Source organism: Pseudomonas benzopyrenica, from assembly GCF_036884265.1.
GTDB classification, from domain to species: domain Bacteria; phylum Pseudomonadota; class Gammaproteobacteria; order Pseudomonadales; family Pseudomonadaceae; genus Chryseomonas; species Chryseomonas benzopyrenica.
The window spans coordinates 3,401,754-3,458,626 of the sequence record NZ_CP145723.1; the positions used below are offsets into that span (position 1 = coordinate 3,401,754).

The window sequence follows — 56,873 nt, forward strand, 5'->3', positions numbered from 1 at the left end:
TGATGGCTTTACCAGACGCCTGGAGCCGCTTGACGGCAGCGATCACCGCCTCGCTCAGGCTCTTGTCGTCACGCACCAGGGTGCCATCGATATCCGACACCAGCAGGTCGATGGGGATCAGGTCAGGGGATGCCATGAGCGGCCGTCCTTTTGCAGAAGTTCGTCGGCACCGGCGGGACCGGCGCTGCCCGCGGCATAGCTTTCCACCTCACCGCCCTGCTGCCAGGCGTCGAGGAACGGCTGCACGGCGCGCCAACCGTTCTCGATGTTGTCGGCGCGCTGGAACAGCGTCTGGTCACCGATCAGGGAATCGTAGATCAGAGTTTCGTAGCCGGTGGACGGCTGCATCTCGAAGAAGTCGGTATAGGCGAAGCCCATGCGGATGTTTTCCAGCTCCACCAGGGGCCCCGGGCGCTTGGCATGGAAATCGAACCACATGCCTTCATCGGGCTGGATCTGGATGATCAGGTAGTTGGGCTTCATCCGGTCAATCTTGGTATCGCGGAATTGCGCATAGGGCGCGTGCTTGAAGCAGATGGCGATCTCGGTGTCGCGCGCGGTCAGGCGTTTGCCGGTACGTAGGTAGAAGGGCACCCCGGCCCAACGCCAGTTATCGACGAACAGCTTGAGCGCCACATAGGTCTCGGTCTGGCTTTGCGGATCGACCCGCTCTTCCTCGCGATAGCCTTTCACCGGCTTGTCATTCATGGTCCCGGCGGCGTACTGACCGCGCACCGAATTGACCAGGGCCTCTTCGGTGGTCTGGGGCCGGATGGCACCCACCACCTTGGCCTTCTCATCGCGCACCGAGGTGGCGTTGAAGGACGCCGGCGGCTCCATGGCGACCATGGCCAGCAGCTGGAACAGATGATTGGGCACCATGTCCCTCAGGGTGCCAGTCTTCTCGTAGAAATCGCCACGCGACTCCACGCCCACGGTTTCCGCTGCGGTGATCTGCACATGGTCGATGTAGTGGTTGTTCCAGAACGATTCGAACAGGGCGTTGGAGAAACGGCTGACCAGGATGTTCTGCACCGTCTCCTTGCCCAGGTAGTGGTCGATCCGATAGATCTGCTTTTCTTCCATGTTCGCCAGCAGGCGCTGGTTGAGCGCCTGGGCGCTGGCCAAGTCGGCGCCAAAGGGCTTTTCCACCACCAGTCGGCGGTAGGCGTCTTCGCGTTCTTCCAGCAGCCCGGCCTTGCCCAGGCGCTCGGCCACATCGCCAAAGAAGCGCGCGGCGGTGGCCAGGTAGAAGACGGCGTTGTCGGTGTCGGCCTGGGCAATGCGCTCGCCTACCGCCTGGTAGGTGGCGTCTTCGAGGAAATCGCCCTGCAGATAGCGGATGCGCCCACGCAGCTGGCCCCAGAGATCGGCATCCAGCGCCTCGTCCCGGGACTTGCCCTTGGCTTCGGCCTGGTCGCGGATGAAGGCTTCCAGCCGGTCGGCAAAACCTTCGTCGGTGTTGGGATTGTGATCGACGCCGATGATCTGGGTGCGGTCGTCGAGCAGACCGTCACGCAGCAGGTTGTACAGCGAGGGGATCAGCAGTCGCTTGACCAGATCGCCATTGGCGCCGAACAGAAAGAGCGTGGCTGGCGGTGCGGTGGGTGCCTTGGTGCAGGAGCGGCGCGCCTGGGCGGCGGTGCTGGGTTTGACGGCAGGAGAATCGGTCATGACGGGGCCTTATCCACGAGGGCGGCTGGTGCCGTCCCCCGGGACGCGGCCCGTGGCCGCTCCACAGGGGAACGGCCGGGGTTTTATTGCGGGATTTCGACGTGGCCGCCGAAGCCGAAACGCATGGCCGACAGCAGCTTGTCGGCGTAGGTGGCTTGCTGGCGGGAGCGGAAACGCGCATAGAGGGCGGCGGACAGGACGTTGACCGGTACCGCTTCCTCGATGGCCGCTTCGATGGTCCAGCGGCCTTCACCGCTGTCGGCCACCGAGCCGGAGAATTTCTCCAGTTCGACGTCACCGGCCAGGGCCTGGGCGGTCAGGTCCAGCAGCCAGGAGGACACCACGCTGCCACGACGCCAGACCTCGGCGATGTCGGCCAGGTCCAGGTCGAAGCGCTCGTCTTCCGGCAGCTTGCTGCTGTTCTTCATCTTGAGGATGTCGAAGCCCTCGGCATAGGCCTGCATCAGGCCGTATTCGATGCCGTTGTGCACCATCTTGACGAAGTGACCGGAACCGGCCGGACCGGTAAAGATGAAGCCGCGCTCGGCCCGCTCATCCGGGGCGTTGCGGCCACGGGTACGCTCGATGCTGCCATAGCCAGGGGCAAGGGCTTCGAAGATGGGCTCCAGGCGCTCGACGGCTTCGGACTTGCCGCCGATCATCATGCAATAGCCACGCTCCAGGCCCCAGACGCCACCGGAGGTGCCGACGTCGACATAGTCGATGCCTTTCTCGGCCAGGGTCTTGGCGCGACGGATATCGTCCTTGTAGTAGGTGTTGCCGCCATCGATGATGACGTCACCGGGAGCCAGGCGGTCGGCCAGCTCGGCGATGGTCTGCTCGGTCGGCTCGCCGGCCGGCAGCATGACCCAGATGGCCCGCGGCTGTGCCAGGGCGGCGATGACACCGTCCAGGCTGTCGGCGGTGATGGCGCCTTCCTGGCCGAGGCCGGCCACGGTTTCGGCACTGCGGTCATAGACCGCGACTTCATGCCCATGCTTCATCAAACGCCGTGCGATATTGCCGCCCATGCGGCCCAGTCCGATGATTCCCAATTGCATGCTGATGACTCCTTGAGGTCAGGCGACCGCCGCCTCGACCAGTTCGACGATTTGTTGCAGGCCGGCGTCGATGTCGCCGCCCTTGATATGCACGCGCAGATAGCGCCGTCCCCGTTCGGCCAGCACCTCGAGGTCGCCCTTGGCCTGGGCGGCCTCGACGATACCAAAGCTCAGACTCCGCCCTGGAATCTCCAGGTCGTTCTGGGCATCGGCGGTAATCTGGATGAATACACCCGAGTTGGGACCGCCCTTGTAGGCCTGTCCCGTGGAGTGCAGAAAGCGGGGGCCGAAGCCGCCGACGGTCGCTACGCGCTTGCTGTCGCGAATGCTATCACGCATGGCGCTCAAGGCCTCCTCGTGCACGGCATTGCGCTCCAGATAGGCCAGCACCGCCAGGTAGTCGCCGGGCTGCAGACGCGCCAGGTGCGCCTTGATCGCCGCGCGGGCGGTGTCCTGCCCCTGCAGGTCGGCATCGCCGAACAGCGTCAGGGCACCCTCCTCCAGCAGCGGCTCATCACCGGCCAGGCGACCGTCGCGCTCATAGCCATCGGTTAGCGCACGGGTCTTGATCTTGCTGGCTTCCACGTCGGGCTGATCGAAGGGATTGATGCCGATGACGGCACCCGCTACTTCGGTAGCCACCTCCCAACGGAAGAATTCCTGACCGATCAGCTCGGCACGGGCCAGACGGATGTCCACTACCGGATGCCCCGCGGCGGCCAGGGCCTGCAGGCGACTGTCGCGCTCGGCGTCTTCTTCCCCGGCCAGCACCAGGCTGACGAACACCCGGTCCCTACCGTAAACGCCTGGCTCTCCGAGGGGCTCCAGGTCCACCGGGATGATGCCCTTGCCCTGTTTGCCGGTGCTTTCGGCCAGCAACTGCTCCAGCCAGGCCCCCAGACTGGCGACACCCGGCGAGGCGATCAGGGTGACCTTGTCGCGTCCGGCACGCACCGCCTCGCCCAGGACCACGCCGAGACGGATACCGGGGTTGATGGCAGGCGGCGCACTGGGACCGCAGGCCAGCACCATGGGCTGGGTCACCTGAAAGAAATCGGCCACCGAGTGCCCGAGCAGCGCCAGAGGCACCATGCCGAACACCGACAGCACCGAATAGCGCCCACCGATGTGGGGATCGCCCTGGAAAATGGCCCGGTAGCCTTCGGCCGTGGCGCTGGCTTCGAGTTTGGAGCCGGGATCGGTAATGGCGACGAAGCGCTGTTGCACCTCACCCGCGCCCAGCGTGCGCTCGACAGCCTGGTGAAAATAGGCACGCAGGATTTCCGGCTCCAGGGTCGAGCCGGATTTGCTCGATACCAGGAACAGCGTCTTGCGCAGGTCCAACTGCTCTTCCAGCGCGGTGATCTGCGCCGGATCGGTGGAATCCAGCACCTTGAGGGTGAGTCCGCCCGTAGCGGTACCCAGGGTATTGGCCAGCACTTCCGGGCCCAGGCTCGAACCACCCATGCCCAGTAGCACCACGGTATCCAGGCCTTCCTTTCGCACGGCGTCGGCCAAGGCCTTCAGGGCCACGGGATCGGCTTGACGCCCCTGGGCGGCGGCTAGCCAGCCGACCCACTGGTCTTCGTCGCGACCGGTCCAGAGCGAGGCATCACCCTGCCACAGCCGGCGCGACCAGCCTTCACGTCGTGCCTCGTCGAGGCGAGCCTCGACGGCTTCATTCAAATCCTGCGGCAGCCGATAGTCCGCCGCATTCAGGCGCTCGCCGAGAAAATCGAGGCGCTTCTGGCCGACCGCGCCCAACAGGGCATCGGCGGCGTCCTCGAATTGGCGGGCGCCGTCCTTGACCAACCGCTTGGCCACGCCATCGAGATCCAGCCCGAAACGGGCAGTGGCATCCACCACCCGCTGTGCGGCTTCGATGTCAGTGCTCAACATGGGTGCTGCCGTACCATGGTCGCGGAAGGCGTCCATGGTCTTGGGCGGCATGGTGTTGACGGTATCCGGACCGATCAGCTGATCCACATAGAGGGTATCGGGATAGGCCGGATCCTTGGAGCCGGTGGAGGCCCACAGTAGTCGCTGCGGATGGGCGCCCTTGGCTTCCAGCACCTTCCAGCGTGGCGACTGGATCAGCCGCTGGTAGTCCTGGTAGGCCAGCTTGGCATTGGCGATGGCGACCTTGCCACGCAACTCGCCCAGTTCGGCCTCCTCGCCCTTGCGCTCGTCGATCAGTTTGTCCAGTACACCGTCGACCCGGCTGATGAAGAAGCTGGCAACGCTGGCGAGCCGACTGATGTCCTTGCCCTGGTGCAGCCGTGCTTCCAGGCCCGCGATATAGGCCTCCGCCACGGCCATATAGGCGTTGCGATCGAACAGCAGGGTCACGTTGACGTTGATCCCCTCCTCGACCAATTTGCGGATGGCCACCGCCCCTTCGGGCGTACCGGGCACCTTGACCATGAGGTTGGGCCGATTCACCGCCTGCCAGAGGCGGCGCGCCTCGTCCAGGGTGGCACGGGTATCCAGCGCCAGATAGGGCGAAACTTCCAGGCTCACATAACCATCGCGTCCTTCAAGCCGGTCATAGACCGGCCGCAGGATGTCGGCCGCCTGCTGGATGTCCTCGATGGCCAGATGCTCGTAGACATCCACCGGCTCGGCATCGGCACGTTCCAGGAAGGCCTCGAGGCTTGCATCGTAGTCGCTGCCGTGGCCCATGGCTTTCTCGAAGATCGAGGGGTTGGAGGTGACGCCCGTCAGGCCGTCACGCTCGATCAGCTTCTGCAGCTCACCCTTGGCGAGGAACTCGCGGCTGACGAAGTCGAGCCAGACCGCCTGGCCCTGCTCCGTCAGCTGTTTGAGTGGATTGCTCATGTGGCGCTCCCTTTACGTTGCGCCTGTTCCTTGGCCAGCTTGACCACGTTTTCCACGGTGTAGCCATATTTCGCCTGCAGCTTGCCGATGGGCGCGGAGGCACCGAAGGTGCTCATGGTGACCGAGGCGCCTTTGCGCCCAACATAGCGCTCCCAACCCAGGGGACCGGCCTGTTCGATGGCGACGCGGCCCAAGACCTCGTCGGGCAACACGGACTGCTTGTAGGCCTCGTCCTGCTCTTCGAACAGCTCCCAGCAGGGCATGGAGACGACCCGCGCCTTCACGCCTTCGCCCTTGAGCTGCTCGTAGGCCTGCATCGCCAGACCCAGTTCGCTGCCAGTGGCCATGAGGATCACCTGGGGCGTACCGCCCTCGGCATCGGCTACCACGTAGGCCCCCTGGGCCACGCCTTCGGCACTGGCGTATTTGCTGCGATCCAAGGTCGGCAGCGGCTGGCGCGACAGCACCATGCAGGAGGGCCGATTGGTCTGCTGCAGGGCGATCTTCCAGGCCTGCACCGCTTCGTTGGCATCGCCCGGACGCAAGGTCAGCAGACCGGGCGTGGCACGCAGCTGCGCCAGGTGCTCGATGGGCTGGTGGGTCGGGCCATCTTCGCCGACGCCGATGGAGTCGTGGGTGAAGACGAACACCACCGGCAGCTCCATGATGGAGGCCAGGCGGATCGGCGGCTTCATGTAGTCGCTGAACACCAGGAAGGTGGCGGTGAAGCTGCGCAGGTAGCAGAGCGCCATGCCATTGGCGATGGAGCCCATGGCGTGCTCGCGGATGCCGAAGTGCATGTTGCGCCCGGACGGCTCACGAGCGGAGAAGCTGCCCGCGCCGTCAAACTTGAGATTGGTCTTGGTCGAGGGCGCCAGGTCCGCCGCGCCGCCGACCAGCCAGGGAATGTTTTGGGCGAAGGCATTGAGCGCCTTGCCACCGGATTCGCGGGAGGCCACGCCCTTGGCGTCGGTGTCGAAGCTGGGCAGCTTGGCGTCCCACCCTTCCGGCATTTCACCGGCGCGCATGCGCTGGAGTTCATCGGCGCGGGTCGGATCGTCCTGACGCAGGCGATCGAAGGCACGGTTCCAGTCTTCGTAAAGGCCGCTGGCACGTTCCAGCAGGGCGTCGCGCAGGTGGTGACGGGCTTCGTCGGGCACCAGGAAGTCGGCGTCCTCCGGCCAGCCATAGGCCTTCTTGGCCAGCTTGATCTCGTCCGCGCCCAGGGGCTCGCCGTGGGCCGCCGCGGTGTTCTGCTTGTTGGGCGCGCCGTAGCCGATGAGGCTGTCGACCACGATCAAGGTCGGCTTGCCGGTATTGCCCTTGAAGCGATGCAGGGCGGCGGCCAGGGCTTCGGCGTCGTTGGCATCCTTGACGTGCAGGGTGTGCCAGCCATAGCCGCGGAAGCGTTCGGCCACGTCCTCGCTGAAGGCCAGTTCGGTGTGGCCTTCGATACTGATGGTGTTGTTGTCGTAGATCCAGCAAAGGTTGTCCAGGCCCAGGTGGCCGGCCATGGAGGCCGCCTCGCCGGTGACGCCTTCCATCATGTCGCCGTCGCCGCAGAGGACGTAGACGTCATAGTCGAACAGCGTCACGCCCGGCTGGTTGAAACGGGCGGCCAGCCACTTCTGCGCCAGCGCCATGCCGACGCTGTTGCCGCAGCCCTGCCCCAGCGGACCGGTGGTGGTCTCGATGCCGGTGGTCATGCGGTACTCGGGATGACCCGGGGTCTTGGAATCCAGCTGGCGGAATTGCTTGATGTCGTCGAGGCTGACCGCCTCCTTGCCGGTGGCGGTGCCGTGCTCGTCGATTTCCTTGACCCCGGCCAGGTGCAGCAGCGAATAGAGCAGCATGGAGGCATGGCCGACCGACAGCACGAAGCGGTCTCGGTTGGGCCAGTCCGGATGCTCGGGGTGATAGCGGAGGAAGCGGCTCCACAGCGTGTGGCCGACCGGGGCCAGGGCCATCGGCGTACCGGGGTGGCCGGAGTTGGCCTTCTGTACCGCGTCCATGGACAGGGTACGGATGGTATTGATGGTCAGTTGGTCGGCGTTGGGGCTGGAAGGTGCGGTGGAACCCATGGCAAGCGTCCTCGTGCTGGCAGACACGCCACCCGCGGCGAAAACGGTCTTTACGGTCCCTGAAACCGTTTTCAACAAAGGCAGCGCCTAAGAGAAAAAGCAAAGCGGCCGGACGAGGTCCGGGACGGCGGGGGCAGGCATCCTCTGCGACCCCACGCCGCAGTCGCGATCCTTTCTCTAGAACAGCACGCCGGAGGGTTGGTTCCATGGCGGTAGATAGCCGGCTATCGACTTGCGCGCTCAGTGTCCGGCGGCAAGCGACTGCTCGACGTCCAGGCCGGCGTCACGCATCTGCGCCAGCTTGTACCTCAAGGTGCGGGCACTGATGCCCAGGCGTTCAGCGGTCTCCTTGCGCCGACCGCGCTCGGCCCTGAGGGTATCGAGAATCACCTGGAATTCCCGGTCGCGCAGATCGGCGTCCAGCGGGCGCATGGCCTCGTCAGGGTGTGCCTCGGGTACGGGCGCCGCCCGAGGCGCCAGGGATACACCCGTGGCCAACCAATGCAGCCCGAAATCCTCGGCCTGGATCTGCTGGCCTGGTTGCAGTATCAGCGCCCGTTGCACGGCGTTGTCCAGTTCGCGCACATTGCCCGGCCAGGGGTGCTCGGCCAGGGCCTGGCGCGCACCAGCGCTCAGGGTCGGTACCGGCCGATTCATCCGCGCGGCCTGGACCGCCAGCAGCCGTTCGGCCAGGGGTACGATGTCGGCCGGCCGCTCGCGCAGCGGTAGCCAGGCCAGCGGAAAGACCGACAGCCGATAGAAGAGGTCTTCGCGAAAGCGCCCGGCAGCCACCTCCTCCGCCAGCTTGCGGTTGCTGGTGGCCACCACGCGGATGTCCAGGGCCAGCGGCTTGCGCGCCCCGACCCGCTCCACCTCGCGCTCCTGCAGGACGCGCAGCAACTTGGCTTGCAGGCCCAAGGGCATTTCGGAAATCTCGTCCAGCAACAGGGTGCCGCCCTGGGCCAGTTCGAACTTGCCGGGCTGGGTGGCGATCGCCCCGGTGAAGGCGCCCTTCTCGTGACCAAAGAGGATGGCTTCGAGCAGGTGATCGGGAATGGCCGCGCAATTGACCGCCACGAAGGGACCATCCGCCCGTGCCGATTGATCGTGGATGAAGCGCGCCAACACTTCCTTGCCGGTACCGGATTCGCCGGTGATCAGCACCGTGGCCTCGCTCTGGGCCACCCGGCTGGCCAACTCCAGCAGTTGTCGACTCTGGGGATCGGCCGCCACCGGCTGGCGAGCACCGGGCACGCGCCGTCCTTGGGGGCAGCAGCGCGCCAGGGTATCCAGCAGCAGCCGCGGCTCGAAGGGCTTGACCAGGTAGTCCGCCGCCCCGCCACGCATGGCCTCGACGGCGCGTTCGATGCTGCCGAAGGCGGTCATCAGCAGTACCGGCAGCGCCGGATCGCGCAGCCGGATACTGGCCAGCAACTGATGCCCATCGATGCCCGGCATGTTGACGTCGCTGATCACCAGGCCGAAGGGTTCCTCGGCCAGCGCCAGCAAGGCCGCCTCGCCGCTGTCCACGGCGCGATAAGGGTAGCCGCCGAGCTCCAGGGTATCGGCCAGGGCTTCGCGCAGGGCGCGGTCGTCTTCCACCAGCAGGATGGGCAGGGTCATGCCGAGGTCTCCTCGCCCGCCAGCAGCGGCAGGATGAAGGTCACCAGCGTGCCGCGCCCCAAACGCGAGCGCACGGTCAGACGGCCGCCATGGGCCTTGGCCATTGCGAGGGCGACGGGCAGGCCGAGACCGGTGCCGGTGGTCTTGGTGCTGAGAAAGGGTTCGCCCAGCCGTTGCTGGACCGCCTGCGGGATGCCAGGGCCGCTGTCGCTGATCGCCAGGCGCAATTCTCCGCCACGGCGATGAAGATGTATCTTGAGGCGCGCCGGGCGACCGCCGCCGGCCATGGCCTGCAGGGCGTTATGGATGAGGTTCAAGGCAGCACCTACCAGCATGTCGCGATTGCAGGCGAGCAGCCCGCCCTGGGTGTCGAGTTGCCAACGCACGGGACAGTCGCCCAGGTGAGGGATGGCGGCCTCGCGCAGGGCATTGAACAGCGCGCTGGGCGTCAGTCGATCCGCCAGGGGCAATTCGCCGCGGGCGAACACCAGCATGTCGCGGACCTGGTTCTCCAGTTCGTGCAGTCGCTCCTTAAGCCGACCGGCGAAGCGCTGCTGCTGCGCCAGCGCCAGACCGCCCTCCTCCAGGTGGCTGGCATAAAGCAGCGCCGCGGTCAGCGGCGTACGGATCTGATGGGCCAGCGAGGCCATGGTCCGCCCCAGCGCCGAAAGCCGTTCATGCCGCGCCAGCTCGCCCTGCAGATGGCGGGTTTCGGTGAGGTCGTTGAGCAGCACCAGTTGACCCGGCTCGCCGTCGAGCGAGCGGGTGGCGATAGAGACCCGACGGCCATCGCGCAGAGATACCTCGTGGCCATCGTCATGACGTGGGGCGAAGGCCCGGGCAATCACCGTGCGCCATAGTTCGCCTGCCAGGGGCTCGCCGAGCAGAGCGGTGGCGACTGGATTGGCGTCGCGCACACGACCGGCGCCGTCCACCACTACAATGCCGGCAGGCAGGACGTCGAGCAGATTCTGCAGCCGGCTGGCCAAGCGCTCCTTTTCCGCCAACTCCTGCAAGCGCTGGGCGGACACCCACTCCAGTTCACCCTGCAGCGAATTCATCCGGGCTTCGAGCAACTGGAAAGATTCGCTCAGCTGACGCGACATCTGCCCCAGGGCTTCACGGGCCTGCGCCGAAGCGGAGGCCTCCACGGCAGCATCGTTGGGGACAGCGGCAGAAAGGGCTTGCGCAGGCATAGGCTAGGCTCGCGACGAACAATTGACATTGTCCAGGCTGGAGCAAGACCCATGCCGCTTAGTAGTGACGCCTATTAGGAGAGAAACGAGCCGTAGGTCGGGTGGAGGCGGCTTCATCGTCGAAGCCCAACCGCGTGGCCGATTTGAGCACCGTTGGGCTTCGCTGCGCTCAGCCCAACCTACAAAGAGCGTGCTAGATCTCTTCGTCGAACTCGTCGTCGCGACGGCCCATGCCGTACTTGCGCATCTTCTCGACCAGGGTGGTCCGGCGGATGCGCAGCCGCTCGGCGGCACGGGCCACGACGCCACCGGCATCGTCCAACGCCTGCTGGATGAAACTCTTTTCCAGATTGGCCAGGTAGTCCTTTAGATCCAAGCCTTCGCTGGGCAGCAACGCAGAGGACGACACCTCGACGGTGCCGATCCCAGCCATGGCCTCGCGCTCCTGCAACTCCTCGCGCAGGGACTCCACCATGGGATCGGCTTCGTCCTCCACGTAGCGGAACTTGAGTGGCAATTCGGCCACGCCGATAACGCCATAGGGATGCATGATCGCCATGCGCTCCACCAGGTTGGCCAGCTCACGGACGTTGCCCGGCCACTCGTGGCGGCACAGCGACATGATGGCCGCCGAGTTGAAGCGGATGGAGCCACGCTTCTCGTGCTCCATCCGGGCGATCAGTTCGTTGATCAGCAGTGGGATGTCTTCACCCCGCTCGCGCAAAGGCGCCATGTCGATGGGGAAGACATTGAGGCGATAGTAGAGGTCTTCGCGGAAGGTGCCCGCGGCGATCATCTGCTCCAGATTCTTGTGGGTCGCCGCGATGATGCGCACGTCCACGCTCTGGGTCTTGTTGCTGCCCACCCGTTCGTAGGTCCGTTCCTGCAGCACACGCAAGAGCTTGACCTGCATGGGCAAGGGCATGTCGCCGATCTCATCGAGAAACAGGGTGCCGGTGTTGGCCAGCTCGAAGCGGCCGGCGCGGCTGGTGATGGCGCCGGTGAAGGCGCCCTTCTCATGGCCGAACAGCTCGCTTTCCAGCAACTCCGCGGGAATCGCGCCGCAGTTGACCGGCACGAAGGGCGCCTCGCGGCGCTTGGAGTGGAAGTGCAGGTTGCGCGCCACCACCTCTTTGCCGGTGCCGGACTCGCCGAGGATAAGCACCGTGGCCTCGGTATCGGCCACCTGCTGCATCATCTTGCGCACACCCTGGATGGCGCGACTGGTGCCTACCAAGCTGCGGAACAGTTCGGGCTCGCGCTGACGCCCGCGATCCCGGGCTTGGTCGTACATCTCGCGATAGACCTGAGCGCGGTGCAGGGAATCCAGCAGCTTGTTGTAGGCTAGCGGATATTCGAGGGAGACCAGCACACGACGGCGAACGTCGTCCGGCCACTCCGGTTGCGCTGATTCACCGAGTAGCAGCAATGGGACCATCTCGTCCCAGGCGACGATCTGCTTGAGCAGCTCGACACTGTTGCCGCGACTGTCGACGCGCCCAACCAGCACGCAGCTAACTTGCCGACTGCTGTCGAGCGCTTCGAGGGAGGACTGCCAATCGGAACTGGTGCAGGCGAGATGCGCCTCGCCGAGAAAATCGAGAATGACCGATACCGCCTTGCGCCGCTCGGCTTCATCGTCGATCAGAAGGATCTTGGTTTCACGCCACATGTCCCTGCCCCAATTCGGCTTGTCGGTTCGCTACGCGCAGGTGTCGCCTGCATCCAAGTGCCAACTGGTCGGCATCTTGCGCAAGTTAAGACAAATTGTGATGCGGGGTCAATTTTATGGCGGCGAAATATCTAAACTTTGAATTACTGTCCAACAGATGACAGTCAACCGAACAGTTGATAGACCTTGGCAGCCTGGTTCGACTTGTTGAGCTTGGTCAGCTCCTGGGCGGTGGCGTCCCGCTCTGCCTTGCAGCTCTGCAGCAGGGAGGCATAGAGCGCCAGCAGGCGCTCGAGGCTGGCACGTAGGGCTACGGCTTCGTCGCCCGTGGCATACATGGCTTCGTCGACGAACAGGCGGCAATCCAGATCCAGCTCGGCGATCCGCGTCCAGTCTCCGGCCTTGAGCGCAGCGGCCATCTGCTCATAGACGAGCTCGACGCGTTCCACCGGGGTCTTTTGCATGGCGACGTTCATCGGTCGACTCCAGATCAGGGGGCAATGGCATCCCAGCCGGATTTGATCTCGCGCAGGAGAGTCGCGACTTCATCCAGTTTGGTTGCATCGTTTTCGCGATTGGCCTCGACAAGTCTACGCATCATGTACTCGTACAGGCTATCAAGATTCTTCGAGAGTTCTCCGCCTACCTGATGGTCCAACGGCTCACGCAGCCCTCCTACGATAGAGACGGCCTTGCCGATAAGCTCGCCACGCTCGGAGAGCAGCCCACGCTCTATGGCACCCTTGGCCTGAGCGATTCGCTCCAAACCACCTTGCATTAGCATCTGGATCAACCGGTGAGGGCTGGCTTCGAATACCTCGCTCTGCACCCCAACCCGTTGATACTGTTGCATCGCACGCATCATGTTCACAGCAGTAGCCTCGATTTCTGTACCTACTCTTGTATCGGCAGCCTGCGTGAATGCTTGACCCTGAATTTCCGCGCCTAGCTATAAAAGAGCCACGAAATCAATCCTTGCTCACGAACCCAGGCATGTTATCGAAGAGGGACTTCAGGCTAGTGCTGGTCGCACTCATCTGGCTGAACAGCGTGTCCATGGTATTGAACTGCTTGTAGAGTCGATCACTGAGCGCGGACATGCGTGTCGCCAGATCCTTACGACTGCTGTCTACCTTTTTCAAAGTATCCTGCAAGGCGTTCGTACGGGTCTCTAGAATACCGGTGGTATCGGTATAAGGTTTGAGCCTGTCCCCCACTCGTGCAGCAAGTCCTGTGTCTCCGGTGAAATAGGCCGCCACTCCTGCGAAATCACCGCTGACCGCTTTGTCGAGCTTGTCCGAGTCGACCTTGAGAGTGCCATCCGATTGAGTGGTCACGCCGAGGTCCGCCAGCGCCTTGAAAGAGCCTGAAGCACCTGGGGCGATTAGCTCACTGCGCAAGGTGTTCACCAACGAGCGGACGCTGCTGTCACCGGTAAGGGCGCCTGTAACCGGAGCCGTGTTGTCGTTGACCGTCGTGACCTTGGTTGCCGAGTTCACATAGGTGATCAAGGAGTTGTAGGCATCCGCGAACTTCTGAACGTTGCTTTTTACTCCCGCGCGATCTTCGGCAACGGTCAAAGAGCTCGAACCCACCGATTTCAACTCGATGCTCAATCCGTCGATGGCGGACGAAACCGTATTGGTATCACTCTTAACCTGAAGTCCATCAATGGTCAGAATGGCGCCCTGCGCCTTATTAATGAAACCGCCGGTACCCTTGACCTTGTCTGCATCGCTAAGACTGGAAAGATCACTGGCCGAGGCGGCATCGAAGGCAAAGGCAGCCAGCGAGGTGTTGCTGCCAGTAGGCTTGCCATCTGTATCCTTGGCCTCCGTTACGGCTACGGAGATATTCGCAGTGCTACCCGTTTTGGTACTAGCCAAGACCAGCCGCGAGCCCTGTGCATCGGAAACGATGGTGGCGCTCAGGCCCTGATCCTTGCCGGCGGCATTGATGGCATCTCTGACACCTGCCAGGGTGTTGTTGCTGGAGGTAACCGTGACATCGGACAGTTTGGTATCGCCGATGGATATGGACAGGGTGCCTTCGTTGAAAGCCTTCGCCTGGTCGCTGGACACCGCGCCCAAGGCCACCTTGCTGCTTTTGGCGAGTTGGGTGACGTTGAGCTCATAGCTACCAGCCGTAGCGCTTTGACTGGCAGTGGCCGACAGGACCTTCCCATCACTGGCGGTTGCCGTACGGGCCAGGAACTGAGAGGAGCTATTAAGTGTGGTCAACGCCGTTTGAAAGGTGCTGATGGCACCTTTCAACTGGCCAAGCGACGTCAGCTGGGTCGTGGCCTTTTTCTCCACGGTATCCAGCTGATTCTTTTTCGGAGTCTGCTCTGCCGTCACCATCGTCTTGACGACATTATCGATATCCATGCCCGAACCGCCGAGCCCTGTGATACCTGCCATACCTTCACCTCGCCGATTTTTTGTCGTAGCCGCTGCTCATCAACGATGGAGCAAGAAGCACGCCATCAGACCTTGGTACCAAATGTCAGGCTGCGCATGTCTTCAAGTCGCTCGGATAGTTTGAGCACCTCTTCCGACGGTATCTGTCGGATCACCTTGCCCGACTCCACATCCGTCACCTTGACCACCACTTGGCCAGAGGAGTCATCCACGCTGAAGTCCAGATTACGCTGCACACGCTGCATCTGCTCTTTCAAGCCGGATACGGCGGAAGCAAGCGTCTCTTTCTGGACAGGACCTTCCTGGCGCGACTCGCTTGCACTGACGTTGGGCGTATTCGAGATATCGATAGGTTTCGATGGACCAAAGCCTGTAGCAAGAGGCGCACTACCTGAACTGATTTTACCGGTTTCCATTTTTCACCTCGCAACGAGAAAAAGGAGGAAGGGTCGCCCCTTCCTCCTCAAGCCTTCGTTTCTGTCGCCTTACTGGAGCAGGGACAGCACTGCCTGGGGCAGCTGCTTGGCCTGGGCCAGGATGGCGGTACCGGCCTGTTGCAGCACCTGATTCTTCGACAGGTTGGCGGTTTCTGCCGCGTAGTCGGTGTCCTTGATCCGGCTCTTGGCAGCCGAGGCGTTCTCGGAGATGTTCTGCAGGTTGTTGATGGTGTTGTCGAACCGGTTCTGCACCGCACCAAGATCGGCACGCTGAGAATCGATACCGGCCAGGGCATTGTCCAGCACAGCCAGAGCACGCTGCGCACCATCGGCGGTGGAGATGTCAATCTGTGCTACGGAGCCAAGATTGGATTTTCCGGTTCCGAAGATCTGATTACTACCCTCTACAGTTCCTGTCAGGGTCTGAGCCTTTGCTGTGACCGTAGCACCGCTTGCCGCCGCCGCAGTACCATAAAGTCCATCTGTACCAAGCTGAGCTTGTTGAACTACGCCTGTTACTGAACCGGCGGCCGCCCCAGTAGCATCTACAGTTTCAGAAAGAGTACCAAAAGTTATAGAGCTTCCATCTTTAGCGCGAATGGCGCCAGATGCGGTATCGATATCAAGAAGGGCTTTAGCTTCCGAATTATTCGCCAAACCTGCCATCAGGGTGTCTTTGTCTTTAAACTTCATACTAGAAAGATCAATATCCTCACCACCAACAGTGATTTTATTGAAAGACAGGCTATTTCCCGTCGCAGGGGGAGTAGAAACGGTCAGCTTCACATCGTTAAAGTTGACAGTCTTGTTAGCTACTGGAGTAGAGGTCACAGCATAGCTAGACGAAGAGTTTAGCTGAAGATAACCAACTACCGTTTGACCACCGGCGCCCGATCCAACGGATTGGCTGGCGGAAAACTTACCAGCAGCGTCTTGAACTTGAACAGAAACACTAGCATTACCAGTTTTTTGTCCAAAACTTACATTCTCACCGCTTGCCGATTCGACCGTAAGCGCACCATCTTTATCAATGTTGGCTTTAAGGCCCAGCTTGGAAGCATTCGTATTGATTTGGTCGGCCAGATCTTTGGTAGACGTTACTCCAACCAGCTTTACCGTTTTTGCGTCTGCACCGCTACCTACGGTAAGGTCCATAGACGCGGATTCCCCGGAGGCCGCATTGACCTGAGCTTTGAAGACCGTTCTTGCGGTGGCTGAAAGACCAGGGATCGAAGCGTCAAATTTCGCAGCCAGCGACTTGGCGCTGTCATTGGCGGCAACACTTATAGAAGCCTCCTTACCTCCGCCAACTACTTTAACAGTAGTAGCATCAAAAGCAGCCGATGCACTGGAAACCACACTAGCGGTTCTAGTGCTGAGATTATCAGCGGTAGGTACTTTGCCTAGCGCCTGTACATCATTTGTCTTACTACCGGTTTGATAAGAACCAATCGAAGCAGCCGAAGCACCCTTCAGGCTAACATCAATGGTTTCATAGGCATTCGCACCGATCTGGAAGCTGGAGGTACCGAAGTTGCCGTCCAGCAGCTTGCGGCCACCGAAAGTAGTGGTATCGGCAATACGGGTCAGTTCACCTTGTAGGGCGGACACTTCCTTCTGCAGCGAGGCACGATCCGAGTCGCTGTTGGAGCCGTTGGCGGACTGGATGGAAAGGTCCCGCATCCGCGACAACAGGTTGGTGGATTGTTGCAGAGCGCCTTCAGCGGTTTGCGACAGCGAGATGCCGTCGTTGGCGTTGCGCACGGCAACGTTCAGGCCGCTGATCTGGTTGCCCAGACGGTTGGAGATCTGCAGACCGGCAGCATCGTCCTTGGCGCTGTTGATGCGCGAACCGGTAGACAACCGCTCCATGGAGGTCGTCAGTGCGTTGGAAGTGCCAGTCAGGTTACGCTGAGTGTTCAGCGAGGCGACGTTGGTATTGACGGTCAAGGCCATGATGATGTCCTCCGTAGGACGATGATGTTTGCCTGAGCGTGCGACCTCGGGGAGGGACAAGGCCCAGGCACCCATGAAGTTCGCATTCGAGATTTATATCGGCGCCTTGACAAAAGGCTTTAGGGTGAAGAGCGGATTTTTTTGCAATCTCCTGGTTGGGAGTGCCTTCGATCCGCGAGCGGCTTGGTCAGCTACTCGGGTGATCGACGCGTTTCCGCGCTGGGCCAATCGCCTGACAAGGAGCGTTTCGAAAGCCGAAAGGAAACGCCCCCGATGCAGAGATCCAGAGGCGTTTCAAGCCAAACAAGAGGTGAGTCGCTACCCTTACGTCATGATCGGACGTAAGGGTACGAAAAACGAAAGATGCTCTTTCGCCTTGTCATAGATAATTGAACAGACTCAACTGAGCCACCTTGACGAAGCTCTGCTGAGTAGCTTGCAAGACGGTGTTCTGCAGTGAATAGCGACTCAGCGCTTCGGCGTAATCGAGGTCCTGCAGATCGGACTGCACGCTTTTGTTCACCAGGCTGACATCGGCGATGAAGCTGCTGGTGGATTCGATGGTGTTGAGCCGAGCACCAATCTTGCCGCGTACGCTATCTACCTGGCTGTAAGCCGTATCCAGATTGCTCAAGGCCACGGCACCACTGTCTCGTACCCTGTAGGCACCTTCAGTGGTGTTATCGCCACTCTCCAACGCTTTGCGCAGGTCGCTCACGACGTTGAGCAGGCTGCGCTTTTCCTGGTCGTTGTTACGCCTTATGGTGAATTCGTCACCCTTGGCCGGTACGCCATCGAGCTGAACCTTAATCCCACCAAAGCGGATGAAATCGCTGGTCGCCGGATTGTTATCGAGCGTTCCGGCGCCGAGCTGGCCAGCAGGCGGATTCGCCGCGTCATAGGTAGTCCAATCTATCGCAGCCTCGCGCGGGTCATAGATCACGTAACTCTTATCGTCGAGGAAATGGATACCTACCGAGCCCTTCGAAGCAGGTACCGGGGGCGTCGCGGTTGGGTTCGCCGCGATGTCTTGCGGAAAGGCAGAGTCATAGGCTGCCTTGTCCTCCACCAGCCCCAAGGAAATGCGACCGGTACCGGTATTGGTATCTACCTTCGCTGTGGTGACCCGATTGGCATTGAAATTATTCTCGAACGCATCTTTGCCGCTGTCGCTGAGTGGCAGAAAGGTGGAGCTGGCTATCTGCACGCTGCGCTGCCCTTCGTCGCCGTTATAGCTGTAAGTGCCGTCGGCATTGCGCACATAGGGCTGGGTGTCGCCCATGGAGCCGGAGAACAGGTACTTGCCGCTGGCGTCCTTGCTGTTCATCAGGTTCATCAATTCGTCTTCGCGCTGGCCGACTTCCTTGGCCAAGGATGCCCGATCAGTTGCGTCCAAAGCGCCATTACCGGCCTGGACGGCGATCTCACGGATGCGCGACAGCACGGTTTCCACCGAAGACAGCATGGCTTCCTCGGAGTTGAGGCTGTTCTTGGCAGCGGTCATGCCGGTGTTGTACTGGCTGTTTAGTGCCTCTTCCTGGCTGATCTGCAACAGCTTGATCGACGCTACCGGATCGTCCGCCGGTGTCAGGATCTTCTTACCGGTACTGATCTCTTCCTGAGTACGGGTGATGTTGCCGTAGTTGTTCTGCAGGCCACTGATACCGTTGTTGAACGCCTGAGCGGTAGAAATGCGCATGGCCGGTTTCCTTATCTGAAGGCGCCGAGCAGGGTGTCGAACAGCGACTGGGCGATCTTGATGACCTGCGCCGAGGCACCGTAGTACTGCTGGAACTGAACGAGTTTGGCGGCTTCCTCGTCGAGGTTGACGGCCGATAGGGAGTCACGATTGTCCTGGGTTTGCTTGAGTACCGTTTCGCTGGCCGCCGAGTCCACTCGCACCTGGGCGGTCAAGGTACCGACCCGCTCTACCAGACCGCCGTAGGCGTTGTTGTAGGTGGTGCCGGTATTGCCATAGCCGCCCATGGTAGGTTTGGTCTGCAAAGCCACCAAGTTCAGGGCATTGCGGTTGTCCGATATGCCACCCTTGTTGGTCCCCAGCGTGAAGCTGTCTCCGGCTTGGGGGACGCCGCTGATGTTGAACTCGTAGGTGTAGCTGTTCTTGGTTGCTGGATCGACGTATTCCAGACTCACGACATTGGTCTGACCTGGCGTGAGAACGTTGCTGGTCGACGGCGATTTGATCGTCAAGGTCGCTCCGGCGGGTAGCTCACTCACATCAAAGCCAGTTCCGGCAGCATTGATGGTCAGCTTCCGGCCCGAATCACCAAACAGACGGCCGAAATCAGCGGTATTGACCGGCGATACCATGGTGGTCAGGGCTGGCTGAGTGATGGCGCCCGTTCCGCGGTTATTAATCGTGATACCGGCCTTGGCCGTACCCGCGAAGCCCAGCTGATCAGCTTGGGCCAAGTCTACCTTTATCTGGGAAGCCCCACGGCGCGTCGGCTGCAGGCTGAATACATCGCCAGCCTTCGCCTTGGCGAGCTCATCGGCACTGAATTGCACCTTGAAGCCTTGATCAACGCCATTGGCATCCGCAAAGGTCAAGGTGGTCGGGCTCGTTTTACCCGTTACCAGATCGGCCACACCAGGAGTTACTGTGACCTTGACCTCTGCATTGTCGCTCGCCCGCCGCGCCGTGAAGCCGATACCGTTGTAATCGAGGCGGTAGTCGCTCGGTGAGAGCTTGCTGGTATCGGTGATGCTCAGGGTCGCGTTGGCCGAGCCGGTGTTGGTGGCCCGCCCCATCACCCGCAGGCCGATGCTCTGGGTATCGTTGATGTCGCCGAACAACGCCGAGCCGGCGTTGCCGGACAGGTCCAGGCCCTGCCCCAGTTGCCGGTTGACGGTGTCCGCCAGCGTCAGCGACAACTGTCCCAGGCTGTTGTAGGCATGGTCCAGCGCCGTGTCGCGATAGGACAGCAGGCCGCCCATCTCGCCGCCGCTGAGCTGGCTGGTGACGTTCTGCTCGGTCGAGCCCGAGGTCAGTACGATCTGGAAGCGTGAAGGATCGTCGGTACCCGGCTTGGCCGTCATGCTGGACACGGTATTGCCCACCACCAGCGGCTGGCCGGTACCGACGAACAGGTTCAGCGCGCCGTCGTCCTGCTCTACCACCTGCAGCCCGACCATGCCGGACAGCTGCTTGATCGCCTGTTCACGGGAGTCGATGAGATCGTTAGGCGCGCCACCGGCAGCCTTGGAGCGGGCAATGGCATCGTTCAGGCTGCCAACGCTCTTGGCCAGGGCATTGACCTGATTGGTCAGGGCCGACAGCTGGTCGTTGATCTGGCCATTCTGCTTGTCGATCTGGTCGTACAGGGTATTGAACGACTTGGCCATGCCCTGGGCCTGGGCGAGCACGGCCTCACGCGCCGGAATCGACGAGGGATTCTGGGAGGCGGTCTGCAGGGTGGCAAAGAACTTCTGCATGGCCGGGGTGATACCCGTGGTGCTGTCGGACAGCAGGCCGTCGAGCTGGGAGATCTGGCTCTTGAAGGTCTGCAGTTCGCTGTTCTGGCTGTTGGCCGAGCGTACCTGGCTGGTGAGGAAATCACTGGCGAGGCGACGCACATCCACCGTCTGGGAGCCGGAACCGACATAACCCGAGCCGTTGTACTGGGCGATGTTGGTCTGCTGGATGGTCTCCTGCCGCGAATAGCCAGGCGTGTTGACGTTGGCGATGTTGTGGCCGGTGGTGGTCAGGGCGTTTTGCGTGGACCTCAGGCCCGAAAGACCAATGGAAAGTAGATCAGCCATGGCTCACCTCAACCGCGGGACGGACTGGTGCCCAGGGAGGCGACCGTCTGATAGGTGTTCATGTTGCGGGCGATCTGGATCACCTTGCGTGCGTATTGCGGATCGGTGGCGTAGCCGGCCTGCTGCAGCCCCTGCATGAAGCGCTCGGAGTTGCCGTTGGTGGACAGCGCCTTGTCGTAGCGATCATTGCTCTGCAGGAAGTTCACGTAGTCGTGGAAGCTGTCGGCGAAGGAATCGTAGGTGCGGAACTTCGCGGTCTCGGTCACCGCCTTGCCGTTGACGAATTCCTGGGTCACTGCCGCGGCACTGCCGCCATCCCAACCATGGGATTTGATGCCGAACAGGTTGTTGCTGTTGCTGCCGTCGGCCTGCTTGACCATGTGCTTGCCCCAGCCGGTTTCCAGCGCCGCCTGGGCGACCAGGTACTTGGGGTCCACGCCCAGGCGCTTCGCCGCGGCTTCGGCCATGGGCATCATGGTGTCGACGAATTCCTGACGGGTGCGGAAACGGGTCTTGCCGGTGGCAGCGGCGCCGTCCACGCTGGCGACGGCCTCGGTCGCGGCGGCCGGCTTGCTGCCGGGTTGCGTGGCCTGCTGGCGCCAGGCGCTCTGGGCGGCCGCGACGTCCTGGAAGCTCTGCTTGAGGGTGGCGCCCTGCTCCGCCGCGCCGGAAATATTGGCGGCGGTACGCTCGGCCAGTCGCCCGGGCAGGGCCAGCCGGCGCGAATTCAGCGCGCTGGAATCGTCACGCCCGGCCGCTACGGTAGTGGCCGGCTTGAGGCCGTGGCTCGCCACGTCGGTGAGCTTGGCATTGCGACCGGCGGCCAGCTGGCCTTCGGTAGGCGCAGCCTGGCCGACCTGGGCGAAGGGATTGGGGCGGCTCGACGGCTGGGCGGTCTTGCTCAGCTGACGCTCGAGCACGTTGGCCAGGCCGATACCACCGCCATCCCGGGACAGGGAGACGGCCAGCTGCTGGTCGTACATGTCCTGGTACTGCTTGGTGGTCTCGCTGGAAAAGGGGCTGTCCTTATCCGCCAGCGCCTGGTTGGCGCTGCGCATGGACTTGAGCATCTGGCTCAGGAACAGCGACTCGAATTCGCCGGCGACCTTCTTGACGTTTTCCGCGCTGTCGCGATCCTTACCCTTCATCTGGGCCAACCGATTCAGGTCGGTAAAGGCCCCCGAATCCTTGACGTTGCCGTAGTTGCCACCCAGACGAGATTCCATCGCCCGTTCTCCTTAAATTACGATCAGATCGGCCTGCAAGGCGCCGGCCTGTTTCAACGCTTCGAGAATGGCCACCAGGTCGCTGGGCGCCGCGCCCACCTGATTCACCGCTCTCACGATTTCGTCCAACGTGGTGCCCGGACCGAACTTGAACATCGGCTTGGCCTCCTGCTTGGCCTTGACGGTCGACTGGGGCGTCACCACCGTCTGCCCACCCGACAAGGGATTGGGCTGACTCACCTGCGGGTCCTCGCTGATGGTCACGGTCAGGCTGCCCTGGGTCACCGCCGCCGGCGAGACCTTGACGTTCTGGCCGATGACGATGGTCCCGGTGCGGGAGTTGACGATGACCTTGGCCACCGCCTGCCCCGGATCGACCTCCATGTTCTCCAGGATCGAGATGTAGTCGACGCGCTGGCTGGGATCCACCGGCGCCGTGACGCGAATCGATCCGGCATCAACAGCTGATGCAACACCCGCGCCAAGTGTCTCGTTGATCTTGTCGACGATACGTTTGGCGGTGGTGAAGTCGCTGCGATTCAGGTCCAGCGTGATGCTGTTGCCCTGATCGAAGCCACTCGGCACCGGTCGCTCGACAGTGGCCCCATTGGGAATGCGCCCGGACGACGGAACGTTGACGGTGATCTTCGAACCGTCACGGCCTTCGGCGTCAAACCCCCCGACCACCAGGTTGCCCTGGGCGATGGCGTAGATCTGACCATCGATACCCTTGAGCGGCGAGAGCAGCAGGCTGCCGCCTCTCAGGCTCTTGGAGTTGCCGATGGAGGACACCGTGATGTCGATGGTCTGACCGGGTTTGGCGAAGGCCGGCAGATCGGCATGGATGGATACCGCCGCGACGTTCTTCAGCTGCGCCGTGGTGCCCGGTGGCACCTTGATGCCGAACTGGGCCAGCATGTTGTTGAAGGTCTGCACGGTGAAGGGCGTTTGGGTGGTCTGGTCGCCGGTACCGGGCAGACCCACCACCAGGCCGTAGCCGATCAGCTGGTTGGTACGCACGCCCTGGATGCTGGCGATGTCCTTCAGACGATCCGCCTGGGCCAGGGGCATGACCAGGGCCAGGGCGGCAGCGACGATGAGGCTCTTGAACATGGCGCTCATCCTCAGAAGGGCATCAAGGGGCTGCCGAAGAGCTGGCTCAGCCAGCCCGGCTGACTGGCATCGGCGAAGGCGCCGGTACCCGAATAGGTGATACGTGCATCGGCTACGCGGGTAGAGGACACGGTGTTGTCGGTGGCGATGTCATCGGCGCGGACCATGCCCTGTATGCGCATCAGTTCGTTACCGGTGTTGAGGGTCAACCACTTCTCGCCACGCACTACCAGGATGCCATTGGGCAGCACTTCGGCGATGGTCACGGTCAGCGAGCCGGACAGGCTGTTGCCCTGGGCCGCCGTGGACTTGCCGGTGTTGGAGCGGTTACCGGAGAAACCGGCGTCCAGACTCAAGTCGCCATCGGCCAGCGGATTGGGAATCGAGGGCTTGGCGCCGAACAGCGAGGTCAGCCCCAGAGTCGCCTTGGTGTTCTTGGCGATGTCGGAACTGGCGTTCTTGCTGGCCTGGGTCCGCTCCTGCAGGGTGATGGTGATGATGTCGCCGATGCGGAAAGCCTTACGGTCGGTATAGAGATTCTGCTCGAACCCCGACTGGAAGATGGCGCCGTTGTTCTGTGCGGCTGGCACCGGGGTACGCGGCAGCACCGGGGCGTAGTAGGGATCGTCCGGCTTGGCGGCCGGGGCTACGCATCCTGCGAGTACGAGCGCTCCCAGGAGCGGGGCGACGGCGAATAGAGGTTTCATGGAGCGCGTCCTCACAGGGGATTAGAGCTGCTGGGTAACGAAGCCGAGCATCTGATCGGCGGTGGAAATGACCTTGGAGTTCATCTCGTAGGCGCGCTGGGTGGTGATCATGTTCACCAGCTCCTCGACCGTGCTCACGTTGGAGTTTTCCAGGGTGCTCTGCAGCACGGTGCCAAGGCCGTTCAAGCCCGGGGTACCGACCTGAGGCGCGCCGCTGGACGCGGTCTCGCTGAACAGGTTCTGGCCCACGGCCTGGAGGCCGCCCGGGTTGACGAACTGGGCGATCTGCAGGTTGCCGATGACCTGGGGCGCGGCCTGACCGGCGGTGGTGACCGACACGGTGCCGTCTTCGCCGACGGTAAAGGTCTTGGTGTCGGCAGGCAGCACGATGGCAGGCTGCAGTGCGAAGCCATTGGCGGTGACCAGCTGGCCATCGGCATTGAGGTGAAAGGTGCCGTCACGGGTGTAGTTGATGGTCCCGTCGGGCATGGTCACCTGGAAGAAGCCATCGCCGTTGACAGCCATGTCCAGCGGCTGGTCGGTGGTCTGCAGCGAACCCTCGGTGAAGTTCTTCTGGGTGCCGACGATGCGCACACCGGTACCCAGCTGCAGGCCGGAGGGGAGCTGGTTGTCCTGGGTGGACTGGGCACCGGGCTGGCGGCGGATCTGGTACAGCAGGTCCTGGAATTCGGCGCGATCGCGCTTGAAGCCCGTGGTGGACACGTTGGCCAGGTTGTTGGAGATGGTGGTGAGGTTCATGTCCTGGGCGGACAGACCGGTCTTGGCGACCCACAGTGACGACATCATGCTGGTATTCCTCGAAGTGCCGGTTTTACGTCGGCGCTAGCCGTTATCAGGAGAATTGCAAAACCTTTGCCATCGCCGCGTCGTTGTCTTCCGCGCTGCGCATCATCTTTACCTGCAGCTCGAACTGGCGGGACAGCGACAGGATCGAGGTCATTTCCTCCGCCGCATTGACGTTGCTCGACTCGACGAAGCCGGAAACCAGGGAGACGTCGGCATCCATGGGCGGCGCTGCCTGGCCCTGCTTCATGTGCAGCAGGCCGTCGAGCCCCTTTTCCATCTGCTTGGTGTCGGGATTGACCAGCTTGATGCGGTCGACCTGGGCCAGGGCATTGGCCGCCTGGCCGGATCCGCGCACGGTGATGCTGCCGTCCTGACCGATTTCCACTTTGGAAGCAGGCGGCACGGCAATGGGACCGCCATTGCCGAGCACCGGCAAACCGCTGCCGGTCCGCAGCATGCCAAGGGGGTCGATCTGCAGGCTGGAGGTGCGCACATAGGCCTCTTTGCCGGAGGGATCCTGGACCGCGACGAAGCCGGGGCCCTGAATGGCCACGTCCAGGTCGCGCCCGGTTTCCTGCAGCGCACCGGGGGTGAAGTCCGTCGCCGGCCGTTCGCTCATGGAATAGACGCGCGACGGCATGGTCTCGCCGAACACCTGCATCGAGCGCGCCTGCTCGAGATCCTTGCGGAATCCCGAGGTCGAGACGTTGGCCAGGTTGTTGGCATGGGCGCGCTGGGCCATCTCGTTCTGGCTGGCGCCGGTCATGGCGACGTACAGCAGCTTGTCCATCTGATCCTCCGACGGCGGCAGATTGCCGCCAAGCTTGCGTTCGGAGGTTCTTTAGCAAGCGCCGTTCCAAAAACTGAAAACCTTTTAAAATCAGTAGCCTGAAAATAGAAAAGCCTCCCGAGGGAGGCTTTTCCTGACGCCGAAGCGGCAAGCCGTCAGAGAAACGACATCAACGCAGGTTGATGATGGTCTGGGTAATGGCGTTCTCGGTCTCGATGGTCTTGGCGTTGGCCTGGTAGTTGCGCTGCGCCACGATCATGTCGACCAGCTCGGTGGAGATGTCCACGTTGGATGCCTCCAGAGCACCGGACTGCAGGGCACCCAGGGTGCCGGAGCGCGGTGTGCCGACTACTGGCTGACCCGATTCCGACGACTCGGTCCAGGAGGTCTTGCCCATGGGGGTCAGGCCCTGGACGTTGGCGAAGTTGGCCAGCACGACCTGACCCTGCACCTTGGACTGACCATTGGTGTAACGTGCGAAGATCTGGCCGGTATCGTCGATTTCCAGACCGGACAGCTGGCCCGTGGTGTAGCCGTCCTGGTTGACGCTGGTCACGGCGAAGGCACTGCTGTATTGGGTCGAGCCGCGCATGTCCAAGGTTATGCCGGCCGGGTTGGCGACAGCGCCATTGGAGGCCCAGGTCGCCGGGGTACCGCCGTTGGAGATGGCCGGGACCCAGTTGTCCAGCTTGAGCACGCCCTCGAAGGTGTTGGTGGTGGCGTTATTGACCTGCTTGAGATCGGTCGAGGCCACCTTGCCGCCATCGAGCGCGCCGCTGCTGGTGAACGGCAAGGTCACGGTGTAGGGCGTAGCAACCTTGGTGGTCGCGTCTTCCTTGGTGGGATCGCCCGGATTGCGGCCGTCGATCAGCACGTTCATGGTCCAGGAGTTGTTCGCGCCCTTGACGAAATACTGCGACAGGACGTGGGCGTTGCCCTGGCTGTCGTAGATGTTCACCGAGGTCGAGGAGTTGTAGCTGGTCGGATCGGACGGATTGAACGGGGTGGTGGTCGGCGTCGTCTGGGTCGAGTTCAGGTTGACCGTCTGCTTGATCGAGCTGGACGCCTTGGGCGCTTGGCTGGCGGTCTCGATACGCAGGTCGCTGCGCACGCCCGGCTGCAGCAGGCCTTGGTCATTGGTGGTATAGCCCTGCAGCTTGTAGCCGTTGTTGTCGACGATGAAGCCTTGCTTGTCGGTGCCGAAGTAACCGGCACGGGTGTACTGGATAGCGCCATTGTTGCTGGTGACGAAGAAGCCGTTGCCGTTGATGCCCATGTCCAGCGCGTTCTGCGTGGAATCGATGGTGCCCTGGTTGAACAGCTGGCCGACGTTGCCGAGCAGCACGCCGCTGCCCTGGGCATTCTTGCCAGTGCCCAGTACCGAGGCGGCATAGAGGTCCTGGAACTCCGCCCGCGACTGCTTGAAGCCGACGGTGCTGGCGTTGGCGATGTTGTTGCCGGTGATGTTGAGGTCACTGGACGCGGCCTTGATGCCGCTCAAACCGATATTGAAAGACATGCTGGATTCCTCGTGTGCCGCGCCTTACTGGCCGACCGCCTGGACTTTGGAGATGCCGATGCTGCCGACGCCGGCAAGGTTGAGTGTCATTTCGCCGCCGTTCTGCCCGAGCGTCACACTATCGACGTTGGCTGGCAGACTGGTCTTCATGGCCGTGGTGGTGTCGTTCACGTTCGCCTGGGCCTCGAAGCGGTAGGTGCCGGCAGCCAGCTTCTTGCCGCTGGCATCGGTGCCGTCCCAGGTGAAGTTCACCAGGCCACTGGACTGCTGCCCCAGGTTCAGACGATTCACCTGACTGCCCGCATCGTTGTAGACGTTGACCCAGACGTTCGGACTGGAAGCGGTCAGGTTGAGCGCCCCCTTGAAGTCCGCACTGGTGTCCACCTTGACCTTGTCGGTATCGACGATCACCTTGCGACCAACCAGAGTGGAAGCCTGCAGTGCCTGGGAAGACTGACTACCAGAGAGAATCGAGCCGACGCTGGTATTCAGGTTGGTGATGCCCTCGACGGTACTGAACTGCGCCAGCTGGGCGATGAATTCGCCGTTGCCCTGCGGCTCCAGCGGATTCTGGTTGTTCATCTGAGCAACCATCAGCTTGAGGAACTCGTCCTTGCCGAGCTTGCCACCCTTCTTGCCATCGCTGGCGGTGGTTTCGGCGGACGTGCCGGTCTTGTTGACGGAGTACTTGTCGAGTACCGATTGAGCGGTGGAGTTGGTCGTGCTGATGGCCATGGCGCCGGTTCCTTACTGACCGAGGGTCAGTACCTTCTGCATCATCTGTTTGGCGGTATTCATCATTTCCGCGTTGGTCTGGAAGGCGCGACTGGCCGAAATCATGTCGGCCATCTCCTCCACCACGTTCACGTTGGGGTAATAGACGTAGCCTTCCTTGTCCGCCATGGGATGATTGGGCTCGTAGCGCTTCTGCACCTCGCTCGGATCCTCGACGATACCCTTGACCTCCACCCCGACCCCGGCCTGGCCCTGGTCGTCGAACAGCGAAGCACCGCCCTGGGCCGCGTTGAACTGGGCAGCGAACACCGGATGCCGCGCCTTGTAGGTCTGATCGACGCTGGAGGAGACGGAGTCGGCGTTGGCCATGTTGCTGGCCACGGTATTGAGGCGCACGTTCTGGGCGCTCATGCCGCTACCGGCGATGTTGAACAGCGAACTCAGGGACATGGCTATTCTCCGCGCAGGGCCGACATCAGCCCCTTGAACTTGCTATTGAGCAGGGTGAAGCTGGCCTGGAAATTCATCGCGTTCTCGGCGTAGTTGGCCTGCTCGACCTGCGCATCCACGGTGTTCTGGTCCACCGAGGGCTGCGTGGGAATGCGATACTTCAAGGCCGAGTCGCCCATGCCCATGTCGAAGCCTTCGGCAGCGATATGGCGGCTGTTGGTGGTTTCCAGCTGATAGTGGCCGGAAGCCCCTGGCGCGCTCTTGGCCGCCTGCTCTGCCATGACGGCGCTGAAATCCAGATCCCGCGCCTTGTAGCCCGGGGTATCGGCATTGGCGATGTTGTTGCCCAATACTTCGGCGCGCTGCGAACGGAAGTTGAGCGCCTGCTCGTGCAACCCGAGTGCTTTGTCGAAACTGATGCTCATGTCGAGAGACCTTTGACGTGGCTTGCAAGCGATTTAGCAAGGCCCGTGCCAGTATCCAACATCCATCTAAATCAAGGGCTTAGCGCGACGCGGCAGTCAGAACGACGGCAAGCGGCAAGGTTTTTCCGCCACCTTTGCCGGCCCCCGAGGCAGGTGCGGCAAAACTTTGGCGCAAAAGAAAGGGCAGACCTGGGTCTGCCCTTTGGGTGTCCATCGACCGGCCTATTTGGCCTTGTAGATGATGCCCGGATTGCACTGCACCATCTGATAGAGATCCGGCAAGCCGTTGAGGGCTTCGGACGCACCCAGGAACAGATAGCCGCCCGGCTTGAGAGTGGCATGGATGCGGGTGAGGATGTCCTTCTTCACGTCAGCGGAGAAGTAGATGAGCACGTTGCGGCAGAACACCATGTCGAACTTGCCGAGGCTGGCATAGCTGTCCAATAGATTCAGGGCGCGGAATTCGATCCGACTGCGAATCGCCGGCTTGACCGCCCAGCGATTTGGCTGGAGCACGTCGAAGTAGCGCTGCAGGCGTTCCTGGGACAGACCGCGACCGATGGCCAGAGAATCGTATTCACCGGATTTCGCCGCCGTGAGAATGGCACCGGACAGATCGGTCGCCACGATCTGCATGCCGCCACGCCCCTGCCCTGCCGCGCTGCGCTCGAATTCGTCCATGGTCATGGACAGCGAATAAGGCTCCTGCCCCGACGAGCAGGCCGCCGACCAGACCCGCAGGCGCTGGCCGAAGGTGTTCTTGGTCAATTCCGGCAGGAGGCGGTTCTTGAGCACCTCGAAGGGATAGGTGTCGCGAAACCAGAGGGTTTCGTTGGTCGTCATCGCATCGATGACCTTTTCCCGCAAACCGCCGCGGGGCTGCATCTGGATGCGCTGCACCAACTCCGACAACGTCTTGATCCCCTCGGTCTCCATCAGCTTGTTGAGCCGACTGGAGACGAGGTACTGCTTGTTGTCACCGAGCAGGATCCCGCTGGATTTCTCGAGGAAATCACGAAAAAGCACAAAATCCGCGTTGACTGCTGACACTGCCGCTCCGCCTTCTGGATACCGGGATAGAGACGCCTTCACCTAGTGACTGTCGACCGCGTTGATGCGCTCGGCTACCCGGGAGGCAAGATCATCGGGACGGAACTTGGCCAGGAAGTCGTCCGCACCGACCTTCTTGACCATCGCCTGGTTGAAGACGCCGGACAAGGAGGTATGCAGCAGTATATGCACTTTCTGCATCCGCGGATCATGACGGATTTCCGCCGTCAGGGTGTAGCCGTCCATTTCCGGCATCTCGATGTCGGAAATGATCATCAGCAATTCCTCTTCCGGGCGCTTGCCTTCAGCCACCATGGCCTGCAGGTAGTTCAGCGCCTGACGACCGTCGTTGAGGGAAATGACCTCTACCCCGACGGTTTCCAGGCAGCGGCTCACCTGCTTGCGCGCCACCGAGGAGTCATCAACGATCAGGACGCGCTTGGTGACGGCCTTGGCCTGTACCATTTCGCTGATGACGCCGGCCGACACCGTTTCGACGGACGGCGCCACTTCGGACAGGATCTTCTCCACGTCGATGATCTCGACGAGTTGGTTGTCGACGCGGGTGACGGCGGTAAGGTAGTGATCACGCCCGGTGCCCTTGGGCGGCGGGTTGATGCCTTCCCAGTTCATGTTGACGATGCGCTCCACCGAACGCACCAGAAAGCCCTGCACCTTGGTGTTGTACTCGGTAATGATCACGAAGCAATTGTTGATGTCCGGCAACCCGCGGCGACCGGTGGCCATGGCCAGGTCGATGATGGGAAAGGTGCCGCCACGAATGCTGGCCACGCCCCGTACCACCGGACTCGATTTCGGCATCACGGTGAGCTTGGGGCACTGCAGCACCTCCTTCACCTTGAAGACGTTGATGCCGTAGAGCTGCGAGCCGTCCAGGCGGAACAGCAGCAGTTCCAGACGGTTCTGGCCCACCAGTTGGGTACGTTGGTTGACTGCGTCCAATACACCAGCCATTTGGCGACTCCTCTCGTTGCCACAGACCGGTTGAAAAACTCGGCACAGGGCTTGCTTAGATGTGACTCATGAAGATCGAAGCGACGTGTTTCCGACCTATGAAAACCTCTTGCCGCTGGGCTGCGAATCTTGTGTTGATCCTGACATGCCTGGGCGGAAAGGCCTATGCAGAAGGCGACTACACCTCATCTGACGAACTTATCGGCGCTGTCGAAAGTTTTCTTGAGGAGCGCGTGCAGGAATATTTGCTGGAGACCAGTTCCAACGCACGCCACGAAAATCAGATCAACTCGTTGGATCCCCGGTTACGCCTGGCGGCCTGCGACAAACCCCTGACGCTTTCACAGCAAGGCAACCCCACGCCGGTGGGCCGGATCAACATCAAGGTCCGCTGCGAAGGCAGCAGTCCCTGGACGGTGTTCGTGCCGGTCCAGGTCAAGCTGTATCGGCCCGTGGTGGTTACCCTGCAGCCTCTGCTGCGCGGTGCGGTGCTGGATGACCAGAACGTGGCCCTGGTGGAGCGGGACGTCGGCACCCTGACCCAGGGTTATCTGACCAGCCTGGAACAGGTGCTGGGGACCCAGCTGAAACGCCAGGTGGTCAGCGGGCAGGTCATGGCGCCTTCCTTTATCGAGCAAGCCGAACTCATTCGCAAGGGTGAGCAGGTGGTCATCAATGCCCGTAGCGCCTCCTTCAGCATTCGCATGCAGGGCGAAGCCCTCAGCGCGGGCGCCAAGGACGAGGAAATCCGCGTACGCAACCTGAGTTCGAACCGGGTGATCCGCGGTCGGGTGGTCGATCAGGGGCAGGTGGAGGTAGCGCTTTAGCGAGAGCGGCAAAAGGAGTACCTTGAACGTCCGCATCCTGAACCTCTGCGTGCCATCCTGTCGAAGGATGTGACACGGCGCACAGGTCTACGGCTAAAGTTTCGGCTCAGCACGCCGATAAGCCGGATATGCGAACGAGACGACACGAGGATCTCCACTCATGGCTCTAGATATCAATCGCCTGAATTCGTCCTCTACTGCAGGCATAGGCAACACCAAGGCCGCCTCTACCAAGGACGTATCCACGGCTCAGACCAGCGACGTCAAGGCCACCCAAGGCACCGCCTCCGGCGAGTCGGTGAGCTTGAGCGCTGAAGCCAAGCAACTGAGTTCCCTGACCGCAGGGCTCAAGGATCTGCCGGTGGTCGACAGCGACAAGGTCAGCCGCCTGAAACAGGCCATCGCCGATGGCTCCTACAAGGTCGACAGCCAGAAGGTGGCCGACAAGCTGATGGCGTTCGAGTCCTGACGCCCGGTTCGGCACGGCCTTCCTGACGATCGTAACTAAGGTTCGAACGGAAACCGCGCCATGACCAATGCTACCTTGCTCGACATCACTCGCCACGACATCGACCTGAGCGAGCAACTGCTGGCCCTGATCGAGCAGGAATTCCAGGCCTTGAGCGAGCGCCAGCTCGATCGGCTGGAAGCGCTGCTGGGCCCCAAGCAGATCCTGCTCAAGCAGCTCGACCAGCATGCCCAGCAGCGCACCGTCCTGCTTCAGGCTCAGGGTTTGCGGGCGGATCTGCCGGGCTTGCAGGCCTATGCCGCCCGACAGCCCGATGGTGAGGAACTGCTGGCTCTCTCCAGCCAGCTCGCGCAGCTCATGGAGCAATGCAAAGCCCACAACGTCCGCAATGGCCAGATCATCCACGCCAATCGTTTCGTGGTGGGCAAGTTGCTGAATGTGCTGCAGGGTACCTCGGCGCCCACGCTGTACAACCGTCGCGGTAACCAGACCGGCGGTGGCTATCAGCGCCCGCTGAGCTCGGCGTGAGCAGTGGATTTTTCTCACAGCGCGTTTTTCGCTGTACAGCTGGCCGTTAGCCATTATCCTTGCTGACCGCTGTTTACAGGAGTTTCCAGGTGCAAGGCTCTTCCGCTAGCGACAATGCCCCCCAACCCCCCCAGGTCTATCGCTCCAAGGGCGAGATCCTGGCGTGTCTGCGGCCGGCGCAACAGCAGCACATCCCGCTGCGGATCACCTTCAATCGCCAAGGGCAGCAATTCCAGAGCTTCGTCGTCGAGATCGACGAAGCCAAGGGCCTGATCGCGCTGGACGAATTCATTCCCCGTGAGGCCGAACGCCTGCTCGAGCAGGGTCAGTCCTTTCGGGTGGACAGCTTTCACGAAGGCATCAAGGTCACCTGGCAGATCGACCGTCCGGTCGAGTTCAGCGAACTGGACGGCACGCGCTGCTACTGGATCGGCCTGCCCGCGGAGCTCACCTATCACCAGCGGCGCAATGCCTATCGGGTCAAGTTGCTGTTGACCCAGCCCGCCACCGCAGAACTGAGCCAGGGCAGCAGCCAGATCCAGTTGCGTGGCCAGTTGATCGACCTGTCAGCCACGGGCTGCAAGCTGCGCTTTCCCGGCAATGTCACCCATCTGCTGCAGCCGGGTCAGCAGGTGCAGAGCTTTACCGCCGAGTTGCCCATCGGGGCCATCAGTACCCCGGTGACCATCCGCCACGTGGCCTGCACGGAGCGTATGGAATTCAGCGACGTCGGTGTCTGCTTCAACAGCCTGACGGGCGCTGCGCAGCGTCAGATCGAGCGTTTCATCTATCAGTTGCAGCGAGAAAATCGTCGCTTCGAGTGACCGACCGGACGCCCACGACTACTGGGCGCCCTCCTCCACCTCTCAAGTCGCCTTGGGCTCAGCTGGGTTCTGCGGGAACTCGATCTCCTCCTGCAGAGGTGCCCCCTCCTCGGCAGGTTCTTCCTCCACCACCGGCTCGCTGTGCATCTGCTCCTGCACCACCTGGCTGTCGACGCGGGGATCCAGGGCCGCCGCCAGCGGTGAACTGGTCGATCCTTCGGGCATCTGCACATGGCTCAGCGGCGCTTCGTCGACCAGGTGCTTGCCGGTGACCGCATCCGGACGGATGCGCCAGATCAGGATCGCGCCGCAGAGCACGACGAAGGCATAGAGCATGTTGGGTCCGACCAGATTCATCAGAGCTCCCACCACCAGCGGACCGATACAGGCACCGATGCCAAAGGTCACCAGCAGCATGGCACTCAGGGATACCCGACGCTCCCCCTCGATATGGTCATTGGACAGCGCCACCGCCAGCGGATAGAGCACGAATTGCAGCAGGCTGGCGATAAGGCCGAGGGGTAGCAGTACCACCGGCGGCACATGGGGCAGCACGGCCAGCGGCAGCGCAGCCAGGGTCAGGGCGATGGCCACCACCCGGATCAGCCAGCTGCGATCATGGCGATCCGAGAGCCAGCCGATCGGCCACTGGGCGATCAGGCCGGCAAAGATGCAACAGGCCATGAACAGACCGATGCGCTCGGTGGGCAGGCCCTGGGCGCTGGCATAGAGCGGCGCCAGACCATAGAAGGAGCCGATCACCAGTCCCGCCACCAGGGTGGTGGTCAGCGACTGCGGAATCCGCTGGATGAAGAACGTGGGTTCCAGCGGCGCAGGCTTGAGCGGCGCCGGGTGGATCTTGCCGGTGACCGCTACCGGCACCAGGCACAGGGCGTAGCAGATGGCGACCAGCATCAGCTTGTCGACGCCCAGATCGGGCGAGACCACCAAGACCACCTGTCCCAGCGCCAAGCCAAGGTAGGAGGCGGTCATGTAGCCGGAAAAGACCTTGCCGCGCTCGCCAGGACCGGCCTGCTCGTTGAGCCAGCTTTCCAGCACCATGTACTGGCACATCATGCCCATGCCGATGAGCACCCTGAGCGCCAGCCACATCGGTAGCCATGGCAACAAGCCGATGCCCAGCACCGCGGCGCCGACGACGCCGGCGCAGGTCACATAGGCACGGATATGGCCGACCTTGGCGATCAGCCGATGCCCGAGCTTCCCGCCTATCACCAGTCCCGCGTAATAGGCGGCGGTCAGGGCACCGACCCAGAGTCCCTGCACCTGATCGGCGGCCAGTCGCAGCCCCAGATAGGTACTCAGCAGACCGGTCCCGATCAACATCAACAGCGTCGCGAAATAGAGCCCGCGAAACGCCGACAGCACACGCACCATTGCCTACTCCATCGTCTCTTGCGCACCCGGCAAGCGCGACGGGATCAGCTTCGTCGTTGCGCCGCCAGCTGGGCATCCGCGCCCAGGCGTGGGTTGTAGTGGCCTGCACAGGCCTTCATCAGTACCTGCAGCACCGACAGATTACCTCTGACGCTGCTGATCTTGGTGGGTACCTCGCCCTTCGGATAGCGCCGCACGGTGGGGAGTTCCACGCAGCGATAGCCCAATTTCGGTACCCGATAGGAAAGATAGGCCAACAACTCGTAGGTGGTGAACTCGTCGCGGAACGGCGCCACCCGTGGATCCAGCAACATGGCCCGGCTGTAGGCGCGGAAACCCTGGGTGGTGTCGGTCCAGTGGAAACCCGAGGCCAGGCTCAGCATGGGCGCATGGATGAAGCGAATGGCGAAGTCGCGGGACTTGGGCGTGTTCTCCGCCACACCGCCGGCCAGAAAGCGCGAGGCCTGAACGAAATCGTAGCCCTGCTCGATGGCGTCGATGAAGCGCGGGATGGCGTCCGGATCGTCCTTGTCGTTGCCATCGATGGTCACGATGCCGGTATAACCCTCGTCGAGCACGAAGGCATAGGCGCAGCGCAACTGGGCGCTGAGCTTGCCCGGCGCGGTCTTGACCAGCAGCCCGCGGACGCCCAGTTCCTGCAGCCGCTGCGGCTCCAGCGAGCCATCGGTGCTGCCACCGTCGACGATGATGACATCGGCGATGTCGGCGATCTTGACCGCCGCCATGCGCCGCAGGAGGTTGAGGATCCGCTCGCCTTCGTTGATGACCGGAATCACCACGCAGTGCGGACGGCTGCGACCGTTCCAGAAGGTCGTCGAATAGCTGGGCACCTGCCAGAGGGCGCGCTCGGTGGCGGGAATTGCAGTAGTCATAGGTCCTCCAGGTTCAACCGACACGGGCCGTGATGAGGGCGACGCCGGCGATGATCAGGACGATGCCCGCCGCCGTGGTCCAGGGAAAGGCTTCGCGAAAGATCACCACCGACAGCAGCGCGACGCTGGCGATGGCCCCGGCCGTCAGCACCGGATGCGCCACGTTCAGCGGCAGCTTGGCGAGGGCGGCGGCATATAGCAGAAAGGCCAGGCCATACATGAACAGGCCCAGCCAGAACGGCCAGTTGGCCAGGGCGCCCATGGGATCGCTCAGACTCGGGAAGCGCCGCGGCGGCAGCATGGCCAGCTTCACCAGTACGCTCGCCGAGGCGTTGGAGGCGATGCCCAGGATCAGGATCAGCCACTTCATGCCGCGGCCTCCGGCAGCTCACGATAGGCCTTGACCGCGACCTGAACGCCACGCTCCAGCGCGGCCAGGTTGGAGCCCTGCTTGGCCGGCAGCATCTCGATGCTGACCACCTGCTCCGGCAGCCGCCGGGTCAGGGCGAAGGCGATGCCGTCGTGGTTGGTACCACCCTCCCCCAGGGTCACCAGATCCGGCTCGCTGGCATGGACATGGCCGATCAGTTCGGCATGCTCTTCGAGCACCCGTGCGGCATCTTCCTCGTTGATGGTCAGGGCGCCGGTGTCGAGTTGCATGCGGATCGCCGGATGCTCCACGGCGCGCACCACAGCGGCGGTGGAATCGCTGTCGATCATGAAGTTGGCGCCATAGCGCGGCGGATTCGGCTCCAGGCAGATCTGCACGCCATGGGCCGTGGCCACATCGCCCAGACGGCGGAAGAAGTCGCGTGCCTGCACCAGGGCTTCTTCGTCGCTCAGCCCGGCGCGATCGCGATTGCGCGGCGAGCCGAATACCAGGCGCGTCGCCCCCAGGCCCTCGGCCACCCGGCAGACGCCTTCCAGCTGCGCCAGCAACGCGCGCTGGATGTCGTCGCTACCGAAGACGTTGAGTCCCGTGGTACCGAACAGCAGCGCCTGCATGCCGGTGATCTCGATACCCCGGGCCTGCCACTGCTGCCGCACTGCCTGGATCTCCTGGGCGGTGGCCGTCTTGGGATCGGCGAAATACTTGCCGGGGGCGATGTCGATGGCATCCACTCGATGCTGTTGCAGGATCTCGGCGACCATGGCGTCGTCGGCCACGTCCCAGGCGATATTGGAAATGGCGATGCGCATCACTGACCCTCCGCCTTGATGACCGGGGGTTCCGACTGGGCGTAAGCCCGTACCGCGAGCAGGGTGTCGCGCGCGCTGTACTGGTAGCCATCACGGCCGCCAAAGACCTCGGCATGCACGCTGCGGAAATCGTAGCGCGCGGGCGTACCGTCCAGGGTGTTGCCGAATTCGCGTCCAAAGCCCTGACGGGCGATGTCCGCCACGCTGATGGGCGCGGCCGTCAGGTGCACCAGCTCCAGCCCGGCCGCCTGGGCGGTCTGGATGTCATAGCCCAGGTTGACCATCGGATAGAACTGGAAGACGCCGCGGCTTTCCACCGCGTGCAGGTTGTTGTCGTTGAGCAGGTCGTAGATCACGTTCTTGCGCAGCCCCGGCCCGACCAGGCCCGGCAGGCGAACGATCAGCGCCTTGGCGAAATGCTCACGGACGAACTGTTCCAGTCGATAGCGATTGGCGCCATAGGCGTGCAGCCCCTCTTCGTCCACCGCGGTGGTTTCATCCACGCCGAGTGGCTGCTTGAAGACATCCACGGTGCTGATCAGCACGAAGGAATCGCACTGGATCCGCGAGAGATGATCGATCAGGCCATCGATCTTCTGGCGATCGGCCTCAGGATCGCGGTTGGCGATCCATTTCTGCGCGGGGGCACCGGCGCAGATGACCTGGCCATAGGGCTGGTCGCCGATCTGGTCGATATTGGTGGAGCGAAACAGCGCGCCGAAGGCCTTCTGCTTGAGCAGCGTCGACCCTACGAAGCCGCTGTACCCTATCAATGCGTCGGTCTTCATGTTGCTCACCCCTTGGTCTTGAATCTCAGGCAATAGTCCACTTGGCACTCCTCGACGGGATATCGCGCGTCCAGGTAGGCCTTGAGTCGTGGAAACTTGTCGTGCATGGAAATGTTGTTCAGGTTGAACGACCAGAAGGTCGTCGAATACACCACCGCCGGCGGATCGGCGTGCTGCAGATCGCTGAGCAGGTCCGCTTCGTAGGGCGGCGTGGCATAGACCGGATAGATGTACTTGGTGCAGGCCGGCAGGTCGGTCACCCCGTTGATGACCCCGTTGTTGGCCAGGTCGAACACGCACTGGGCGCCACTTTCCTGTAGACGGCGCGAGGCCCATTGCACCCCGGGTGTGGCCAGCGCCGCGTCATCCGGCAAGGCGGTCAGCGCTGGCACCCAGGCGAGCCCCTGGGCCCACACCCGCTCCACCGGCGACTTGTACAGATTGAAGGCAGCGAGCAGCACCAGCAGCGCCGCCAATGCCGGCACCAGCAGCCGCCGGCTGAAGGCCAGCAGGGCACCCGCCAGCAACACCGCGAAGAACGGTGAGGGATTAAGCCCGACCAGCCCGAGCAGCACGGCAGCCACAATGGCGACTGCTGCCGCCCGTGGATGGGCCGAGAGATCCCAGCCGCCATTGCGCGCGAGGCGCTGCCGGCGGGCGGCATAGAGCAGGCTCAGCAAGGGCACCCAGAAACCCATCTGGATATGCTGAAAGTCCGCGCGATTGACCCCGATCTTGAAGAAGATCGCGAGCAGCACCGCCAGAGCGCCAATCAGCGGCAGGTCTTCGCTCCAACGCCACGGCCAGGGCAGGCAGCGGATCAGGGCGAAACCTGCCAGGGCCGTGGGCACTACCAGGAGCAAGCTCAGCGCCAGAGGACGGGCGCTCAGGCCATAGCCCCACTGGGAAGAGGTTTCCAGCAGGAAGGTCAGGTTCTTGACGTAGTCGGTCAGGGCGAAGAAATCGGTACCAAAGCCAAGCCAGGCAATGGTCGCCGCGAAACTCAGGATCGATAGCAGATGCCGTCGTTGCAGCAATAAGGCGAGTACTACCGCCGAGCCGATGGCCAGCACCCCGGCGATGCCGCGGTCATAGGACCAGAACAGATTGAAGCCCGCCGCCAGCCCCAGCGACACCTCGCACACCAGGCGTCGCGGCGTGGTCTCCACCTTGCGATGCAGACAGAACAGGAACAGCGACAACAGCAGGAAGAGATCGCGATAGCCCACCACCTGGGTCGCCAGGGCACCCACGGCGACCAGTAGGATCAGGCGCGCGCGGCCCTTGGGCACGGGGCACAGCAATACCGCCGTGCCCCACAGCAGCAAGGCCGCGCTGGTGTTGCACAGGCCATAGAGGATCTGGGTCACCAGAAAGGTGTGCTGGGCGCCGAACCAGGTCTGCGCTAGCCATACTGGGATGAAATCCAGCCCGCCATGGATGGTGAAGGCATGGGCGCCCGGCTGACTGTGCAGCAGCGTCGGCAGCGTGGCGAAATATTCCCCCTGGTGGAAGGGGTCGAGAATGACGCCCTTGCCGAACAAAAAGAAGTTGATGATGGAAAAGGCCAGAACGCTGATGAAACCGGCGACGCCGGACACCCCCCTGGGTGTCGCTTCAGTGGAAGGGTTCGGCATCGAGGCGCTCCAAGGCATCGAAAATGTTGTCGATCTTGCCGCCCAGCATCGAATAGCAGCCGGGCAACTGGGGGTGTTGTTCGAAGAGGATGGGACGGCCGTCGTCCCCTTCGTTCTTCATCAGGATGGTCTTCACCTCGAACAGCGAATCCCGGTATTCCACCCGTGCCGCCGCCGACATGTAGCGGGCCACGTCCCGCACCATCCAGTCCGCCCGCGAGGCACGGTCGTAGTCGTCGAGCAGCGCATAGGGATCGGTGCCATTGGCGTCTTCCCAGTTGAGGTGCGGGGTGTAGCGCACATGGGACAGGGTGTGCAGACCGCGCGCCGGGAAGGGCATCATGGAAAAGAACGGACCATCCATGACCGTCACGCCGAGATTGCGCAGCTCCGGAGGCATCTCCACCAGGGCCATCTCGGTGATCTCGTGACGCAGACGCGTGGTGGTACCGGGGAAATCACCGCCGTACTGGTTGAGACCGCTGTAGGTGCAGTTGAAGAGATAGCGGCAATGCATCTCCTCCTGCCCGCCGGCTTCATCCACCACGTCGACCCCGAGGCCACCGGTTTCACCGCGGATCGCCGTCACGCGACTCTTGAAGCGCAACTCGACGCCGACGGTATCCAGTTCGCGACTGACTTCAGCGGCGAGAACGGCGGAGTTGAAGGCATATTCCTCGGTGAGATAAACCGCCTCGATCAGTCGATCGTCGAACAATCGACTTAATTCCTCGGACGCCGGTTGCAGCGACGCCTCGATACCCTGGCAGAAACGCTCGAACTGTTTGGCCGTCACCTTGGAGTTGTTGCGGGCGATGGCATACAACTTGGTGAAGTCCCGCACCACCACATCGGGATAGTCGCGCAGGAAGCGCGGCAAGTTGACCCGACTGCGAAAGGCCGTGACGAAACTGCGGGGATAGTGATAGCCGTTATGAACCCGAGCCTGATTATGATAAGAGGCGCGCTTCAACAGCCCCTCTTCCCTTTCGATCAGCGTGACTTTCGCAAAGCCTCTCACCCGCATGAGATACAGGGCCGTCATGGCCCCATAGAATCCGCCACCTATGACGATCGCATCTCTCATGATCGTCAGGCCATGCCGGATTGAGTAGCCGGCCTTGCGGCATTACCGCCCTGCACCACTTCGACATTGAGCTTGTCGCGCCGCGTCATGACCGCACTGGTGAACTCCTGGGCGACATGATAGAGCGGCCCTTCGTTGACTCTGTGGGTCAACTGCAGGACATATTCGCCAAGCACCAGCAGGACCAGCGAAATGAGAAAGAACATGCCGGACTGCTGTAATGAAATCGTCACCCAACCGGGTGCCACGTCATCCTTGAACACGCCGATGGCGATGACGTAGATGGAATAGAGCAGATTGGACAGGGCCCCCACGATGGACAGGAAACTGACCATGCGCATGGGCTTGCGGGTGGAGGACACCAGCAGTCGAGCACCCCGATCGAAACTGCCGGACAGCCGCTTGGGCTTGGTGCTGCGCGGCGGCATGCTGTATTCGAGGTTGATGCGCGAGAACCCTGCGGTGGCGGGTAGATGCCGGTAGGTCAACGCCGGCGCGGGATGGCGCAGGATGTAGTTGATGACCTTCTTGCTGAGCATTCGGAATTGGGGCGCGTCCTTGGCCAGATCCACCCCGTTGAATCTCTTGTAGAGACTGTTGAAGCCATTGGAGCAAAGGCTGTAAGACAGCGTCTGCCGAACTTTCTGCTGATTGTTGGCAAAGACCACGTCTACCCCACCGGCTGCCTGTTGCAACATGTCGGGCAGGAAGGCGATGTCATCGGTTTCCGGATCTATGACGACTGCGAAGTCGCCCAGAGCATTTTCCAGTCCCACCCAGGCGGCGGTATCCGAATCCACTTCCTTGGTCAGGGCATATACCTGCAGATTGGGCAGGCCATTGATACTGGTGAGTTGCTTTAATCGAGCTACGCTGTCATCAGAGGAGGCGTTGTCGACGATGATAAGTTCGTAGTCACTTACCAAGGGACCGATGACAGTTGCGGCGCGCTCAAGCACGTTTTGCAACTCGGTTGCCTGATTACGAACGACGAAGACGACTGAAAGTAGGACGGGATAAAAGGCCATGACGCAAACCTCCAGAGGCGCTCCAGATTCATGCAATGCAGACGGTTAGCCAACGGAGAGTACAGATAAATTCGACAGGTTTTCTTCTGCTGCTCTACGCTGTGATCACAACCACAAATCGCTGCTGGAAGAGCCTGGAAGTCGGACAAGGTCGCTGTTTTTGCCCTATCCTCCGAACTGCTGTAACGGTTCGGCAAGGGTGCTTGACGGCGTCGGGCCGCGAGGAGAGGTACTGGAAAGGAATCTGGTGTCCCAGAGTGGGGTCGAACCACCAACCTTCCCCTTAGGAGGGGGATGCTCTATCCAATTGAGCTACTGGGACAGGAAAGGGCACTCATGTTAACGAGCAGCGAACCGTTTGTCATGTTCCAGCTCGGCTGAACCAGGCGGGCATGCAAGGCTGGCAGAGGAAGGAAGTTCTTCGTTAGCTTTGCAATTTGCCCAGTACGTCGGTAAATTGACGTCAATAAAAACAGACGCCTAGGGACAGGTCGTTACAGAGTCCAAGGTGCCGTGAGTGCTAGCGGAACGAGACGAGGGCTTACGCCTTCACTGATTTTTGACTCCAGATGAAGTACCTCAATGACCCAGGCCATTAGATCCTACTCAAGCCGTACCGCTGACAAATTCGTCGTGCGTCTGCCCGAGGGCATGCGAGAGCGCATCGCGGATGTGGCCCGCAACCATCATCGCAGCATGAACTCCGAGATCATCGCGCGCCTCGAGCAGAGCTTGCAGCAAGAGGGCGCCCTAGGCGACGAACCCGGGCTTCGCCTGGACAGTCCGGAGATCACCGCCAGTGAGCGGGAACTGCTGCAGCGCTTTCGGCAACTCTCGGGTCGACAGCAGAATGCCCTGATCTCGCTGATCGCCCACGACATCGACGCCGCCTCCTGACGGCGTCCGGGCTGCCCCGCACCTAAGCAGCCCGTTGTGGTCCGCCCTGCCCTACATCAGGAACAGGGTGGCGAGTCCCAAGAAGATGAAGAAGCCGCCGCTGTCGGTCACGGCGGTGATCAGTACGCTCGAGCCCATGGCCGGGTCGCGACCGAAGCGCTGCAGGGTCATGGGAATCAGCACCCCCATGAAGGCCGCCAACAGCAGATTGAGAGTCATGGCGCCCATCATCACCAGGCCCAGTGACCAGCTGCTGTAGAGATAGAAGGCCACCAGCCCTATCACCCCACCCCAGATGACCCCATTGCACAGGGCGACGCCCATTTCCTTGCGCAGCAGCCGCGTGGTGCTGGTGACGCTGATCTGCCCCAGCGCCATGGCGCGGACGATCATGGTGATGGCCTGATTGCCCGAGTTGCCGCCGATACCGGCCACGATGGGCATGAGCGCGGCAAGGGCCACCAGCTTCTCGATCGAACCCTCGAAGAGCCCGATGACGCGCGAAGCGATGAAGGCGGTGATGAGGTTGGTGGCCAGCCAGGTCCAGCGATTGCCCACCGATTTCCACACCGAGGCGAAGACGTCTTCGTCTTCGCGCAGACCGGCCATATTGAGGACTTCGCTTTCGCTTTCCTCGCGGATCAGGTCGACCATCTCGTCGATGGTGAGACGACCGATCAGCTTGCCGTTCTTGTCCACTACCGGGGCCGAGACCAGGTCATAACGTTCGAAGGCCTGGGCCGCGTCATAGGCGTCGCCATCCGGATGGAAGGCCACCGCCTCCTTGGCCATGACCTCGACCACCAGCTTGTCCGGATCGTTGACCAGCAATCGCTTGATCGGCAGCACACCCTTGAGGATGCTGTCGTTATCGACCACGAACAGCTTGTCGGTGTGGTCGGGCAGCTCCTTGAGCCGGCGCAGGTAGCGCAGCACCACTTCCAGAGCGACGTCGTCGCGGATGGTGACCATCTCGAAGTCCATCAGGGCACCGACCTGATCCTCTTCGTAGGACAGCGCGGAGCGCACCCGCTCGCGCTGCTGGGCGTCCAGGGCGTCCATGAGCTCATGGACGACATCGCGCGGCAGGTCCGCGGCCAGATCGGCGAGTTCGTCGGCGTCGAGCTGGCCGGCCACCGCGAGGATTTCCTGATCGTCCATGTCGGCGATCAACGTCTCGCGGACGGCGTCTGAGACTTCCAGCAGGATCTCGCCATCACGCTCGGTCTTGACCAGTCCCCAGACGGTCAGACGATCTTCTTGCGGCAGGGCTTCGAGAATGAAGGCGACGTCGGCCGGGTGCAGCTCGTCCAGGCGGGCACGCAGCTCTTCGAGTCCTTCTTCGGGAATATCGGCGGGGGCTACGGGGGCGCGGTCCTGGTCTTCACGCGCCTCGACAGCGAGGTCGTAGCGCTCCAGCAACTCGACGACCTGGGCGAGCCGCTCCTGCAGCGTCTCGTGGGGCTTTCTGATGTCTGCTTCTTTCACTACGGTCATAGCGCACTCCGGCCCGCCGGCGGAGCGCACCGACGAACCCTATCTCAACAACGGGACGAAAAAGGCGATTGAGTGTTGACTGGGTAAGTCCATAAGGGGGGATGACCACTGCCCCGGCGGGGCTGACGGCGGGGATGATACACCGGACCGGTTGCCGGTGCGAAGGCAAAAGGGTTTCAAAACAGCTATTTGCAAGGGCTTTGGCAGGGTATCGAGACGGCGATTTTGGTTCTCGTGCAGCGACCTTTACTTCGCTAAGCTGGAGGCCTACGTCAAGGAGGACGTCCCATGAAGAAGCTGCTCGTGCTCGGCCTGTTGCTGGGCTGCGACCCGGCCCACTCGGCCACGGTCTATCGCTGCGAAGATGCCAGCGGCCACCTCACCTTTTCCGCCAGCGGCTGCGCTTCGGACAGCGACAGCAGCCTGCAACGCGCGGACAACCCCCGTCCGGGTGGCGCCAGGCCCACCCTGATGGCGAAACCCAAAGCCGCACCCCGCAAGGAGGTCTCGCGTGCGCCAACCGTGGTAGCCGCCAAGACGGATGGGTGCGGTGATCGGCTCAGCGCCAGCGAGAAGCGGCAGGCGATCATCCGCGGACAGGTCAGGGTCGGCATGAGCCGAGCGGACGTGGAGAACGCCCTAGGACAACCGCGGCGGATTTCCCAGCTGGATACCCTGACCCGCTATCACTACGACGGACGCCAGCGCAAGGAACGCTCGCGCCTGGTGACCTTCGACGAGCACGGCTGCGTGCGTCGACGCTGACGCACGTAGATCCTAATTAGAGCCTGTTCAAAGTCTCGCGAGCTAGAGACAAACAAGGCCTAGGCGGCCCCGCGAAAATAGCTGAGGGAGCGCAGTTTACACGTAGTAAATGAGCATTCCGACCGGGCTGGCGCTCCAGGCCATTTTCAACGCCGTCTGGCCGACGCGCAGCAGACTTTGGACAGGTTCTCAGAGCACGGCGCGGGGATAGGAGCCAAGGACCTTGAGCGCCACGGCGCCGGTGGACAGGCGTTCCAGCACGTCGCGGATCAGCGGATCGGCCTGGTGGCCGAGGAAATCGATAAAGAAGACGTAGGTCCACTTGCCGCTGCGCGAAGGCCGCGTCTCGATCCGGCTGAGGTCGATGTTGTTGGTGTGGAACGGCAGCAGCAACTCGTGCAGGGCACCCGGCTTGTTCTGCATGGAGACGATGATGGAGGTTTTGTCATCGCCACTGGGAGGCACGTCCTGGTTGCCGATGATGAGGAAGCGCGTGGAGTTGTCCGGGCGATCCTCGATCTTCTGCTGCACCGGGGTCAGGCCATAGAGCGAGGCCGCCATGTCGCCGGCGATGGCCGCGCTGTTCCACTCCCCCTTCACCCGCCGCGCTGCCTCGGCGTTGCTGGCCACCGCCACCCGCTCGACGCTCGGGTAGTAGGAGTCCAGCCACTTGCGGCACTGGGCCAGCGACTGGGCATGGGAATAGATGCGGGTGATGCTGTCGGCCTTGGTGTTCTCGCCGATCAACAGGTGGTGGTGGATGCGCAGCTCCACCTCGCCGCAGATCGACAGGTTGTGCTCGAGGAAGCTGTCCAAAGTGTGGTTGACCGCCCCTTCGGTGGAGTTCTCCACCGGCACCACGCCGAAGTTGGAGGCGCCGGCGGCGACCTCGCGAAAGACCTCGTCGATGGCCGCCATGGGCCGCGTCACCACGGCCTTGCCGAAGTGCTTGAGCGCCGCGGCCTGGGAGAAGGTGCCTTCCGGGCCGAGGTAGGCCACGTGCAGCGGCTCTTCCAGGGCCAGGCAGCAGGACATGATCTCGCGGAATAGCCGCGCCATGTCTTCGTCGCGGACCGGACCGCCGTTGCGCTCCATCACCCGCTTGAGCACCTGGGCCTCGCGCTCGGGTCGGTAGAACACGGGCTTTTCGCCCTCCGCCAGCGTCCCCATCTTGACCCGTGCCACGTCCTGGGCGCAGCGGGCACGTTCGCTGATCAGCTCCTGGATGCGTTCGTCCAGACTGTCGATTCGCAGGCGCAGAGCCTTGAGCTCGTGTTCCGACATGATCAGCCGTGCTCCTTCTCGAATTCGGCCAGATAGGTCACCAGCGCCTGGACGGCTTCCAGGGTGACGGCGTTGTAGATGGAGGCGCGCATACCGCCCACCGAACGGTGGCCCTGCAGATACAGCAGGCCACGTTCCTCGGCGCCTGCCAGGAAGGCCTTGTCCAGGCGCTCGTCGGCCAGGCGGAAGGGCACGTTCATCCAGGAACGGTCATTCTTGGCGATGGGGTTGCTGTAGAAGTCGCTGGCGTCGATGAAGCCGTACAGCAGCTCCTTCTTCTGGCGATTCAGGCGCTCCATGGCGGGCAGGCCGCCCTGCTCCTTGAGCCACTTGAACACCAGCCCCGACAGGTACCAGGAGAAGGTGGCCGGGGTGTTGTACATGGAGCCGTTGTCGGCCTCGACCTTGTAGTCCAGCAGCGTCGGGCAGGCGGCGCGGGCGCGACCCAGCAGGTCTTCGCGGACGATCACCACCACCAGGCCGCTAGGCCCGATGTTCTTCTGGGCGCCGGCGTAGATCAGCCCGAAACGCGAGACGTCCAGCGGGCGCGAGAGGATGTCGGAAGAGGCATCCGCCACCAGGGGCACGTCACCCACGTCCGGAATCCAGTCGAACTCCAGGCCGCCGATGGTTTCGTTGGGGGTGTAGTGGACGTAGGCGGCGTCCTTGGACAGCTGCCATTCGCTCTGCGCCGGAATGGCGAAGTAGTCGTAGCCCTTGGAACTGGCGGCGACGTTGACGGTGCCATAGTGCCGCGCCTGCTCGATGGCCTTGCGCGACCAGATGCCGGTGTCGATGTAGTCGGCGCTGCCGCCCTCGGGCAGCAGGTTCATCGCCAGCTGGGCGAACTGCAGGCTGGCGCCACCCTGCAGGAACAGCACCCTGTAGTTGCTGGGGATGGCCAGCAACTCGCGCAGATCGGCCTCGGCTTGGCTCGAAATGGCGGTGAAGTCTTCACCGCGGTGGCTCATCTCCATTACCGACAGGCCACGGCCCTGCCAATCCAGCAGATCGGCCTGGGCCTGGCGCAGCACAGCTTCGGGCAGGGCCGCCGGGCCGGCGCAGAAGTTGTAAGCACGCTTGCTCATCGCTCGTCATCCTCGTTGGGCAGGTCATCGCTCGGCACGTCGCTGGCACCGGGCAGCACATCGTCCTGGTCCGGCTCGTGGCTGTCGACCGGCAATTCCTTGTCGAGCAGTTCGTCGTCTAGCTCGGCTTCGTGGTCCAGCAGCTCTTCGTCCACCGAAGGCTCCTGCACCCGCTCCAGGCCCACCAGTTTCTCGCCCTTGCCGAGCTTGATCAGGGTCACGCCCTGGGTGTTACGGCCGGTACGGGAGATGCCCTCGACCGGGGTACGCACCAGGGTGCCCTGGTCGGAGATCAGCATGATCTCTTCGCCGTCCAGTACCTGGATGGCACCGATCAGGGGACCGTTGCGTTCGTTGATGACCATGGCGATCACGCCCTGGCCACCGCGACCACGCTGCGGGTATTCGGCCATGGCGGTGCGCTTGCCGAAGCCATTGAGGCTGGCGGTCAGGATCTCGGCGCCCGGTTCGGGGATCAGCATGGAAATCAACCGCTGGTTCTCGGCCAGACGCATGCCGCGCACGCCGCGGGCGGTACGGCCCATGGTGCGCACATGGCGCTCCTTGAAGCGGATGACCTTGCCACCGTCGGAGAACAGCATGACTTCGCGGGCACCGTCGGTGATGGCGGCAGCGATCAGGCTGTCGCCCTCCTCTAGCTTCAGCGCGATCAGGCCGTTGCTGCGCGGACGGCTGAACTGCACCAGCGGGGTCTTCTTCACGGTGCCGTTGCGGGTGGCCATGAAGATGTAGGCACCGGTGGGCTCGTCCTGCTCGGCGTCGAGGAGCTCGCCCTCTTCGCCTTCGACCTCGACCTCGACCTCGTCTTCCACCAGCACGGCGTCTTCGATGTCCAGGTTGTCGTCCTGCTCGCCCAGGTCCTCTTCACCGATGGGCGCCTGCTGGCGCACGGCTTCCAGATCGACCGGCAGCATGGCAGTGATGCGCTCGCCTTCGGCCAGCGGCAGCAGGTTGACCAGCGGCCGGCCACGGGCGGCGCGGGAGGCCTCGGGGATCTCGTAGGTACGCTTCCAGTAGACCTTGCCCAGGCTGGAGAACAGCAACAGGGTGGTATGGCTGTTGGCGACCAGCAGGTGTTCGATGTAGTCCTCTTCCTTGACCGCCGAGGCCGAGCGACCGCGACCGCCCCGGCGCTGGGCCTGGTAGGCGTGCAGCGGCTGGGACTTGGCATAGCCGCCGTGGGAGATGGTGACGACGCGGTCTTCCTCGGTGATGAGGTCGGCGATGGTCAGGTCCACCTGGGAGGCGATGATCTCGGTGCGACGCTTGTCGCCGAACTCGGCCTTGACCTTTTCCAGCTCCTCGCGGATGACTTCCATCAGCCGCTCGGGGTTGGTCAGGATGCGGATCAGCTCGCCGATCTGCAGCAGGATCTCCTGGTACTCGGCGATGAGCTTCTCGTGCTCCAGACCGGTCAGGCGGTGCAGACGCAGATCCAGAATGGCCTGGGCCTGTTCCGGCGAGAGGTGGTATTTGCCCTCGTGCAGACCATACTGCTCGGGCAGTTCGTCCGGACGGCAGGAATCGGCGCCGGCGCGCTCGACCATCTCGCGTACCGCGCTGGATTCCCAAGGCGTGGCGATCAGGCGTTCCTTGGCTTCGGCCGGGGTCGGCGAGCTCTTGATCAGCTCGATGACCGGATCGATGTTGGACAGGGCGACCGCCTGGCCTTCGAGGATGTGGCCACGCTCGCGCGCCTTGCGCAGTTCGTAGACGGTCCGTCGGGTGACGACTTCGCGACGGTGGCGAATGAAGGCTTCCAGCAGTTCCTTGAGGTTCAGGGTGCGCGGCTGGCCGTCGAGCAGGGCCACCACGTTGATGCCGAACACCGTCTGCAGCTGGGTCTGGGCGTAGAGGTTGTTGAGCACGACCTCGGGGGTTTCGCCACGGCGCAGCTCAATGACCACGCGCATGCCATCCTTGTCGGACTCGTCGCGCAGCTCGGTGATGCCTTCGATCTTCTTCTCTTTCACCAGCTCGGCGATCTTCTCGATCAGCCGTGCCTTGTTGAGCTGGTAGGGCAGCTCGGTGATGACGATCTGCTGGCGATTGGCGCTCTTGTCGATGTCCTCGACTTCGGCGCGGGCCCGTACGTAGATGCGGCCACGACCGGTACGATAGGCCTCGATGATGCCGGCGCGACCGTTGATGATGCCCGCGGTCGGGAAGTCCGGACCGGGGATGTACTGCATCAGGTCGTCGACGGTCAGCTCGCTGTTTTCGATCAGCGCCAGGCAGCCATCGATCACTTCGCCGAGGTTGTGCGGCGGAATGTTGGTGGCCATGCCGACCGCGATGCCGCTGGAACCGTTGACCAGCAGGTTGGGGATGCGCGTGGGCATCACCGCCGGGATCTGCTCGGTGCCGTCGTAGTTGGGCACCCAGTCGACGGTTTCCTTGTCCAGGTCGGCCAAGAGTTCGTGGGCGAGCTTGGACATCCGCACTTCGGTGTAACGCATGGCCGCGGCGTTGTCGCCGTCCACCGAACCGAAGTTGCCCTGGCCGTCCACCAGCATGTAGCGCAGCGAGAAGGGCTGGGCCATCCGCACGATGGTGTCGTAGACGGCGGTGTCGCCGTGGGGGTGGTACTTACCGATGACGTCACCCACCACACGGGCGGATTTCTTGTACGGCTTGTTCCAGTCGTTGCCCAGCTCGCTCATGGCGTAGAGCACGCGCCGGTGCACCGGCTTGAGGCCGTCACGCACATCCGGCAAGGCCCGGCCAACGATGACGCTCATCGCGTAGTCGAGATACGACTGCCGCAACTCGTCTTCGATATTGACCGGGAGGATTTCTTTGGCCAGTTCACCCATGAGAAGCCTGGTTCCTTCTGATCTGAAAAGCGCTAGGGCTCGTCCGCACGTCGGCCGAGCCTGATATAGGAGAGGCGGAAGCCCGTCTGGCGGCGGCTGTCACCGGCGGCGCAAAAGGCGCCCCGACCGGTTTTCAGCACTGCATCACCGCCTGCCGAGGGCTTTCGAACAAAGCCTGTGCAAAGAGCGAAATTCTAACACATTCAGGGAGGTATCCGCCCCTGGCGATCACCTCAATGCAGGCGTCGGCGATTCATCAACTCGGCCATCTTCTTGGCGTCCGGACGCTCCACCACGCCGCGCTCGGTGACGATGGCGTCGATGAGATCGGCCGGGGTGACGTCGAACACCGGATTGAAGGCGTCCACATCCGCGGCGATGCGCTGGCCGCCGGCTTCGAGCAATTCATGACCGGCGCGTTCCTCGATGGGGATGTCGTCACCGGACGCCAGATTCATGTCGATGGTCGAACTGGGCGCCACCACCATGAAGCGCACTCCGTGGTGCATGGCGATGACCGCCAGGTTGTAGGTGCCGATCTTGTTGGCCACGTCGCCATTGGCGGTGATGCGATCGGCGCCGACGATCACCCAGGCGACGTTGCGCGTCTTCATCAGGTGCGCCGCCGCGGCATCGGCGTTGAGGCTGACCGGAATACCCTCCCCGGCCAGCTCCCAGGCGGTCAGGCGCGAGCCCTGCAGCCAGGGGCGAGTCTCGTCGGCGTGGACGCATTCCACCAGGCCGTCCAGGTGCGCCGCGCGCAACACGCCCAGAGCGGTGCCGAAGCCGCCGGTGGCCAGGGCGCCGGTATTGCAGTGGGTGAGGAAGGTCTGCTTGCTGGCGTCGTGCTTGCGGATCAGTTCGACGCCCAGCTGGGCCATGGTCAGGTTGGCTTCGCGATCGCTCAGGTGGATGGCCACCGCCTCGGCTTCCAGCGCCGCCAGGGCGCCTTCCCCGGTCGCGCGCGTCAGACGCTCGCGCATCCGGTTGAGCGCCCAGAACAGGTTGACCGCGGTGGGCCGCGACGCCGCCAGCAGCTCGAAGTCGGCGCTGACGGTCTCCTCCCAGTCCTCACCCGCCGCGGCGCGCTGCCGGGCGCCGAGCACCACGCCGTAGGCGGCGCTGATGCCGATGGCGGGCGCACCACGCACCAGCATGTCGCGGATGGCCTGGGCCACCTCGGCGGCGCTGTGACAGGCGACCCAGTGTTCGCGCAGCGGCAACAGGCGCTGGTCGAGCAGGTGCAGGGCACCGTCCCGCCAGTCGATCGCCTTGATCTTTTCCGCCGCCAGCAGACGCTCTCGCATGATCTCTCCTCGACCTGAATCTGTAGCCCGCCAGTATACCGGCATCGGCGCGCGGATTTAGCGGTAGCGCCACAAGGACCGCTATACTGCCGGCTCGCCCCTCTTGGAATCGTCGCCGATGCCCACCCCCGCGCCCCTGGACCTCTTGTTGCTCCCCAGCTGGATCGTGCCGGTGGAGCCTGCCGGGGTGGTCCTGCGCGATTACGCCCTGGGGGTGCGCGATGGCTGCATCGCCCTGCTCGCCCCGCGCGCCGAGGCCCTGCGCCAGCCGGCGAAGGAAACCCTGGAGCTGCCGGGCAAGGTGCTGATCCCCGGACTGATCAATGCCCATGGTCACGCCGCCATGACGCTGTTTCGCGGCATGGCCGACGACCTGCCGCTACAGACCTGGCTGCAGGATCACATCTGGCCGGCCGAAGGCCGCTGGGTCGACGAGGATTTCGTCCGCGACGGCACCACCCTGGCCATCGCCGAGCAGATCCGGGGCGGCATCACCTGCTTCTCGGACATGTACTTCTATCCCCAGGTGGCCTGCGAGGCGATCCATCGCACTGGCGTGCGCGCCCAGGTCTGCCTGCCGATCCTCGACTTTCCCATTCCCGGCGCTCGCACCGCGGACGACATGATCCGCCGTGGCCTGGAACTGTTCGACGACATGAAGCTGCACGAGCGCATCAGCGTGGCCTTCGGGCCCCATGCGCCCTACACCGTGGCCGACGCCAAGCTCGAACAGATCCTGGTCCTGGCCGAGCAACTGCAGGCGCCGATCCAGATGCACGTGCACGAGACCGCCTTCGAGGTGGAGCAGGCGCTGCAGCAGACCGGCGAGCGGCCGCTCAGTCGGCTGCGGCGCCTGGGTCTGCTCGGACCGCGCTTCCAGGCCGTGCACATGACCCAGGTGGACGACGAGGACCTGGAAAACCTAGTCGAGACCAACAGCCATGTCATCCACAGTCCGGAATCCAACCTCAAGCTGGCCAGCGGCTTCTGCCCGGTGGAGCGACTCTGGCAGGCCGGCGTCAACGTCGCCATCGGCACCGACGGCGCGGCCAGCAACAACGATCTCGATCTGCTCGGCGAGACCCGTACCGCCGCCCTGCTGGCCAAGGCCGTCGCCGGCTCGGCCACTGCCCTGGACGCCCATCGCGCCCTGCGTATGGCGACCCTGAACGGCGCCCGTGCCCTGGGCCTGGAGCGCTGCCTGGGTTCGCTGGAAATGGGCAAGGCCGCCGACCTGACCGCCGTCGACCTCAGCGGGCTCGCCCAGCAGCCGCTCTACGACCCCGTTTCGCAACTCATCTATGCCACCGGCCGCGACCGCGTCAGCGACGTCTGGGTCGGCGGCGTGCCGCTGCTGCGCCAGAGCGAACTCGTGCGCCTGGACGAGGCCGAACTCATAGCCAATGCGCAGCAGTGGGCCACCCGTATCCAGCAGGGCGCCTGACGCGCCCCGCTCCCTTGCCTCTGGAGAACCCCATGTCCAACGTCGATAATGCCGAGATCGCCAAGTTCGAGGCCCTCGCCTACCGCTGGTGGGATCGCGAGAGCGAATTCAAGCCGCTGCACGACATCAATCCGCTGCGCGTCAACTGGATCGATCAGCACGCCGGCCTGGCCGGCAAGAAGGTGCTGGACGTCGGCTGCGGTGGCGGCATCCTCAGTGAGGCCATGGCCCAACGTGGTGCCCAGGTGACCGGCATCGACATGGCCGAGGCGCCCCTGGCCGTCGCCCGCCTGCACCAGCTGGAGTCCGGCGTGCCGGTGGAATACATCCAGGAGACCACCGAGGACCACGCGCGCAAGCACGCCGGCACCTATGACATCGTGACCTGCCTGGAAATGCTCGAACACGTGCCGGATCCCTCCTCGGTGATCAAGGCCTGCCACGACCTGGTCAAGCCGGGCGGCCAGGTGTTCTTCTCCACCATCAACCGCAATCCCAAGGCCTATCTGTTCGCCATCGTCGGCGCGGAATACGTGCTGCGCCTGCTGCCCCGCGGCACCCACGATTTCCGCAAGTTCATCCGCCCTTCGGAACTGGGTGCCTGGGCCCGTGCCGCCGGCCTCAACCTGCGCGACGTCATCGGCCTCACCTACAACCCGCTGACCAAGAGATACAAGCTGGAAGGCGACGTGACGGTGAACTACATGGTGCGCACCCAGCGCGAGGACTAGGCCATGCGTCTGCAAGCGGTCCTCTTCGACATGGATGGCACCCTGTTGGACACGGCGCCGGACTTCATCGCCATCATCCAGGGCATGCGCCAGGACAGGGGCCTCGCGCTCGCCGATGAAGCCCGCCTGCGCGGCGTCATTTCCGGTGGCGCCAAGGCCATGATCCTGGCCGGCTTCGAGGTCGACCCCCTGGGCACCGAACTCGAGCCCCTGCGCCTGGAGTTTCTCGAACGCTACCAGACGCACTGCGCGGTCCATACCCGGCTGTTCGAGGGCATGGACGAGATCCTGCGCGATCTCGACGCCGCCCGGCTGCGCTGGGGCGTGGTGACCAACAAGCCGGTGCGCTTCGCCGAGCCGATCATGCAGCGCCTAGGCCTGGCCGAACGCTCGGCCTGCCTGGTCTGCCCGGATCACGTCACGCACAGCAAGCCGGACCCGGAGATGGTGGTGCTGGCCTGTCGGCAACTGGATGTCGATCCCCAGACCGCCCTGTTCATCGGCGACGACCTGCGCGACATCGAGTCGGGCCGCGCCGCCGGCAGCAAGACGGTGGCGGCACGCTACGGCTACATCCATCCGGACGACCACCCCGAGCACTGGGGTGCCGACGCCATCATCGACCACCCGCTGGAATTGCGCGCCCTGCTCGATCGCGCGCTGTGCGGCTGCTAGAGGTTCAGATGTTCGACTACCAGGCTCCCGCCGAGCTATTGAAAGACCGCGTCATCCTCGTCACCGGCGCCAACCGCGGCATCGGCGCCGCCCTGGCCAAGGGCTGTGCGGCCCTGGGTGCCAAGGTCATCCTCCAGGGTCGCGATGCCGCGGCGCTGGATGCGGTGTGCCAGGATATCCAGGCCAGCGGTGGCCGGGTCGAGGCTTTGGTACTGGATCTGGAACAGGCTGACGCGGCGGCCTATGCCGTCGTGGCGGAGCGCCTGCAGCGAAGTCATGGCCGCCTGGACGGCCTGGTTCACAACGCCGGCCTGCTGGGACCGCGGGTGCCGTTGGAAGAAACCTCCGCCGCGGCCCTGGCGCAGGTGCTGCAGGTGAACGTCCAGGCGGGCTTCGCCCTGACCCAGGCGTTGTTGCCGCTGCTCAGGGCCGCCGACATGGCCTCGGTGATCTTCACCTCCAGCAGCGTCGGTCGCAAGGGACGGGCCAGCTGGGGCGCCTATTCGGTGTCCAAGTTCGCCACCGAAGGCCTGATGCAGGTGTGGGCCGAGGAGCTTGGAGAAGCCGGCATCCGGGTCAACAGCGTCAACCCGGGCGGCACCCGCACCGCCATGCGTGCGGCGGCCTATCCCGAGGAAGATCCTGCCCGGGTGCCCGCGCCGGAGGCCATCCTGCCGGTCTATCTCTACTTGCTCGGCCCCGACAGTCGAGGCACCACCGGGCAGGCGCTCAACGCCCAGTAGCGGGTTCGGTCAGACGTGGAAGCGCTGCACCAGTCGCGAGAGCTCGTCGCCCAGCTCGGCCAGCTCCCGACTGGCTGACGCCGTCGCCGCCATCGCCTGGCTGGACTGATCGGCGCCGTCGCGAATCCGGGTGACATTGACCGCCACCTCTTCGGCCACGCCCCGTTGCTGCACGGCCGCCGCGGCGATCTGCTGGTTCTTCTGCTGGATGCTGGCCACCGCCGTGGCGATACCGGCGAAGGCGCGCCGCGTGTCACCGGCACTGCCCAGGGTCCCGGCCAGCAGGGTCTCGCTCTGCTGCATTCGCGCGACCGCTTCGCCACTGCCCTTCTGCAACACCACGATGAGCTGCTCGATCTCGACACTCGATTGCTGGGTACGGCGCGCCAGGGCGCGGACTTCGTCGGCGACCACAGCAAACCCTCGCCCCTGCTCACCGGCGCGGGCCGCTTCGATGGCCGCGTTGAGCGCCAGCAGGTTGGTCTGTTCGGCCACCGCCTTGATCACGTCCAGCACACTGCTGATCGCCTGGCTGTCGTGGGACACGCCTTCGAGGCGCTCGGCAGCTGCCCGGACGTCCACCCCCAGGGTCTCGATACCGGCCAGACTGCGGCCGATCACCGCCTGGCCGTCGCTGACCTGGCGCTCGGCTTGGTCGCCGGCACCGGCGGCGGCCTCGGCGTCCGCGGCGACGCCCTGGGCGGTGGCGGCCAATTCAGCCATGGCCGCCGCCACCTGATCGGTTTCCTCGCGCTGGCGGGTCACGCCCAGTTGCGCCTCCCGGGCCTGCTCGGCGAGGGCCGCGGCGGACTGGCCGAGCCGGCCGATGCCATTCTGCAGTTGCAGAACCATGCCGCGTAGCGCCGCCACCATGCTGGCGCTGGAACGTTGCAGCTGGCCGATCTCGTCACCGCGATCCACGGTCAACTCGACATCCAGCTGGCCCTGGGCAATGCGTTCGGCGGCAGCGATCACCTTGCGCAGCGGGCGGACAATGGCCAGGGTGATGATCAGCGCGGCCAGGGCGCCGACGATCAGCGCCAGCAGCGCGACGCCGCCGATGGTCAGCAGGCGCTTGGTCATCATCGCCTGCAACTCGGCTTCCTGTTGCCCATAAAGGGCATCGACCCGCTCCACGGCGGCCTCGGCCAGGCTGGTCATCCGCGCACCGGCGGTCTGCTCCTGGGCCAGGGCGGCGGCATAGTCGCCCAGGCGGCGGATGAATTCCTTGATATTGGTGGAGACGTCCTGGATGACCGAGGAATAGGCCGGATCGCTCAGCTGCGGCTCCACCTTGGCCAGTAGCTCGAGGGCGGCACTGGCCGAGGGCAAGGGCTGGTCGTCCACCGTGTTCTTGCCTGCCCGTGCCTGAGCTTCGTCGAGGCTCTTGAGCATCAGGCGATAGAGTTCGCCGACCTGCTGCGACAGGGTCAGGAGTTCGGCGCCCTGCTTGCCAGCGGAATCCTTGAGCGCATAGGCGCCGTCATCCAGCAGACCGGACTGGAGGATATCCAGGCTGTTGGCCGCGCCCTCCACCAGGAAGGCCGCCCCTTCCATGGCCAGACGGCGCGAGGTATTGAGGCGCTCGAAGTCGGCGAAGGCGGCACCATAGGCCTTGGTGGCCTCGCGGGCGGCATCGATATCGGCAGCGTTGGCATTGCCCACCTCCGCCTGCAACTGCCCCAACCGCTCGAGTACCACCGGCAGGGCCTGCCGCAGGTGCTCGGCCTGGGCGGCCTCGCCACTCAGACGAAAGCCCTGCTCCAGGGCGCGCACCTGCATCACCTGCCGGTTGATCGCCGCCATGTCGCGCAGGGAACCGAAGCGATGCTCGACATCCTTGAGCGCAAGACCGCCCTGGAGGGCCACCACCAGTGTCAGCAGCAGCACCAGAGCAAAGCCCACCGCCAGCTTGGTCGCGGTTCGCCAATTGGCCAGGCGATAGCGGGCAATCCCTTTCATACGGCACCCCAACGGAATGAGTTCTACCGACGCTGTCGTCCGCAGAAGCCGATTCTTGAGGGGCTGGGGGCTAACGAGCCGCTATCCGTCGCACGCGGTTATGCCGACGTCGCTTTGGATGGCGGTCGTTTGCCAGCTGCACGAACGATCAACGACCGGCGCGAGACTCGCGAATATAGAAGCGCGCCTTTTCCGCATTCTTCACGCAACCGGTGTAGGCCTCGACCTGCTGCTGGGTCTTGGCGGTGGACAGCAGCGCCAGCGCCTTGGAATAGCTCACGGTGCCGGAAAAACCTTCGGCCTTGGCCAGGTCGAGTTCCTGCCAGGCGGAGCGGGTCTGGCTGGCGCAGCTGTCGCGATTGACCACCTTGCCCGAGCATCCCGCGAGCACCACGGTAGCCAACGTAGCGACCAGGACGGGAACCA

51 protein-coding genes, 1 tRNA gene and 1 pseudogene (2 of these 53 cut by a window edge) are annotated in these 56,873 nt (G+C 63.2%); 10 read left to right on the plus strand and 43 right to left on the minus strand.

Going from position 1 to position 56,873, the window contains the following annotated elements; translation table 11 throughout:
• The 26 genes from V6W80_RS16110 to V6W80_RS16235 all read right to left on the minus strand — a co-directional run.
• Positions 1-136 carry the 5' portion of an HAD family hydrolase gene (locus V6W80_RS16110; RefSeq protein WP_338544801.1) on the minus strand. It extends 683 nt beyond the left edge of the window, so only the first 136 of its 819 coding nucleotides appear in the window; it begins with the start codon at positions 134-136; the stop codon falls past the left edge of the window.
• Entirely contained in the window at positions 118-1,674 is a 1,557-nt protein-coding gene (zwf, locus tag V6W80_RS16115) for a glucose-6-phosphate dehydrogenase (protein ID WP_338544802.1), read from the minus strand. The genes V6W80_RS16110 and zwf overlap by 19 nt, the downstream gene beginning before the upstream one ends.
• Before the next feature lie 83 nt (positions 1,675-1,757).
• Positions 1,758-2,735 carry a phosphogluconate dehydrogenase (NAD(+)-dependent, decarboxylating) gene (gene gnd / locus V6W80_RS16120; protein WP_017642029.1) on the minus strand — a complete coding sequence of 326 codons (978 nt, stop codon included), beginning with the start codon at positions 2,733-2,735 and terminating at the stop codon, positions 1,758-1,760.
• Positions 2,736-2,753: 18 nt separating this feature from the next.
• A complete protein-coding gene (locus V6W80_RS16125) occupies positions 2,754-5,573 on the minus strand; it encodes a bifunctional transaldolase/phosoglucose isomerase (RefSeq protein ID WP_338544803.1) in 2,820 nt (939 codons plus the stop codon).
• On the minus strand, positions 5,570-7,654 hold the full coding sequence (gene tkt / locus V6W80_RS16130; RefSeq protein ID WP_338544804.1) for a transketolase: 2,085 nt from the start codon (positions 7,652-7,654) through the stop codon (positions 5,570-5,572). The genes V6W80_RS16125 and tkt overlap by 4 nt, the downstream gene beginning before the upstream one ends.
• A 240-nt stretch (positions 7,655-7,894) precedes the next feature.
• A complete protein-coding gene (locus tag V6W80_RS16135) occupies positions 7,895-9,277 on the minus strand; it encodes a sigma-54-dependent transcriptional regulator (protein WP_338544805.1) in 1,383 nt (460 codons plus the stop codon).
• Entirely contained in the window at positions 9,274-10,473 is a 1,200-nt protein-coding gene (locus tag V6W80_RS16140; protein ID WP_338544806.1) for a sensor histidine kinase, read from the minus strand. Before V6W80_RS16140 ends, V6W80_RS16135 begins: the two co-directional genes overlap by 4 nt.
• 193 nt (positions 10,474-10,666) lie before the next feature.
• Positions 10,667-12,145, minus strand: a complete 1,479-nt coding sequence (locus V6W80_RS16145) for a sigma-54 dependent transcriptional regulator (protein ID WP_017642024.1) — start codon at positions 12,143-12,145, stop codon at positions 10,667-10,669.
• Positions 12,146-12,309: 164 nt separating this feature from the next.
• Positions 12,310-12,621, minus strand: coding sequence for a flagellar protein FliT (locus V6W80_RS16150; RefSeq protein ID WP_027598011.1), 312 nt, complete (start codon positions 12,619-12,621; stop codon positions 12,310-12,312).
• Positions 12,622-12,635: 14 nt separating this feature from the next.
• Positions 12,636-12,998 (minus strand): flagellar export chaperone FliS, encoded by a 363-nt coding sequence (gene fliS / locus V6W80_RS16155; RefSeq protein WP_338547458.1) that lies wholly within the window; start codon positions 12,996-12,998, stop codon positions 12,636-12,638.
• Between the two features lie 115 nt (positions 12,999-13,113).
• The gene (fliD, locus tag V6W80_RS16160) at positions 13,114-14,565 is read right to left on the minus strand and encodes a flagellar filament capping protein FliD (protein ID WP_338544807.1); all 1,452 of its coding nucleotides are present in this window, start codon (positions 14,563-14,565) and stop codon (positions 13,114-13,116) included.
• 65 nt (positions 14,566-14,630) lie between these two features.
• Positions 14,631-14,981 (minus strand): flagellar protein FlaG, encoded by a 351-nt coding sequence (locus tag V6W80_RS16165; RefSeq protein ID WP_338544808.1) that lies wholly within the window; start codon positions 14,979-14,981, stop codon positions 14,631-14,633.
• Between the two features lie 69 nt (positions 14,982-15,050).
• Positions 15,051-16,958, minus strand: a complete 1,908-nt coding sequence (locus tag V6W80_RS16170) for a flagellin (RefSeq protein WP_338544809.1) — start codon at positions 16,956-16,958, stop codon at positions 15,051-15,053.
• 379 nt (positions 16,959-17,337) lie between these two features.
• Positions 17,338-18,657, minus strand: coding sequence for a flagellar hook-associated protein FlgL (gene flgL, locus V6W80_RS16175; protein WP_338544810.1), 1,320 nt, complete (start codon positions 18,655-18,657; stop codon positions 17,338-17,340).
• A gap of 11 nt (positions 18,658-18,668) precedes the next feature.
• The gene (flgK, locus tag V6W80_RS16180; RefSeq protein WP_338544811.1) at positions 18,669-20,741 is read right to left on the minus strand and encodes a flagellar hook-associated protein FlgK; all 2,073 of its coding nucleotides are present in this window, start codon (positions 20,739-20,741) and stop codon (positions 18,669-18,671) included.
• A gap of 8 nt (positions 20,742-20,749) precedes the next feature.
• A complete protein-coding gene (gene flgJ, locus V6W80_RS16185; protein WP_338544812.1) occupies positions 20,750-21,967 on the minus strand; it encodes a flagellar assembly peptidoglycan hydrolase FlgJ in 1,218 nt (405 codons plus the stop codon).
• 12 nt (positions 21,968-21,979) lie between these two features.
• Positions 21,980-23,080: a flagellar basal body P-ring protein FlgI gene (locus V6W80_RS16190; RefSeq protein WP_093254755.1), complete on the minus strand. Its 1,101-nt coding sequence runs from the start codon at positions 23,078-23,080 to the stop codon at positions 21,980-21,982.
• An 11-nt stretch (positions 23,081-23,091) separates the two neighbouring features.
• Positions 23,092-23,787 carry a flagellar basal body L-ring protein FlgH gene (gene flgH / locus V6W80_RS16195; RefSeq protein WP_017642014.1) on the minus strand — a complete coding sequence of 232 codons (696 nt, stop codon included), beginning with the start codon at positions 23,785-23,787 and terminating at the stop codon, positions 23,092-23,094.
• Positions 23,788-23,808: 21 nt separating this feature from the next.
• Positions 23,809-24,594: a flagellar basal-body rod protein FlgG gene (flgG, locus tag V6W80_RS16200; RefSeq protein ID WP_017642013.1), complete on the minus strand. Its 786-nt coding sequence runs from the start codon at positions 24,592-24,594 to the stop codon at positions 23,809-23,811.
• Between the two features lie 46 nt (positions 24,595-24,640).
• Positions 24,641-25,384, minus strand: a complete 744-nt coding sequence (locus tag V6W80_RS16205) for a flagellar basal body rod protein FlgF (protein ID WP_338544813.1) — start codon at positions 25,382-25,384, stop codon at positions 24,641-24,643.
• 169 nt (positions 25,385-25,553) lie between these two features.
• Entirely contained in the window at positions 25,554-26,903 is a 1,350-nt protein-coding gene (flgE, locus tag V6W80_RS16210) for a flagellar hook protein FlgE (protein ID WP_017642011.1), read from the minus strand.
• Between the two features lie 24 nt (positions 26,904-26,927).
• Entirely contained in the window at positions 26,928-27,638 is a 711-nt protein-coding gene (locus V6W80_RS16215; RefSeq protein ID WP_017642010.1) for a flagellar hook assembly protein FlgD, read from the minus strand.
• A gap of 12 nt (positions 27,639-27,650) precedes the next feature.
• Positions 27,651-28,088 (minus strand): flagellar basal body rod protein FlgC, encoded by a 438-nt coding sequence (flgC, locus tag V6W80_RS16220; protein ID WP_017642009.1) that lies wholly within the window; start codon positions 28,086-28,088, stop codon positions 27,651-27,653.
• A gap of 2 nt (positions 28,089-28,090) precedes the next feature.
• A complete protein-coding gene (flgB, locus tag V6W80_RS16225; protein WP_017642008.1) occupies positions 28,091-28,513 on the minus strand; it encodes a flagellar basal body rod protein FlgB in 423 nt (140 codons plus the stop codon).
• Between the two features lie 222 nt (positions 28,514-28,735).
• Positions 28,736-29,563 (minus strand): protein-glutamate O-methyltransferase CheR, encoded by an 828-nt coding sequence (cheR, locus tag V6W80_RS16230; protein WP_026083954.1) that lies wholly within the window; start codon positions 29,561-29,563, stop codon positions 28,736-28,738.
• A 42-nt stretch (positions 29,564-29,605) separates the two neighbouring features.
• Positions 29,606-30,538 carry a chemotaxis protein CheV gene (locus tag V6W80_RS16235; protein ID WP_017642006.1) on the minus strand — a complete coding sequence of 311 codons (933 nt, stop codon included), beginning with the start codon at positions 30,536-30,538 and terminating at the stop codon, positions 29,606-29,608.
• A 98-nt stretch (positions 30,539-30,636) separates the two neighbouring features.
• Between V6W80_RS16235 and flgA the strand changes: the two genes are divergently transcribed.
• The 4 genes from flgA (at position 30,637) to V6W80_RS16255 (ending at position 33,186) form a co-directional block, all read left to right on the plus strand.
• Positions 30,637-31,365 carry a flagellar basal body P-ring formation chaperone FlgA gene (flgA, locus tag V6W80_RS16240; RefSeq protein WP_082900444.1) on the plus strand — a complete coding sequence of 243 codons (729 nt, stop codon included), beginning with the start codon at positions 30,637-30,639 and terminating at the stop codon, positions 31,363-31,365.
• A gap of 160 nt (positions 31,366-31,525) precedes the next feature.
• Positions 31,526-31,834: a flagellar biosynthesis anti-sigma factor FlgM gene (gene flgM / locus V6W80_RS16245; protein WP_017642004.1), complete on the plus strand. Its 309-nt coding sequence runs from the start codon at positions 31,526-31,528 to the stop codon at positions 31,832-31,834.
• A 60-nt stretch (positions 31,835-31,894) separates the two neighbouring features.
• Positions 31,895-32,362, plus strand: a complete 468-nt coding sequence (locus tag V6W80_RS16250) for a flagella synthesis protein FlgN (RefSeq protein ID WP_338544814.1) — start codon at positions 31,895-31,897, stop codon at positions 32,360-32,362.
• Positions 32,363-32,451: 89 nt separating this feature from the next.
• On the plus strand, positions 32,452-33,186 hold the full coding sequence (locus tag V6W80_RS16255) for a flagellar brake protein (RefSeq protein WP_338544815.1): 735 nt from the start codon (positions 32,452-32,454) through the stop codon (positions 33,184-33,186).
• A 42-nt stretch (positions 33,187-33,228) separates the two neighbouring features.
• Here the strand turns inward: V6W80_RS16255 and V6W80_RS16260 are convergent, their stop codons facing one another.
• From V6W80_RS16260 to V6W80_RS16300, 9 genes are all read right to left on the minus strand, one after another.
• A complete protein-coding gene (locus V6W80_RS16260; RefSeq protein WP_017642001.1) occupies positions 33,229-34,584 on the minus strand; it encodes an MFS transporter in 1,356 nt (451 codons plus the stop codon).
• A gap of 44 nt (positions 34,585-34,628) precedes the next feature.
• A complete protein-coding gene (locus V6W80_RS16265) occupies positions 34,629-35,477 on the minus strand; it encodes a glycosyltransferase (protein WP_184286378.1) in 849 nt (282 codons plus the stop codon).
• 13 nt (positions 35,478-35,490) lie between these two features.
• A complete protein-coding gene (locus V6W80_RS16270) occupies positions 35,491-35,847 on the minus strand; it encodes an SMR family transporter (RefSeq protein ID WP_007160456.1) in 357 nt (118 codons plus the stop codon).
• Positions 35,844-36,677, minus strand: coding sequence for a sugar phosphate isomerase/epimerase family protein (locus V6W80_RS16275; protein ID WP_017641999.1), 834 nt, complete (start codon positions 36,675-36,677; stop codon positions 35,844-35,846). The genes V6W80_RS16270 and V6W80_RS16275 overlap by 4 nt, the downstream gene beginning before the upstream one ends.
• On the minus strand, positions 36,677-37,465 hold the full coding sequence (locus V6W80_RS16280) for an NAD(P)-dependent oxidoreductase (protein ID WP_037064400.1): 789 nt from the start codon (positions 37,463-37,465) through the stop codon (positions 36,677-36,679). The genes V6W80_RS16275 and V6W80_RS16280 overlap by 1 nt, the downstream gene beginning before the upstream one ends.
• 5 nt (positions 37,466-37,470) lie before the next feature.
• Positions 37,471-39,102: a hypothetical protein gene (locus tag V6W80_RS16285; protein ID WP_338544816.1), complete on the minus strand. Its 1,632-nt coding sequence runs from the start codon at positions 39,100-39,102 to the stop codon at positions 37,471-37,473.
• Positions 39,083-40,147, minus strand: coding sequence for an FAD-dependent oxidoreductase (locus tag V6W80_RS16290; RefSeq protein ID WP_338544817.1), 1,065 nt, complete (start codon positions 40,145-40,147; stop codon positions 39,083-39,085). Before V6W80_RS16290 ends, V6W80_RS16285 begins: the two co-directional genes overlap by 20 nt.
• A gap of 47 nt (positions 40,148-40,194) precedes the next feature.
• Positions 40,195-41,217: a glycosyltransferase gene (locus V6W80_RS16295; protein WP_026083951.1), complete on the minus strand. Its 1,023-nt coding sequence runs from the start codon at positions 41,215-41,217 to the stop codon at positions 40,195-40,197.
• Positions 41,218-41,462: 245 nt separating this feature from the next.
• Positions 41,463-41,539 (minus strand) — tRNA-Arg (locus tag V6W80_RS16300).
• Between the two features lie 260 nt (positions 41,540-41,799).
• Between V6W80_RS16300 and V6W80_RS16305 the strand changes: the two genes are divergently transcribed.
• Positions 41,800-42,114 carry an Arc family DNA-binding protein gene (locus tag V6W80_RS16305; protein ID WP_007160462.1) on the plus strand — a complete coding sequence of 105 codons (315 nt, stop codon included), beginning with the start codon at positions 41,800-41,802 and terminating at the stop codon, positions 42,112-42,114.
• A gap of 51 nt (positions 42,115-42,165) precedes the next feature.
• Here V6W80_RS16305 and mgtE read toward each other — a convergent pair whose 3' ends face one another.
• Positions 42,166-43,611, minus strand: coding sequence for a magnesium transporter (gene mgtE / locus V6W80_RS16310; protein ID WP_017641994.1), 1,446 nt, complete (start codon positions 43,609-43,611; stop codon positions 42,166-42,168).
• A 288-nt stretch (positions 43,612-43,899) separates the two neighbouring features.
• On the opposite strand from mgtE, the gene V6W80_RS16315 reads away from it, so the two are divergent.
• Positions 43,900-44,376, plus strand: coding sequence for a DUF4124 domain-containing protein (locus tag V6W80_RS16315; protein ID WP_338544818.1), 477 nt, complete (start codon positions 43,900-43,902; stop codon positions 44,374-44,376).
• A 189-nt stretch (positions 44,377-44,565) separates the two neighbouring features.
• Here V6W80_RS16315 and pheA read toward each other — a convergent pair whose 3' ends face one another.
• The 4 genes from pheA to mtnA all read right to left on the minus strand — a co-directional run bounded on the left by pheA (position 44,566) and on the right by mtnA (position 50,892).
• Positions 44,566-45,660: a prephenate dehydratase gene (gene pheA / locus V6W80_RS16320; protein WP_017641992.1), complete on the minus strand. Its 1,095-nt coding sequence runs from the start codon at positions 45,658-45,660 to the stop codon at positions 44,566-44,568.
• 2 nt (positions 45,661-45,662) lie between these two features.
• On the minus strand, positions 45,663-46,748 hold the full coding sequence (serC, locus tag V6W80_RS16325) for a 3-phosphoserine/phosphohydroxythreonine transaminase (protein ID WP_338544819.1): 1,086 nt from the start codon (positions 46,746-46,748) through the stop codon (positions 45,663-45,665).
• Positions 46,745-49,585, minus strand: a complete 2,841-nt coding sequence (gene gyrA / locus V6W80_RS16330) for a DNA gyrase subunit A (RefSeq protein ID WP_184286363.1) — start codon at positions 49,583-49,585, stop codon at positions 46,745-46,747. Before gyrA ends, serC begins: the two co-directional genes overlap by 4 nt.
• Before the next feature lie 233 nt (positions 49,586-49,818).
• Positions 49,819-50,892 carry an S-methyl-5-thioribose-1-phosphate isomerase gene (gene mtnA, locus V6W80_RS16335; protein WP_184286360.1) on the minus strand — a complete coding sequence of 358 codons (1,074 nt, stop codon included), beginning with the start codon at positions 50,890-50,892 and terminating at the stop codon, positions 49,819-49,821.
• A gap of 118 nt (positions 50,893-51,010) precedes the next feature.
• Here mtnA and V6W80_RS16340 point away from each other — a divergent pair, with 118 nt between their 5' ends.
• From V6W80_RS16340 to V6W80_RS16355, 4 genes are read left to right on the plus strand one after another with little or no spacing between them, the layout of a single operon-like run.
• Entirely contained in the window at positions 51,011-52,336 is a 1,326-nt protein-coding gene (locus tag V6W80_RS16340; protein ID WP_338544820.1) for a TRZ/ATZ family hydrolase, read from the plus strand.
• A gap of 32 nt (positions 52,337-52,368) precedes the next feature.
• Positions 52,369-53,067 (plus strand): bifunctional 2-polyprenyl-6-hydroxyphenol methylase/3-demethylubiquinol 3-O-methyltransferase UbiG, encoded by a 699-nt coding sequence (gene ubiG, locus V6W80_RS16345; protein ID WP_059315629.1) that lies wholly within the window; start codon positions 52,369-52,371, stop codon positions 53,065-53,067.
• A 3-nt stretch (positions 53,068-53,070) separates the two neighbouring features.
• Entirely contained in the window at positions 53,071-53,742 is a 672-nt protein-coding gene (mupP, locus tag V6W80_RS16350; RefSeq protein WP_184286353.1) for an N-acetylmuramic acid 6-phosphate phosphatase MupP, read from the plus strand.
• Between the two features lie 8 nt (positions 53,743-53,750).
• Positions 53,751-54,485, plus strand: coding sequence for a YciK family oxidoreductase (locus V6W80_RS16355; protein ID WP_338544821.1), 735 nt, complete (start codon positions 53,751-53,753; stop codon positions 54,483-54,485).
• A gap of 9 nt (positions 54,486-54,494) precedes the next feature.
• On the opposite strand, the gene V6W80_RS24120 is transcribed toward V6W80_RS16355, so the two are convergent.
• The 3 genes and pseudogenes from V6W80_RS24120 to V6W80_RS16365 form a co-directional block, all read right to left on the minus strand.
• The gene (locus V6W80_RS24120) at positions 54,495-55,358 is read right to left on the minus strand and encodes a methyl-accepting chemotaxis protein (protein WP_414205647.1); all 864 of its coding nucleotides are present in this window, start codon (positions 55,356-55,358) and stop codon (positions 54,495-54,497) included.
• Positions 55,359-55,427: 69 nt separating this feature from the next.
• Positions 55,428-56,447: pseudogene (locus V6W80_RS24125) on the minus strand (methyl-accepting chemotaxis protein); the annotation flags it as partial.
• Positions 56,448-56,595: 148 nt separating this feature from the next.
• Positions 56,596-56,873 carry the 3' portion of a hypothetical protein gene (locus V6W80_RS16365; protein ID WP_017641983.1) on the minus strand. It continues 13 nt past the right edge of the window, so only the last 278 of its 291 coding nucleotides appear in the window; its start codon lies beyond the right edge, outside the window — the gene reads right to left on this strand; it ends in the stop codon at positions 56,596-56,598.

Bases quoted from the DNA above. Each gene is read 5' to 3' on its own strand.
- zwf (WP_338544802.1), bottom strand. From the start codon at position 1,674: ATGACCGATTCTCCTGCCGTCAAACCCAGCACCGCCGCCCAGGCGCGC.
- gnd (WP_017642029.1), bottom strand. From the start codon at position 2,735: ATGCAATTGGGAATCATCGGACTGGGCCGCATGGGCGGCAATATCGCA.
- V6W80_RS16125 (WP_338544803.1), bottom strand. From the start codon at position 5,573: ATGAGCAATCCACTCAAACAGCTGACGGAGCAGGGCCAGGCGGTCTGG.
- tkt (WP_338544804.1), bottom strand. From the start codon at position 7,654: ATGGGTTCCACCGCACCTTCCAGCCCCAACGCCGACCAACTGACCATC.
- V6W80_RS16135 (WP_338544805.1), bottom strand. From the start codon at position 9,277: ATGACCCTGCCCATCCTGCTGGTGGAAGACGACCGCGCCCTGCGCGAA.
- V6W80_RS16140 (WP_338544806.1), bottom strand. From the start codon at position 10,473: ATGCCTGCGCAAGCCCTTTCTGCCGCTGTCCCCAACGATGCTGCCGTG.
- V6W80_RS16145 (WP_017642024.1), bottom strand. From the start codon at position 12,145: ATGTGGCGTGAAACCAAGATCCTTCTGATCGACGATGAAGCCGAGCGG.
- V6W80_RS16150 (WP_027598011.1), bottom strand. From the start codon at position 12,621: ATGAACGTCGCCATGCAAAAGACCCCGGTGGAACGCGTCGAGCTCGTC.
- fliS (WP_338547458.1), bottom strand. From the start codon at position 12,998: ATGCAACAGTATCAACGGGTTGGGGTGCAGAGCGAGGTATTCGAAGCC.
- fliD (WP_338544807.1), bottom strand. From the start codon at position 14,565: ATGGCAGGTATCACAGGGCTCGGCGGTTCGGGCATGGATATCGATAAT.
- V6W80_RS16165 (WP_338544808.1), bottom strand. From the start codon at position 14,981: ATGGAAACCGGTAAAATCAGTTCAGGTAGTGCGCCTCTTGCTACAGGC.
- V6W80_RS16170 (WP_338544809.1), bottom strand. From the start codon at position 16,958: ATGGCCTTGACCGTCAATACCAACGTCGCCTCGCTGAACACTCAGCGT.
- flgL (WP_338544810.1), bottom strand. From the start codon at position 18,657: ATGCGCATTTCTACCGCTCAGGCGTTCAACAACGGTATCAGTGGCCTG.
- flgK (WP_338544811.1), bottom strand. From the start codon at position 20,741: ATGGCTGATCTACTTTCCATTGGTCTTTCGGGCCTGAGGTCCACGCAA.
- flgJ (WP_338544812.1), bottom strand. From the start codon at position 21,967: ATGGAATCTCGTCTGGGTGGCAACTACGGCAACGTCAAGGATTCGGGG.
- V6W80_RS16190 (WP_093254755.1), bottom strand. From the start codon at position 23,080: ATGTTCAAGAGCCTCATCGTCGCTGCCGCCCTGGCCCTGGTCATGCCC.
- flgH (WP_017642014.1), bottom strand. From the start codon at position 23,787: ATGAAACCTCTATTCGCCGTCGCCCCGCTCCTGGGAGCGCTCGTACTC.
- flgG (WP_017642013.1), bottom strand. From the start codon at position 24,594: ATGATGTCGTCACTGTGGGTCGCCAAGACCGGTCTGTCCGCCCAGGAC.
- V6W80_RS16205 (WP_338544813.1), bottom strand. From the start codon at position 25,384: ATGGACAAGCTGCTGTACGTCGCCATGACCGGCGCCAGCCAGAACGAG.
- flgE (WP_017642011.1), bottom strand. From the start codon at position 26,903: ATGTCTTTCAATATCGGTTTGAGCGGCATCAAGGCCGCGTCCAGTGAC.
- V6W80_RS16215 (WP_017642010.1), bottom strand. From the start codon at position 27,638: ATGGCCATCAGCACGACCAACTCCACCGCTCAATCGGTACTCGACAAG.
- flgC (WP_017642009.1), bottom strand. From the start codon at position 28,088: ATGTCCCTGAGTTCGCTGTTCAACATCGCCGGTAGCGGCATGAGCGCC.
- flgB (WP_017642008.1), bottom strand. From the start codon at position 28,513: ATGAGCATCAGTTTCGACAAAGCACTCGGGTTGCACGAGCAGGCGCTC.
- V6W80_RS16235 (WP_017642006.1), bottom strand. From the start codon at position 30,538: ATGGCTGGTGTATTGGACGCAGTCAACCAACGTACCCAACTGGTGGGC.
- flgA (WP_082900444.1), top strand. From the start codon at position 30,637: ATGAAAACCTCTTGCCGCTGGGCTGCGAATCTTGTGTTGATCCTGACA.
- flgM (WP_017642004.1), top strand. From the start codon at position 31,526: ATGGCTCTAGATATCAATCGCCTGAATTCGTCCTCTACTGCAGGCATA.
- V6W80_RS16250 (WP_338544814.1), top strand. From the start codon at position 31,895: ATGACCAATGCTACCTTGCTCGACATCACTCGCCACGACATCGACCTG.
- V6W80_RS16260 (WP_017642001.1), bottom strand. From the start codon at position 34,584: ATGGTGCGTGTGCTGTCGGCGTTTCGCGGGCTCTATTTCGCGACGCTG.
- V6W80_RS16265 (WP_184286378.1), bottom strand. From the start codon at position 35,477: ATGACTACTGCAATTCCCGCCACCGAGCGCGCCCTCTGGCAGGTGCCC.
- V6W80_RS16270 (WP_007160456.1), bottom strand. From the start codon at position 35,847: ATGAAGTGGCTGATCCTGATCCTGGGCATCGCCTCCAACGCCTCGGCG.
- V6W80_RS16275 (WP_017641999.1), bottom strand. From the start codon at position 36,677: ATGCGCATCGCCATTTCCAATATCGCCTGGGACGTGGCCGACGACGCC.
- V6W80_RS16280 (WP_037064400.1), bottom strand. From the start codon at position 37,465: ATGAAGACCGACGCATTGATAGGGTACAGCGGCTTCGTAGGGTCGACG.
- V6W80_RS16285 (WP_338544816.1), bottom strand. From the start codon at position 39,102: ATGCCGAACCCTTCCACTGAAGCGACACCCAGGGGGGTGTCCGGCGTC.
- V6W80_RS16290 (WP_338544817.1), bottom strand. From the start codon at position 40,147: ATGACGGCCCTGTATCTCATGCGGGTGAGAGGCTTTGCGAAAGTCACG.
- V6W80_RS16295 (WP_026083951.1), bottom strand. From the start codon at position 41,217: ATGGCCTTTTATCCCGTCCTACTTTCAGTCGTCTTCGTCGTTCGTAAT.
- V6W80_RS16305 (WP_007160462.1), top strand. From the start codon at position 41,800: ATGACCCAGGCCATTAGATCCTACTCAAGCCGTACCGCTGACAAATTC.
- mgtE (WP_017641994.1), bottom strand. From the start codon at position 43,611: ATGACCGTAGTGAAAGAAGCAGACATCAGAAAGCCCCACGAGACGCTG.
- V6W80_RS16315 (WP_338544818.1), top strand. From the start codon at position 43,900: ATGAAGAAGCTGCTCGTGCTCGGCCTGTTGCTGGGCTGCGACCCGGCC.
- pheA (WP_017641992.1), bottom strand. From the start codon at position 45,660: ATGTCGGAACACGAGCTCAAGGCTCTGCGCCTGCGAATCGACAGTCTG.
- serC (WP_338544819.1), bottom strand. From the start codon at position 46,748: ATGAGCAAGCGTGCTTACAACTTCTGCGCCGGCCCGGCGGCCCTGCCC.
- gyrA (WP_184286363.1), bottom strand. From the start codon at position 49,585: ATGGGTGAACTGGCCAAAGAAATCCTCCCGGTCAATATCGAAGACGAG.
- mtnA (WP_184286360.1), bottom strand. From the start codon at position 50,892: ATGCGAGAGCGTCTGCTGGCGGCGGAAAAGATCAAGGCGATCGACTGG.
- V6W80_RS16340 (WP_338544820.1), top strand. From the start codon at position 51,011: ATGCCCACCCCCGCGCCCCTGGACCTCTTGTTGCTCCCCAGCTGGATC.
- ubiG (WP_059315629.1), top strand. From the start codon at position 52,369: ATGTCCAACGTCGATAATGCCGAGATCGCCAAGTTCGAGGCCCTCGCC.
- mupP (WP_184286353.1), top strand. From the start codon at position 53,071: ATGCGTCTGCAAGCGGTCCTCTTCGACATGGATGGCACCCTGTTGGAC.
- V6W80_RS16355 (WP_338544821.1), top strand. From the start codon at position 53,751: ATGTTCGACTACCAGGCTCCCGCCGAGCTATTGAAAGACCGCGTCATC.
- V6W80_RS24120 (WP_414205647.1), bottom strand. From the start codon at position 55,358: ATGGTGGCGGCGCTACGCGGCATGGTTCTGCAACTGCAGAATGGCATC.